Here is a 57,671-nt window from a genome sequence, read left to right on the forward strand (position 1 = left end):
GGAGGATTTATATCTAACCCTAATGAAGAAAAGCTATTAAATAGTTCACAATATCAAGACAAAATAGCACAAGGTATAGCTGATAGTATTAACAATTCTACTAATAATAAAATTGTGTCTATAAAAGATATTAATGCTAATGTAAATCAAGGAGAGTCATATACTTTGCCAACAAAAGTTATGGCTATAGATGAAAAAAGTAATTCAGTCCAAGCTGATATTGTATGGGAAGTAAGTAGTATAGACACAAATAATGCAGGAACTTATGTTATTAAAGGAAGAGTAAATAATTATTCTAAATTAGTTACATTAACTATAGTCGTATCTCCTAAGAAAGTAGCTAAATACAAAATATGTATAGATTCTGGACATGGTGGTTATGATTCAGGAACTATTGGATACAGTGGAACAAAAGAAAAAGATATAGCATTACAAGTTTCCTTAAAAGTAGGACAACTTTTACAGAAGAATGGAATAGATGTTGTTTATACAAGAACTAGCGACAATGTTCCATGGCCTCCAATTAAGGGTAAGGAACTTGAGATGAGATGTGATATATCAAATAAAGCTAAGGTGAATTATTTTGTATCAATTCATCTAAATAGTGTAGATGGAAGTCCATCAACATCAGGCATTGAAACTCTTTATGGTAGTAATAGGACAGATGGAATACCTTTAGCTAAAAATATACAAAAGGAAATGGTTGCTGCAACAGGCGGAAGAGATAGAGGAATAAAGAAGAGAAATGATGTTTATGTAGTTAAATGGCCAGATGCACCTCCTGTTTTAGTTGAGTTGGAATTTATCAGTAATCCACAAAAAGAAAAGTTACTAAAAACTTCTGAATATCAACAAAAATGTGCAGAAGCTATAGTAAGGGGTATTATGAAAACACTTAAATAATTTAGTATCTAGAGTATAGGATTAAAATAATAGGAAGAGGAATAAGAATTACAAAAGTCATATTGTAATTTTTATATCTCTTCCTTTAATATATGCAGTTATTATTGTTTGTAAATATATACAGTTAAGTAATTTATAATGAACCCGAATTAATTAATAAGGTTAAGTTAAATCATAATTTATTTTAGTTAAGGGCTATTAAAAAATTCAATATATGCAATTAAATTGAAACAAAAAACTAATTAAGAAGATTATTTTATATAATTTAATAAAATGTTCCTAATTAAATTGAATTATTTTCATAAATGAAATAAAATTAACTTAAATAAAATATTATGTGGAGGGGATATATTGAGAACGTGGAGAAAATTTCTAGCATATACTATAATTTTTATACTCTTTATAGGAGTAGACATACCTCCAAATGTTTTTGCAGCTACAAGTTTAAACATTACAGATAAAGTAAATGTGGATGTGAATAAGATTTGGACTGTTAAATTTAATAATGAATTGGACAAGTCAACAATAGATGGAAGCGATAATATATTGATTCTAGATGATAAAGGCTCTAAAGTAAATATAAAGATTGAGTATCAGGATAACAAGACCTTATTGATTTCCCCTGTAAATAATTATGAGTATGGAAAAATTTATACATTAGTAGTAAAAGATACGGTAAAATCTAAAAGTGGTAAAGGCATGAAAGAAACTATACAGATGAAGTTTACAACTAAGACTAGTAATGCTACTATTAAAACCATTGAAGATATTACTCAAATTTTATATAAGAGTGAAAAATATTCATTGCCATCAGTTGTCAAAGCTATTATGAATGACAATACTGAACAAAATGTTAGTGTTAAATGGGATAATACATATATAGATACATCAAAACCAGGAACATATTATTATAAAGGTACAGTATCAGGGTATGATAAACTAGTTAATTTAAAGATAGTAGTGAGCACATCTTCTGGCGTAGATTTATCAAGAATTACTAAGGTTTGCATAGATGCTGCTAGTGCGTCTAACCTTCAAGTTTTAACAGGACCTACTGGAGTTAAAGATAAAGATGTTAATTTGGGTATAGCATCAAAACTTGGAAAATTATTAGAAAATAAAGGAATAAAAGTTACATATACAAGACAAAGTGATTCTGTTCCTTGGAGTCAAAGTGAAGATGTATTAAATAGAGATAAGATAGCGAATGATTCACAATCGGAAGTTCTTGTAAGTATAAGATCTAATTATTACTCATCTCTAACAGCAGAGGGAATGGAAACATATTATTTAGGAACTGATAGTAAAGGGAGTACCTTAGCACAACAGGTTCAAAAAAATATCATTTCTAAAACAAATGCAAAGGATAGGGGTGCAAAAGAAGTAGGAGAAAGTCATATTAAGTTTTTGCAGGAATTTAATGGCGTTGGTATTTTAGTATATGGAGGATTTATATCTAATACTAATGAAGAAAAGCTATTAAATGATTCGCTATATCAAGATAAAATAGCACAAGGTATAGCAGACAGCATAAATGCTTCTAGTGGTAATACAATTACGTCTGTAAAAGATATTAGTGCTAATGTGATTGAAGGAAATTCATATAGTTTACCAACAAAAGTTACAGCAATAGATGACAAAAATAATTCACTTCAGGCTGATGTTATATGGGAAGTAAATAGTGTAGATACAAGCAAAGTAGGAACTTATGTTATTAAAGGAAGAGTTAATGGGTATTCTAAATTAATTACATTGACTCTAACTGTATCTCCTAAACCTACAGCTAAGTATAAAATATGTATAGATCCTGGGCATGGTGGATATGATTCAGGGGCTATAGGTCCGGGGGGAACTAAAGAAAAAGATGTAGTATTGCAAGTATCATTAAAGCTAGGACAAATCTTGGTGAATAATGGAATAGATGTTGTTTATACACGAACTAGTGATAATGTTCCATGGCCAGCAAATAAGAGTGAAGAACTTAAGATGCGATGTGATATATCAGATAAAGCTAAGGCAAATTACTTTGTATCAGTTCATGCAAATAGTGTAGATGGAAGCCCATCAACCTCAGGAATTGAAACTCTTTATGGTGATAACAGAACAGATGGAATCCCTCTGGCTACTAATATACAAAACGAAATGGTTGCTACAATGGGAGGAAAAGATAGAGGGCTTAAAGAAAGAGCAGTTTATGTTGTAAAATGGACAGATGCTCCTTCTGCTTTGGTCGAATTAGAATTTTTAAGTAATCCAGATAAGGAAAAATTATTAAAGACTCCGGAATATCAACAAAAATGTGCAGAAGCTATAGCAAGAGGAATTATGAAAACACTTAAATAATAGATTATTTTTTATAGGGGTGTTGTTTTTATACTCTTTAAAAATATAGCTAAATAATAAATAAGATACTAAGCGTAAGTAGAGGTTTTATATTTATTTTGCTATGAATTAAGAGAAAATTTAAAAATAAAAAGGAAGAGGTATTATAATTGCAAAATAATATTGTAATATTATGCCTCTTCCTTTATTATGTTAATATTAGTATATATTTTAAAAATTTAATTAACAATAAATAAGGAAGGGAGAAATTTGGTGAATAAAAACAAGACATTTTATGCAAATTTATTTGCTATGATATTATTAATTTTATATTCATTTGGAGGAGATATATTAGTCCCTATATTTGGGAAAATGAGTTTATCGCTTCCTATGTATCTTGTACTTCCTCAAATACTTTTATTAGTAGTACCTACAATAGTATATTTTATTATAACAAAAGAACCAGTAAAAGATACTCTTAGACTAAATAAAATAGGGCTTAGGACGATATTTATAGTAATCGGAATAGGTTTTTTATCTATGCCTATAGCGAGCTTTTTATCCCTAATATCTCAATTTGTTTTTCCAAATAGAATAGGTCAAGTAGTAAATAGGTTAGATAATATACCTTTTATTATAAGATTAGGTGTTGTAGCTCTAACACCTGCTATTTGTGAAGAGATAACTATGAGAGGAGTTACTTTATCAGGATACAATGATTTAAGTATTAAAAAATCAGCTATAATGACAGGTCTATTTTTTGGAATGATTCATATGGATGGTAATCAATTTTTATATGCCTTTGCACTGGGAGTAATATTTGCTTATTTAGTGAGAATTACAAATTCTATATTTTCATCTATGATATGTCATTTTATTATAAATGGTACACAAGTATTTTTGTTAGAAGTAAGTAAATATCTTTCAAAGCTTTCTAATCAAGATGTTAAAGCCGTACAAGGGGCAGGGCTATCAAGTTTTACAATGTCTCAAAAAATAAATGCTGTTCTATTTTATTTAGTATTAGCAGTAATTTGTTTAGGTGTTATAGTAATTTTAATACAAAAATTGATTAAAATTCATGGAAAAATAGGAATACAATCAAATAATGTTTATGAAAATGATATAAAATATATAAATTGGCCAGTATATGTATCAGTTATATTATACATTTTTATAATAGTAAATCAATTAATTAAAATATACAAATGACAAGGTTAAATTATGGGAGGAACTAGGAATGTCTAAGGCAGCTGAATTTTTTAAACAGGGTTATAATTGTGCAGAATCTATAATAAAAGCGGTAAATGAGGAAAAAGGACTTAATATACCAATATCTGTAGCTTCGGCATTTGGAGGAGGTATGGCAGTAGGAAGTACCTGCGGTGCAATAACAGGGGCCATGATAGCATTAGGAGCTATTAAGGGAAGGGAATCATCAGAAGAGGTAAATGAATCTAGAGAAGTTGCTAGGAAAATAATGAATAAGATAAATGAGGACTATGGAACAACTAACTGTAAAGAACTTAAGAAGAAGGGGATATCTTGTATTGAAATTATAGATTATTCATATGAAGTTATAAAAGAATATATTTAAATATAGTTAATGACTAACAGGGTATTCTGAATTTGAAAAAAATGGTGAATAATTAAATAAATTTAAAGGGAAATAAGATGAGGATTAAGAATTAGTGTAGGGGTATAAGTTATATAGGTATATGAAAATGCGTTAATGTATAGGGGGGGATTATATGAAAAACGACATAAATCGTATGAATAATGTAGAATTACAGTCGTTTATTAAGAAGCGAGTAAAAGATATTGAAATTATGGTAGATGAGTATGCGAGCACTATAGATAATAAGGTACAAGAAGGGGATTCTTTAAAGGATATGAAGAAAAGAGCCTACCATATTAGACGTATATATAATTATGCTTTATGGGTAAATGAGCAGATAAAAATAAATGATAATCCCCAAAAAAGTTCTAGAATAGTTCCTAGAAGAGGGGAAATCTGGACTTGTGAGTTAGGGCAAAATGTTGGTTCAGAAGAGAATAAGGTAAGACCTGTTATAATAATTCAAAATAATACAGGTAATAAAAAAGCACCCACTACAATAGTTGCTCCAATATCTAATAGGCCAAAAAAGATAGCAGTACATATAGAACTCAGAGAAGATGACTATAAGCTAGAGAATGGAGAAAAGAATCATGTAACTGGTACTATACTCGCAGAACAGATAAAAGTAGTTTCTAAAGCTAGGTTAGGGAGACATATTGCAACTGTCAATAAAGAATTCATGAAAATTTTGGATTCAAAGCTTAAAATTTCATTAGAATTGTAATTTAGTAATATTATTTGAATATAATATTACTAAGAATATAAAAAACGTGTAAAAATATATTGATTAAATGACATATTAATGTTAAAATTTAATCATTGAGACAGTTACATACCTAATGTAGGTTAGGAGACTATATCACATATTTATTTGCGATTGTATACCATACCTAGTTTAAGCTAGGAGATTATATAACATACTATATAAGCAAGAAAGATTGGCATATAAACCAGTCTTTTTTGCTGTATGTTTATTAAAAATCTAGATTTAATTATAAATTCATAAACATAAATTGACAATAAAATTATGTTATAATATAATAATTAAAAAGTTAATTATTGTTCTATTATGTCAATTACTAAAAAGCAACGAACAGGAGAAGTAATTTAGCTGTATGCTTAAAGAGAGTGGGGATGGTGAGAGCCCATAGCTAAGGTTTTATGAAAATCACCTGGGAGCTGAAGACTGAAAGGTGTTTACTAAGTAAGTCTATCCGTTATTTCGCGTTAAGAAATAGAGTATGTTGGTACTTGAAGCTTATCATAGGTGGTTTATGCAGCTGCGTCCTTATGGGCGTAGCTTTTTTTATATAAATAACAAATGTTATTTAAAGTAAATATTAAATACAATAAATGATAAAAGATAAGAATTTATGTCAATAATAAAAAAATAAAGGATGAGAATCAGTTAAGGGTGTTAGATTGCAGTAAAATATTTTGGTAATAATTAATATTTAATATGTTAACTTTGGAAATAGTAAAAATGAAAAACTGTAAAATATAGCCTAGGAACTGAAAAATAGTCTACTGAAAGGGGATAACAATAATGTATAAAAAGGTAGAAGCTTCTACAAATTTTGTAGAAATGGAAAAAAATATTGCTGGCCTTTGGAATGAAAAAAATGTTATTGAAAAGAGCTTTAATTTAAATGAAGATGGAGAATATTTCACTTTCTATGATGGACCTCCGACAGCTAATGGTAAACCACATGTAGGTCATGTGCTTACTAGAGTTATGAAGGATTTAATTCCAAGATACAAAGTTATGAAAGGATATAAGGTTTTAAGAAAAGCTGGTTGGGATACACATGGACTTCCAGTAGAGCTTGAAATAGAAAAAAAGCTTGGAATTTCAGGTAAGCCACAAATAGAAGAATATGGAGTAGAAAAATTTGTTAAGGAATGTAAAGAAAGTGTATTTAAATATACAAGTCTTTGGAAAAAAATGTCGGAACAATTAGGCTTCTGGGTTGATATGGATGATCCGTATATAACTTATGACAATAACTATATTGAATCTGTATGGTGGGCATTAAAACAAATGTGGACTAAAGAACTTTTATATAAAGGACATAGAGTAACACCATATTGCCCAAGATGTGGAACAGCTTTATCTTCTCATGAAGTTGCTCAAGGATACAAAGATGTAAAAGAAGCTACAGCTTTTGTTAAGTTTAAAATAAAAGGTGAAGAAAATAAATATATACTTGCTTGGACAACAACTCCATGGACTCTTCCAAGTAACGTAGCTCTTGCTGTAAATGAAAATTACGATTATGTAGAGATAATAAATAATGAAGAACACTTAATTCTTGCCAAAGAACTTGTTCAAAAAGTAATAAGTGGAGAATATGAAGTAGTAAAAGAATTTAAAGGAAAAGAATTAGTAGGAACAAAATATGAGCAATTAATGCCATTCTATACTCCAGAAGGAAAAGCTTTTGAAGTGATACATGGTGATTTTGTAACCCTTACAGATGGTACGGGAATTGTACATATGGCACCAGCCTATGGAGAAGACGATAGTCTTGTATGTAAGAAAAATGGTATGGCGTTTATCAATCTTGTTGATACAGAAGGTAAATTTGTAGATGAAGTTGAGCCATGGAAGGGCATGTTTGTTAAAAAAGCAGATCCTAAAATACTTGATTATATGCAAGAAAAAGGAATTCTTTACAAATCAGAAAAATTTACTCACTCATATCCACATTGTTGGAGATGTAGTACACCACTTCTTTATTATCCAAAAGATAGTTGGTTTGTAAGAATGACATCTCTTAGAGATAAACTTGTAGAGAACAACAATAAGATAAATTGGTATCCTGATAACATAAGAACCGGTAGATTTGGTAAATTTGTAGAGAATGTTATTGATTGGGGTATTTCAAGAGATAGATACTGGGGAACTCCACTTCCAATTTGGGAATGTGACTGTGGTCATAGAGAATGTATAGGAAGTATTGAAGAACTTAAACAAAAAGGAATAAACGTTCCAGAAAATATAGAACTTCATAAACCATATATAGATGCAGTTAAATTAAATTGTCCACACTGTGGAAAAGAAATGACTAGAACTAATGAAGTTATAGATTGTTGGTTTGATTCAGGTTCAATGCCTTTTGCACAACATCATTATCCGTTTGAAAATAAAGAAGTATTTGAAAAGACATTCCCAGCACAATTTATATCAGAAGCAGTAGACCAAACTAGAGGATGGTTCTATACATTACTTGCAATATCAACTGCTTTATTTGATACAAATTCTTATGAAAACTGTATAGTTTTAGGTCACGTTCTTGATAAAAAAGGACTTAAAATGTCTAAATCAAAGGGAAATGTAGTAGATCCATTTGATGTACTTGAAAATGAGGGGGCTGATGCTACTAGATGGCATTTTTACACTGCTAGTGCACCATGGCTTCCAACAAGATTCTCTGAAGATGATGTAAAAGAAACTCAGAGAAAGTTCTTAAGCACACTATGGAATGTTTACTCATTCTATGTTTTATATGCTGAATTAGATCAATTTAATCCTTTTGAACATAAAGATTTTGTATCAGACAATGTTATGGATAAGTGGATAATGTCAAAACTTAATACATTAATTAAAGATGTTGAAGAGTATTTAGATAAATACATGATTACTCAAGCAGCGCTTGAATTACAAGATTTTGTTGATGAGCTTTCAAATTGGTATGTAAGACGTAATAGATCAAGATTCTGGACTACAGAACTTACAGAAGATAAGATAGGGGCTTATACAACCCTTTATAATGTTCTTGCAACAGTTGCTAAAGTTGCTGCACCATTTGTTCCATTTATGGCAGAAGAAATATATCAAAACTTAGTTGTGGGATTAGATAAAGAGGCTAAAGAAAGTATACATTTATGTGAGTGGCCAAAATATAATACTAATGCTATAGATTCTGAACTTGAAGAAAAAATGGACTTAGCATATAAAATAGTTAAGCTTGGACGTAGTGCTAGAAATGCTTCAAATATAAAGAACAGACAGCCACTTGCAGAAATGCTTATTAGCACAAAATCTCTTCCAGAGTACTATGGAGATATTATAAAGGAAGAACTTAATATAAAAACGGTAGATTTTGGTGCGGATCTTTCAAAATATGTTGATTTCGAGATAAAACCTAATTTGCCTGTACTTGGAAGAGCTTACGGAAGATTTATACCAGGAATAAGAAAAGCCATAGGTGAATTAAATCAAATGGAATTAGCTCAAACAATAAGTAATGGTAAGTCTGTATTTATAAATGTAGAAGGTTGTGAAGATCAAATAGAACTTACTTCAGAGAACTTACTCGTAACAATGCAGGGACTTGAAGGATTTGCATTTGCAGGAGAAGGAGAAGTTGGAGTAGTTTTAGATACGAATATAACAGAAGAACTTAAAGAAGAAGGATATGTTCGTGAAATATTAAGTAAAGTTCAAAACTTAAGAAAAGAAAGTGGTTTTGAAGTTGCAGATAAAATAAAACTTTATGTTGCTGGAAATGAGGTTTTAGAAGAAGTTATAAGAAAATTTGAAAGTCACATAATGAATGAAACATTATCTGTTGAAGTAGCTTACGATTTAGAAAAAGATTATAATGATTACAAAATAAATGGAGAACAGTTACAAATAGCTGTTGAAAAACAAAACTAGAAATATATAATAATATGCTCTTTTAGGATATGATTTTCCTAGAAGAGCTTTTTCTATGTTTATAAAAGATATTAGGTTGTTTTATAATTAATTTTAGCAATATAAGTTGTTACGAAAATCAAGGCTGTAATGAATAAATGAAAATTATGTTATTCATTTATAATATTATAAAATATACTTTAAAAATCGTTGAAAACGTATAACATATATAAGAAATAGTGCTATGGAAAATATTATAAATAATAAAAATCATATAAAGATAATGTAAAATGAATAAATTGATAATATTTTATTCAAAAAAGATTGAAAAGGGTTCAAAAATATAGTAAAATAATATAGATTTAAATACTATATTAAATGTGCAAACATACAAGCGAAAAGCATTAATAATATGGCATATTACATATATGGTAACTTTTATAATAGTTATATATAACCATTAATTTGTTAAAACTTATAAAGGTGGGAGTAGTTATGCACGCAGAGATTAAATTTCTTATGGATCTTGCAATAATTTTATTAAGTACTAAAGTATTTGGAACAATATCTAAAAAATTTGGTATGCCAGAGGTTGTAGGTGCATTAATTGCTGGTATAGTAATAGGGCCAGCTGTACTTGGAATTGAACACGAAACGGAATTTATAACTGAGATAGCTAAATTAGGTGTAATTGTTCTTATGTTCATGGCTGGAACAGAAACAGATTTAAAAGAACTTAAGAAATGTGGAAAGGCGTCTTTTATTATAGCTGTATTAGGAGTATTAATACCACTAATAGGAGGCTTTGTTGTAGCTGGAGTTTTTGATGGAGAAAATATCTTTCATATAGAGAAAATACAATTGCTTCAAGATATTTTTGTAGGTGTAATATTGACAGCTACTTCTGTAAGCATTACAGTTCAGACACTTCAAGAAATGGGAAAGTTCAGGACAGCATCAGGGACAGCCATACTAGGTGCAGCTATAATAGATGATATATTAGGAATTATAATTTTAGCTATTATAACAGGTATATCTAATCCTTCCGTAAAAATAGGAATAGTTATTTTAAAGATATTAGGTTTCTTTATAACTGCGTTAATTTTAGGATATATTACGCATAAAATTTTAATGTTTTTAATAAATAAGTATAGCGTAAATAGTGCTACAGGAATTATATGTTTTTCATTTTGCCTAATAATGGCCTATATATCTGAAAATTATTTTGGAGTAGCAGATATAACTGGTGCATATTTTGCTGGAATAGTAGTGGGATGTACTCCAGCTTTAAAATATGTTGAACAAAAAATGCAACCTTTATCTATTATGTTATTGTCACCAGTATTTTTCGCAAGCATTGGTATAAAAACAACAATTAGTGCAATTAATAGTAGTCTTATGATTTTCACAATATTATTATTAATTGTAGCTGTACTCACAAAATTTGTAGGTTGTGGCTTAGGAGCTAGAATGTGTGGTTATTCAAGAGAGGAGTCGTTACAAATTGGTACAGGAATGATTTCTAGGGGGGAAGTAGCACTTATAGTTGCAAATGTAGGAGTACCTTTAGGACTTATGCCAAGTAAATTATTTACACCGATTATAATTGTTGTTATAGTTACAACTATATTAACACCTATATTATTAAAACTTGTGTATGCTAATATTAATAATGAAGCGGATTTAGAAATACTATAAATTGTATTAGAAACTATATAATATATAAATTAAATATAAATACTATGAATTGAAGATGACATAGTGAGTAGGTCATTTTCGTTCATAGTATTTATAAGTTTTATACATAATAATATCTATTATATTGCAATTAAATGATTTTATAGATATAATAAGTAAAAGAAAAATTAACGGGAGTTGATAGATATGGCAGCATCAATAAAAGATGTGGCTAGAGAAGCGAGTGTGTCTATTGCTACAGTATCTAGAGTTTTGAATAATGTAGATGTTGTAAATGAAGATACAAAGAAAAGAGTATTGGAAGCGATTAAAAAGTTAGATTATAGACCTAATATAGTAGCAAGAAGCTTAAAAACACAAAAAACAAAGACAATAGGTATAATAATACCAGATATTTCAAACCAAATTTATCCTGAGATAGTTAGAGGGGCTGAGGATGTAGCGAATATCTATGATTATAATATAATCCTTTGTAATACAGATTTAGACCCAGAAAAGGAAATGGAATACTTGAGAGTTCTTAGTGAAAAAATGGTAGATGGAGCAATTTACATAAGTAATTCACTAGAAGATAATATAGTTAAAACTATTAAGACAACTAACATGCCAATAGTTTTAATTGAAACTCATGGAAGAGAAAGTGAATTTCCAAGTGTAATTATAGATAATGAAAAAGCAGCAGAAGATGCTGTTAATTACTTAATTAAAAAAGGAAATAGAAGAATAGCATATATAGGAGCTGACAAAGACGCTGTAAATGCTAGTGCTATTAGATATAAAGGATATGTAGATTCTATTAATAAAAATGGTTTGAATTATGATGAGAATTTAGTATATTTCTGTAAATACTCTCTTAAGGCAGATGATGGATATGATGCAATGAAAGCAATCCTTCAAAAAACACAAGACATAGATGCTGTTTTTTGTGTTAGTGATGATATAGCTATAGGTGCAACAAATGCTTTAAGAGAAAGTGGAATTAACGTTCCTAAAGATGTAGATATGATGGGATTTAATGATACTTATTTAGCTTCTGCTTTTTATCCTAAATTGACTACTATTGCGCAACCTTTATATGATATGGGGTCTGTAGCCACAAGAATGCTTATAAAGAAAATAAATAAAGAACCTCTTGATAAAGAGCTATTTATTCTCCCATATGAACTGGTAGAGAGAGATTCATGTAAGTAGATGAAAAATACATGTCGAAAAGACATGTATTTTTTTTATATAAATACATGGAATAATATGGTATAATCTATAACAAACAAGGTAAAAAATGTAAATTAATATCATTAATTAAATTATCTCCAGGTTAGAAGCGGTAGGAGGTGCTGTTGTGGATTATAAAGAAAAATTTAAGAATGTAGTCTATTACTTGCTAAATGTAAGAAAAATGAAATTTGGAAAAAATAATAAAAGTACAGGAAGAGAAAATGAGGAGATTCAGTGTAAGAAGTGGGAGCAAGAGCTAAATAATATTATTAATGAAGTAGATGAGAATGGAGTTATACCTAATTCTATTAGAGCTTTAGTTGAAGATAATACGGATTATGAAAATAAGGATTTTAATGAGTGGCAAGAAAGTATTGAGGAAATATTATTCCCTCTTCCTTATAGTCAAGCCCAAAAAGAAGTAGTTAAAAAAATAGGAAAAAGTTTTGGAGTTGTAATAGAGGGGGGGCCGGGTACAGGTAAAAGTCAAACAATAGTTAATTTAATTTGTCATTTCTTAGCTCATAATAAAAGAGTTTTAGTTACTAGCCAAAGTGATAAGTCGCTGAAGATGTTATTTAAAAAGATTCCTGAAGATATAAAACCATTATGTATGAGTATAATTGACAATAATTCAGAAGAGATGAAAGAAGTAGAATATTCTATAAGAAAAATAACTGAAAATATATCTTTAGATGGTAATAAGCTGTACAAGGAAACTAAATATTTACAGAATGAACTAAATAAATGTAGTGATAGGCAGAAGCAGTTGTATGATAACTTACAAAGGGCCGAAAAGATAGAAAATGGAACTGTAAAGTATGGTGGCAAGTATTATAAGCTATTAAATATAGCTAAGTGGCTTAAGGAAAATGAAAAACAATATTCTTGGATTGAAGATGAAATAAAGCCTAGACAAAAATGTCCTATGACAGATGCTAAATTTTCAAAGCTAGTATACTTACTTAGCAATTCACAAAAAGAAGAAATAATTCAGTTTTCAAGAATGGAGAGCTTTTTATATAATATACCATCAACTTTAGAAGTTGTTTCTAATATGGAGAAATTTATATATTTAAAATCTAATTACAATAAGTATATAACTATATTAAAAGATTGGTGCGTATCATATAATGTGGATTATAATTATGGTAGAGTAATACATATTTTAGAAAGTACAGAAAAATTTTTGAATGATATTGAGGGGACTTGGTTAGAGAATATCCTTCAATCTTCTCATCAAAGTGAGACTGTAAGAGTAGTTTTAGATCATATGATTTTAAGGTGTAATTTTTATATTAAAAAAATTTGCAGCATTATAAAAGAAATTAATTGCCACTATGTAGAAATACCAAACGCCATAGATGTTATGTATTTATCACAAAAATTACAAGTTATATGTAAACAATATGAGCAAAAAGGTAAAGTAAATAGATTATTTAGGGTATTACATCCTGAATGTGAAGATATTCTTCAAAAATGCAAAGTTGATGGAAAGTTGATTCAAAGTAAAGAACAAGCTCAAATAGCAATAAAATATGTTGAACAAAAATATGTTGAGGAATGTTTAAAGAAGCTCTGGAATAGCTCTGTAAATGTTTATAAAGGAGAAGAAATAGATGAGATTGATTTGACTGTGCTATCTCAATTAGAAGATACAATAAATAAATTAGATACATTAATTAATTGGGATAATATAGTTAAAAACAAAGTTGCTATTGCTATGAGAAATATTGCTTTTTTAAATGATATGGATTGGTATAAGAAAGAAACATATATACATTTAAAACAAGGTATGCTAAGTATTAAGTGTCTTAATGAATATGAAAACATAAAAACATATCTTATAAATTTAAAATCAACTATATCCCAAATAGGTGGGTTTAAAGAAATCGTACAAGCTATAGATAGTTGTGATGTTAAACTTTTAAAAAGTGCTTATGAAAAGTTAGATAGATTAAAAGAAAAAGCACCTAAGCTTAAAGAGATAAACATTTTAATTGAACAAATAGGAGAATGTCCTAAACTTATAGATAAGATGCTAAGAGATGAAGATAAATTAAATATGTTAGTAAAATATAAGAATTTCAGTATAGCTTGGAAATGGAAGCAGTTTGATTATATGTTAGATAAGGCACATCAATTTGAAATTAATGATATAGAAGATAAGATAGAGGTTGAGAAAAATAATGAAAGTAAACTTATAGAAGAAATAGTAGTTAAAAAAGCTTGGAATAACGAATTACATAATATAGGTGAAATGGAAAAGAGGAGCTTATATGCTTGCTTAGATGCCTTTAAGAAAGTAGGAAAAGGAAAAGGAATTCATTCTGATATGTACAAAAAATTAGCATCTAGGGAATTAGAAGTTTGTAAAAGTGTAATTCCTGTATGGATAATGCCTTTAGAAAATGTTATAGAAAATTTACCTGTTTATGGAAATGAATTTGACGTGGTAATAATCGATGAAGGGAGTCAATGTGATATTTTCGCTATTTCAGCATTATTTAGGGCTAAAAAAGCTATTATTATAGGGGACGATAATCAAATAACTCCTGAGGCTATAGGAACTAATACTTGTAAAACGCAAACACTTATAGATAAATATTTAAAGGATATCCCTCATTCTGAATGGTTTGACATGAAGACAAGTTTATATAGCACTGCACTTAGAATATTCCCAGATAGAATTATGTTAAAAGAACATTTTAGATGTGTACCAGAAGTAATAGGATTTAGCAATGAGCTTTGCTATTCAAATGAAATAATTCCTTTAAGACAATCTAATAGTGTTGAAAGACTTGGTTTACCGGTAAAGGCTATAAGAGTACATGGAGAAAGAGATGTAACAAAGCCCATTAATTATAACGAAGCTGAAGCAATAGTAAGCAAGATATCAGAGTATTGTAGAAATCCAAAGTATAAAGGTATGACTATGGGAGTTATTTCTCTTTTAGGGGATGCACAATCAGAATTAATAGAAAGTATTTTAAAAAATAAAATAGGGAATAAGGAAATTAGTGAAAGAAAAATTATTTGTGGTAATGCTTATTCTTTTCAAGGGGATGAGAGAGATATAATATTCTTATCTATGGTGGTTTCAAACAATGTTAAATTTAGCACTTTGACCAAAGAGTCTGATATAAGAAGATTTAATGTAGCAGCAAGTAGAGCAAAAAATAAGATGCTTTTATTTCACTCTGTAGATTTAAAAGATCTAAATCCAGAATGTGTTCGTTCAAAGCTTTTGAGCTATTGTATAAATATAAATAATAATAAACACATGGATTTAAAAAATATATTAGAATCTCAATTTCAAAAGGATGTTTATAGAATGATTAAAGAAAATGGTTATGAAGTAAAGCCACAAGTTATAGTTGGAGAATATAAAATAGATTTTGTAATAGAAGGGGTTAATCATAAAATAGCCATTGATTGTAATGGAGATAAGGAGTCAAAGATAGAAAATTGGGAAGAAGAATATAATAAACAAGTATGTCTTCAAAGAATGGGATGGAGATTTTTAAAGATAAATGGAAGTGAGTTTTATAGAAATCCAGAGGAAACTATGGATAAGTTGTGTAGAAAAATAAGAAATATTGATGTTGATTCGGGAATAGCATAAATAGAATTCTGTGGAATTGTAGTGTTGGTTAAGCCTATACTAGAGATAGTGATTTTAGAAAAATAGCTTTAAAGATGGGGGAATTATTATGATATGTTATACTATTGGACATTCAACTAGAAATTTAAATGAATTTATTACTATTCTTGAAGAATATAGAATTGATTATCTTATAGACATAAGGAGTAAGGCTATTACATCTAATAAATATACTGAAAAATTTAATAGGAGGGATTTAGAAAATAAGTTAAAAGACAATAAAATAAAATACTTTTATTTTGGCGAAGAACTAGGTGAGATAAGGAAGGATGGGAGAGTATTAGATGAAGAGGTCAATGTGGATTTTCATAAAGTTATTGAATGTAATTTATTCAAAAAAGGAATCCATCAGATAATTCAAATGCTAAGAGAAAAACGAAGAGTAGTTCTTATGTGTTCAGAGAGAAATCCGTTAAATTGCCATAGAAGTATTTTAGTGGGGTATACATTATCTAGAAAGGGCATTTATATGGAGCATATAATCGATGAGAGCGCTAGTAAAAGCCAATCTAGAATAGAAGAAGAAATATTTTTAACTTATGAACCAATACTAAAAGGAGAACTAGTTAAAGTAAGTATGCAAGATGTCTTGAATTCTACAGAATATGATGATATATCTCCTAAGGATAGCAAAAGAAAGATAATTGAATATGGTTATAATATGAAATGGAAAGAAATAATTTCAAGAAATCGCCTGAAGGTATAAAAAATATGCTTTCAGGCATATTTTTTTATATTGATGCTACTTATGAAATACTGAAAAATATAGAATAATTTATTACAAAGCTCACAGTAATGTATACATTTAATGGATAATATTTTTAATTGACATATAAATAAGTATATAATAAAATCTTAATATACCCCCTAGGGGTACATTAAGATAAACGGAGGTACTTTAATGAAAAATACACTAAAGAATTGGAAAAAATATGGATATGTGGTATTGATGATATTTATTGTGTTAGGTTTGTTTAATAGAAAAATAGCATTAGTAGCTGTTATATGTATGCTAGGCCCTCTAATGTTGGCATTATTTAATAGAGGTAGATTTTGGTGTGGTAATATATGTCCTAGGGGTATATTCTATGATAATATAATTGTTAAGTATAGTCCTAAAAAGCCTGTGCCTAGATTCTTTAAATCAAAAATATTTAGAGGAGTATTTATAATTTTTATGTTTTATATGTTTGGATCAGGTATTTATAAAAATTGGGGAGATAGTAATGGAATAGGTATGGTGTTTTACAGAATGATAGTTGTTACTACAATTGTGGGAATAGGATTAGGGCTAGTATTTAACCATAGAACATGGTGTAATTTTTGCCCTATGGGAAGTATAGCAGCGATTATATCTTATTTTAAAAAGAATAGAAAGTCATTGATTGTAAAAGAATCTTGTGTTTCCTGTAAGTTATGTGAGAAAAAATGTCCTATGGGTATAGTCCCATATGATTATAAAGGAGATATAATAGATCATCCGGATTGTATTCAATGTGGACAATGTATAAATGTATGCCCTAAGAAATGTATTATAGAATAATGGTGTAATATAATCAATAATGGCAGAGAAAGAGTTTTTACTAAATGTATGTAATTATTTATTAAATCTTAGGTATGAAAAGTTTAATTAGATAATTAATTACATGTATAAGAAAATTGAATTTCTCTGCCTTAGTTTTTATAATTAAGTTAAATTATTTATCATAAAAATAAGATATAGCGGCCATAACTACTATCATAAGTCCACCAATTAAACTCAAAAAATCTGGAACTTCATTCCATATAAAAAGTCCTATAATTGCTGAAAAGATGATATTTGTATAATTATATATAGCCACCTCTGATGCAGGAGCATATCTATAAGAATGTGTTAAAGCAAATTGAGCTATAGCTGCAAAAACACCAGTTAAAATTAAATATACAAATTGCATTTTTGTTGGCATTGTGAATTTTAACATCATCAATGGAAAAGTTCCTATAACTGAAATAAATGAAAAGTAAAAGACTATAGTTGAAGGATCTTCCCTATCTTTTAAAAATCTAACTAAAGTATAGGCTCCACCAGCAAAAGCAGCTGATAAAAATCCAGCAACAGCAGGAGCTATACTTAAATTCCATTGAGGTTTTATAACTAAAAGTGCTCCTATAAATACAACTACCATAGATATAATTTTTACTGGATTTAGTTTTTCTTTAAGAAAAATAGCTGCAAAAAAAGTTATAAAAAACGGAGATAACTTATTAAGCATTGATGAATCTGCTAAGTATAAGTTATTTATAGAATAAAAATATAAGAAAACTCCCATTAATCCTAGCAAAGCTCTTGCCATTAAATATTTTTGATTTTCTTTTTTACCAAACATACTGCTATTGTTTTGTTTTAAAATTGCAAATGCAAGAAAAAGACTTATAAAATTTCTAAAAAACACTTTTTCAAATAATGGTATATCGCCTGCCAACTTAACCATAGCTGCCATAAAAGCAAAACATAAAGCTGATAAAAGCATAAGCGATACCGCTTTTAATTTATTATCCATTTTATCCTCCTGATTTTAAAACTGTTTTATTTCTTAATAAAATATAGAAATTTATAATATTAATCGATGTTTTTATCATTACATTAATCAAGATATACGAGTTATAAAACATATAATATAATAATAACTTTAAATTCTTTCTTTATATTTTCCCTCATAAAAAGTACATACTTTTTATATTCTAACACAATACTAATAGATACACTATGAATAATGATGGTTTTATATAAAGTTATATTTAAAAAGTTATGTTTTGAAAATTATAGAAATTAGTGATTTCTTAAAATATAGCTATATATACTCAAATCTAGGATTAATAAGTAAACGTGTTTTTACACTTGAAACTATTTAAAGAATATAAAAATTTTTCAGAAATGGGGAATAACATTGAGAAGGATAAATAAAAACAAAATACAACTCTATGGATTTAATAATTTAACTAAATCCTTAAGTTTTAATATATATGATATATGCTATACTAAAACTGAAGAAGACCGTGAGAAATACATTCAATATATAGACGAACAATATAACTCTGAAAGATTAACCAAAATTCTAACAGAGGTAACTCAAATAATTGGTGCAAGCATACTTAATATAGCTAAACAGGACTATGATCCTCAAGGGGCAAGTGTAACACTATTAATTTCGGAGGAAGAAGTGCCTATATATGTACTAGATCCATCTTGCAATAGAGGTATTATAACTCCAAGTAGAGAAAATATAGTGGGTCACTTAGATAAAAGCCATGTTACAGTACATACTTATCCAGAAAGTCATCCTCAAAACAATATCTCTACATTTAGAGTAGATATAGATGTATCTACTTGTGGTACTATTTCACCTTTAAATGCACTAAATCATTTAATAGATAGTTTTGATTCAGATATTATAACTATAGACTATAGAGTTAGAGGGTTTACAAGAGATGTAAATGGAAAAAAATATTTTATAGATCATAAAATCAATTCTATCCAAAACTTTATTTCAAAGAAAACTTTAGATAGATATAACTTAATAGATATGAATATATATCAATCAAATATATTTCATACCAAGATGATGTTAGAAGATTTTCGTCTTAGTAATTATCTATTTGAGATAACAGAGGAAAATCTATCTGAAGATGAAAAAAATAAAATTATAAAAGCACTAAAGAAAGAGATGACAGAAATTTTTTATGGTAAAAACGTATAAGAATAGCATCATGACTTAATGAATAATGGCAGAGAAATAAGGTTCTCTAAAATATATCTTAAGATAATTACTAATTTCATTTAGCTATCACTCTAAGAGCTTATCGGGTCTTTTGTTTAGAACAAGAACAAGGAGTATAATGAAAAATTAAATTTTCATTATACTCCTATTCTGGTTACCGGTCACTTGCAACTGCTTACTAAACAATGCTTCGTTACAATATTATCCTATTATGTATATTGAAATATATTTTAGTATATTATTAGATTTAAAAGTTAAATTTCTATTAATGGATTAAAAGTGAATAAAAAGCAATTAATTGTTCAATAATAATTGATGTGAGTTTTTATTTAATGTAGGAGGTATTATATGAAAGTAGGGGTACCAAAAGGGCTTTTATATTATAAGTATTATCCATTTATAGAGACATTTTTAAAAGAAATAGGAGCAGAAGTTATTGTTTCTGATAATACCAATAAGAACATACTAAATGAAGGTGTTAAGTGTTGTGTTGATGAAGCATGTTTACCAATGAAAGTATTTCATGGACATGTAGCTAGTATAAAGGACAAATGCGATATTATAATTGTTCCAAGAATTATGAGAGTAAGAGATAATGAATTTATTTGCCCCAAATTTTGCGGACTTCCTGAAATGATAAAGTATAGTATAGATAATATGCCTTTAATTACGGAACTGCCATTATATATGAATGATGAAAAAGCTTTATATGAATGGGTAAAAAAGTTAGGATTTATGATAACTAAAAATTTATATTCTATAAAAATGGCTTATTTAAAAGCATATGAGAAACAAAGATCATTTAAGGTTGGGATAAATGATGATAAGTGGGATACAAAAATCGCTTTATTGGGTCATCCATACAATGTTTATGATGATTATATTAATATGAATATAGTTCAAAAGCTTCATAAGTTTGAAGTAGGGGTTATAACTGAAGAATTTGTTAAAGAAGAGTATATAGATGAAGAAATAAACAAGTTGTTTAAAAGACCGTTTTGGAGTTTTGCAAGAAATTCCTATGGAGCTGCTTCTTATTTAGTTTCACAAAATAAAATTGATGGGATTATTTATATGTCATCTTTTGCATGTGGAATAGATTCTGTAGTTATAGAATTAATAAAAGATAGAATAAAAGATTTTCCGTTACTTGTAATAAAAATGGATGAGCAAACAGGTCAAGCAGGATTTAATACTAGGATAGAAGCATTTATTGATATGTTAGAGAGGAGGAAAAAAATTGAAAATAACTTTTCCGCACATGGGTAATGTATATATAGCTGCTAAAATATTTTTTGACGATATAGGAGTAGAATATGTTGTTCCGCCAATAAATAATAAAACTGCTCTTGAAATTGGGACAGCTTGTTCTCCAGAAGAAATGTGTTTGCCATTTAAAATAATGATGGGAAATTATTTACAGAGCATAGATAATGGAGCTGATACTATTTTGATAGTAGGTAGTTGTGGCCCGTGTAGATTTGGAGAATACTGCGAGCTTCAAATGAATACTTTAAAAAAAATGGGTCATGATTTGCAGTTTATAGTGTTAGACTATCCTAAAGCTATTGGCAAAGAAGAGTTTATGCGTAGAGTAAACCTGTTGTTATCTGAAAGTAAGAAGAGCAATAGGGACAAAATAAAGGCGGGTTTAAAAGGACTTAGAGCCATAAATTTAATAGATAAAATCGAAGAAAGAGCTCATTACTTAGCAGGGTATGAGGTAAACAAAGGTGAATGCAAAAAAATACTTAACAATTGTAAAAAAGAAGTATTTCAGACAAGTGATTCTACAAAAGCGTTAGAAATTTTAGAACAATATAGTAGGAAGATCAATAAAGTAAAGATAGATAGGAACAAAAATCCTATTAAAGTATCTATAATAGGTGAAATTTATACAGTAATAGATGAGTTCCCAAATCTAAATATTGAAGAAAAGCTTATGGACTATGGTGTATGTAGTAAAAGAAAATTAACACCTAGTTGGTGGCTGAAAGATGCACTAATGAAAACGATAAAAGCTAACTCTATAGATTTAAGATTAGCTTCTAGGGAGTACTTGCCTTACTATGTAGGTGGGCATGCTAGAGAATGTATAGGGGAAGCTGTAATGGCGTATAAAGATAATTGTGATGGTGCTATTCAAATATTTCCTATGGGTTGTATGCCAGAGATTATAACAAAAGCAATACTTCCAACTATATCTAAAGATAAAGATTTTCCAATAATGAGTTTAGTAGTAGATGAAATGACAGGGGAAGGTGGATATGTAACAAGAATAGAAGCTTTCCTAGATCTATTAGAAAGGAGAAGAAAAAAAGATGTATCATATGGGTGTTGATGTAGGATCAGTAAGCACAGATATAGTACTTACTGATAGTGCTATGAATGTAGTTGAAAGAATATATTTAAGAACTAAAGGAAAGCCTATAAATGCTGTTCAAGAAGGATTTAAAATGTTGAAAGGTAAGTATGATGATAAGCAAATTCAAAGCGTAGGTACTACAGGAAGTGGTAGGCATATTGCAGCAGCTTTAATCGGTGCAGATGCTATAAAGAATGAGATTACAGCTCATGCCTATGCATCACTATTTATAGATAAGAATGTTAGAACTATAATAGAAATAGGTGGTCAAGATTCTAAGATAATAACCTTAAAAGACGGGGTTGTAACAGATTTTGCTATGAACACAGTTTGTGCTGCTGGTACTGGATCTTTTTTAGATAGGCAAGCTGAGAGATTAGAAATACCAATTGAAAACTTTGGAGATTATGCGTTAAAGTCACAAGTTCCAGTGAGAATTGCTGGGAGATGCGCAGTTTTTGCTGAATCAGATATGATACATAAGCAGCAGTTAGGATATAATCAATCCGATATAATTATGGGGCTATGTGAGGCGCTTGTGAGAAATTATTTAAACAATGTAGCGAAGGGAAAAGATATAGAGCAAAAAGTATTTTTCCAAGGGGGAGTAGCAGCTAATAATGGGATAAAAAAAGCTTTTGAAAATGCTTTAGGATTTGAAGTATATGTACCCAAAAATTATGATGTAATGGGTTCTATAGGGGCAGCTATGCTAGGAGCTGAGGCAGTAAAAAAAGTTGGGAAAACTAAATTTAAAGGATTTGATATAGCAGATAGAAAATTTGTCTCTTCAAGTTTTGAATGTAATGGATGTCCTAATAGATGTGAAGTAGTTAATATAAAAGATGGATCATCTGTGGTTGGATGCTTTGGAGATAGATGTGGTAAATGGAGTGAAAGACAAGTAGTTTAAATAAATTTCCATTCAAAACAACTTTATGTTATAATCTTAGTTGCCTAGTTGGCAATTGTATCATAACAAATGTTGGAGGTTTTAGCATGAGTGAGCGTCTTGAAATGCCCCGTTATGTAAAAATAGCAGTAGATGTTGCCATGAGAATATATAAGGGTTATATACAAGAGGGAGAAAAACTAAGAGGAAGATCTTTACTAGCGGGAGAGTATAATGTTTCCCCAGAAACTATTAGAAAGTCAATGAAGCTACTTGAAGACAAAGGTGTAGTTGAAGTGAACAAGGGTAGTGGAATTATTGTAAAATCTATTGATAAGGCTTATGGGTTTATTGAGAGTTTTAAAGAAAAAGAGAGCATAGGATCATTAAGAACTAATATGAAGAAACTACTTCAAGATAAGAATGATATAGAAAGAAAAATTCAGGACATAAATGAAAAAATTATAGATTATTCATATAGATTTGGAAATATAGATATGATAAAAACTATAGAAGTAGAAATAACAGATTCAGCATCTATTATAGGTAAAACTATAGGAGATAGTGAATTTTGGCAAAATACTGGAGGAACTATAATAGGAGTAAAAAGAAACGATGATATTTTAATATCACCTGGACCTTATCTGGAGTTTAAAGTTGGGGATAAAATTTTAGCAGTTGGCGATGAGGATGTAGTAGACAGAATAAAGAAATTTTTAGGTGTTGATGAAATTAGATAATAAGTAAGATAGAAATAACTAAAGCTATAAACTTTTGTTGTTTCTGAAACATGGATGATTACTTTGATTATTGAACAAAGCAATCATCCATGTTTTTTTATAATTTGACGACAAACAACCTTTATGATAAAATAAAGTTGTTGCTAGATACAACTTAACAAAAAATTAGGGTTGTTTGTTTGGATAATTAATGAATATAGTTGGAATATTGTATCGAATATGAAGTGAATAAGTTTAACTTTGTATTAAAAGGGGGAAAGTTATGATAGAACTAATAGATATAAAAAAATCTTTTAAAAATAGTCATGTATTAAAAGGTATTAATTTAAACATAAATAAAGGCGAGTTAGTTGTATTTATAGGACCTAGTGGTTGCGGGAAAACTACAACATTAAAAATGCTAAACAAATTAATAAAACCAACATCAGGACAAATACTGATAAATGGAGAAGATATAAGTAAAAAAGATACAATTGATCTTAGAAGAAACATGGGATATGTTATCCAACAAACAGGGTTATTTCCTCACATGACAGTAGGTGATAACATAGGTTTAGTTCCTTATCTTAAAAATTGGGATGACGAGGAAATAAGAAAAAAAACTTGTGAATTATTAGAAATGGTTGGAATGGAGCCAGATAAATATATCGATAGGTATCCAAATGAGTTAAGTGGTGGACAACAACAAAGAATAGGAGTGGCAAGAGCTTTTGCAACAAATCCTGAGATCATCCTAATGGATGAGCCTTTCAGTGCCCTTGATCCAATAACAAGGAATTCCCTTCAAGATGAATTATTCAATCTTCAGCAAAAACTAAAAAAAACAATTGTTTTTGTTACCCATGATATGGATGAAGCTTTAAAATTAGGAGATAGAATATGTATTATGAAAGACGGAGTTGTTCTTCAATATGATACTCCGGAAGAAATTTTAAAAAATCCTACTCATGGTTTTGTAGAAGAATTTATAGGTAAAAATAGAATATGGAATCAACCGGAATTTATTAAAGCTGAAGATATAGTTATTGAAAACCCAGTAAAAGCACTAGAAAATAGAACTGTTCTTCAAGCTACTGAAATTATGAATGAAAGACATGTAGATAGTATTATAGTAGTTGATAGTGAAAATAAATTAAAAGGGATTGCAACATTAAAAGACGTAAGAAGAAATATAGATAGAAAGCTAACTTTATATGATGTTATGGAGAAGAATGTTGTTGCTGTTACAAAAGGAGATTCTATTGTTGATGTATTAAAAGTTATGAATGAAAAAAATGTAGGATATATTCCTGTAGTAGATGATAATAACAAATTAATAGGGCTTATTACTAGAAGTAGTCTTATCAATGTGTTAAGTGGACAATTTTTAGACGAAGAGGGGGTAGGCCTATAATGAAAGGTTTTTTTACGTATTTTGGAGATAAAAGTAATCAGATATTTCAGTTGTTTGCGCAACATTTAGGACTTACTGTTGCAGCTGTTGCTGTTGCTATAATAATAGGAGTGCCTCTTGGCATATTAATAGCTAGAAAGAAAAAATTAGCTGGATTTGTAATAGGAGTTACCAATGTAATACAAGCAGTTCCAAGTCTTGCACTCTTAGGATTTTTAATTCCGCTTTTAGGTATTGGAAGTACGCCCGCTATAATCATGGTATTTTTATATTCTTTACTTCCTATAGTAAAAAATACTTATATAGGACTTAAAAATATAAATCCAGATGTAATAGAGGCCGCAAAAGGTATAGGACTTACAGGTGGACAAACTCTTAAGATGGTTCAGTTACCTTTAGCTCTTCCGGTAATTATGGCAGGTATAAGAATAGCAGCTGTTACAGCGGTAGGACTTATGACAATAGCAGCATTTATAGGTGCTGGTGGTCTTGGATATTTAGTATTTACAGGTGTTCAGAGAGTAGATAATTATATGATTTTATCTGGAGCTATTCCTGCGTGTATATTAGCCCTTTTCATGGATTTTGTAATTGGAAAGATAGAAGATGGGGTTGTTCCAGAGGGTATAAAAGTTAATTCAAAAAGTGAGAAGCCGAAAAAAAGAAAGAGTAGAAATAGAAAAGACGAAAGAAGAAAGAAGGCTACAGCTATAGCTGTTTTAGTTTCTATAGTAGTTATTTTAACAGGTGTATGGGGATATAAAGCTATTGGTAAAAAAAATACTATAGTAATAGGATCTAAAAACTATACTGAACAGTTAATTTTAGGTAATATGTTTGCTTCACTTGTAGAAAATAATACAAATATAAAGGTCGAGAGAAGAATGAATTTAGGGGGATCAAGTGTTATTTGGGAGGCTATGAAGAGTGGAGATGTAGATGTATATGTAGAGTATATAGGAACAGGCCTTGTAAGCATAATGCAGAGGGAAGTTATTTCTGATTCAGATAAAGCTTATAATGTGGTTAAAAAGTATTTCCATGAAGAATATGGTGTTGAATGGTTAAAACCTCTTGGATTTAATAATACTTATGTTATGGCTGTTAGAGAAGATACAGCTAAAAAATATAACCTTAAAACGGTATCTGATCTTGCCAGAGTAAGTGACCAACTTGTCCTTGGTTGTACTATGGAATTTTCTGATAGAGAAGATGGATATGTAGGAATGAAAAAGTTATATAATACCAACTTCAAAAGTGTAAAACCCGTTGATGGAGGAATAAGATATACGGCAATACAAAATAAAGAGTCAGATGTTACGGATGCTTTTATGACAGATGGGTTATTAAAAGCATTTAAGCTGAAAACATTAGAGGATGACAAACATTTATTTCCTCCATATCATGCAGTTCCTGTTATTAAAGAAGAGGTTTTAGAAAAATATCCTGAACTAAAAGAAGTTTTAAATAAATTATCTGGTCAGATTAATAATGAGATTATGAGAGAATTGAATTATAAAGTTGATAAATTAGGAGGAGATCCAAGAGAAGTTGCAGATGAGTTCTTAAAGGAAAAAGGATTGTTAAAGTAAAAAGGAGTGTTAAAGTAAAAAGGAGTGTTAAAGTAAAAAATAATTAAATAAGAATTATAATTTTTATTATAGTAGATTTGACAATTAAAAATAAAACCTTAAATAGAGTAAAAGCACAGGAGTAGTGGGCATTCCTGTGCTTTTTTAATACCACAATCTTTTATATTAACAGCAGAACCAATCAAAGAATGATCCGCAAGAATTGCATGGATTATTACATCCACAATCACAGCAACAACAGTCACAATTCTTATGATGTTTGTGATGCTTATGATGTTTTTCACAACAACAAGTTTTACAACAACAGCAATTAGTAGGTTGACAGCAGTTATTAGAACAACAACAGCTAGTAGGTCTACAACAATTATTAGAACAACAAGAATTTACAAATCCATTACAACAGGAATTACCACAGCCACGATTACGATTACCACCGCAACCACATTTAGCTAGGATTAATAAAAGTATCAATAAGCCACTTCCCATAGAGAAATCACCTCCCTATATTAGAATGATGTAGCTTGTCTTATATCAAAGTACAGACAAAGGGGAGTTACTATAGTATATTAATTGTTGGTCAAAAATGTTAATAAAAATATAAATATAATTAATAAAAAGATTGACATAGCTGATAAAAATGATATAATGAAAAACAATATAAATTAATTTAGAATTTTAAGTATATTTTTAAAATAAAAATATTTTGGAGGAAGTTTAAATGAACAATCTTATTAGAAAGGGAATGGCAGTAAAATTTGATATATACTTTAGCTTGGGCTTTTATTTTAGCGCTAGCTATTTGCCATACAAAAAAATAAAAATTCCGATTTCTAATGAGTACTATAGGGTTAATTAACACAAAAATGATTATAAAAAACTTTTTAATATATTTAATATTGTAAAGTATGATTATAATAAAAACTCACTCGTTAGTGGGTTTTATTTTTTTAAACTTTTTTAAAAATGAAGGGGGCAATTATTATGATAATTGTAATGAAACCAAATGTATCAAAAGAAAAAATTCAAGATTTGAAAACAAAGCTAAATGGAAGAGGAATTGTTGTAAATTTATGGGAAGGAGAAAAATATTCTGTCCTTGGATTATTAGGAGACACAAGTTCAATCAATCCAAGTCAAATTCAAGCAGATGAATGCGTTGATAAAGTATTACATGTACAGGAACCTTATAAAAAGGCCAATAGGCTTTTTCATCCAGAAGATACTATAATAAAAGTTGGAAATGAGGAAATAGGAAGCTCAAAAATAGCTGTAATGGCAGGCCCATGTTCAGTAGAAAGTGAAGAACAATTAATAGGAATTGCAGAGAGAATTAAGAAGTCAGGGGCAGGCTTTTTAAGAGGTGGGGCATTTAAACCAAGAACATCTCCATATAGCTTTCAAGGTATGAAGGAAGAAGGGCTAAATATATTAAAAAAGGCTAGAGAAATAACAGGACTTCCTATAGTTACTGAAATTATGTCTACAAAACTGGTTGAAAAATTTGTTGAAGATGTTGATATAATTCAAGTAGGGGCAAGAAATATGCAAAACTTCGATTTATTAAAAGAGTTAGGTAGAACTAAAAAAACTATATTATTAAAAAGAGGGTTATCTGCTACTATTGAAGAATTTTTAATGTCTGCTGAATACATAATGGCAGGAGGAAATGATAATGTTATTCTTTGTGAGAGAGGTATAAGAACTTTTGAAACATACACAAGGAACACCTTAGATTTAAGTGCTGTACCAGTAATAAAAAAACTAAGTCATTTACCAATAATTATAGATCCTAGTCATGCTGGAGGAATGTGGTGGCTTGTAGAACCTTTAGCTAAAGCTGCAGTAGCTGTAGGAGCAGATGGGCTTATGATAGAAGTTCACAATGATCCTGTAAATGCTAAAAGTGATGGGGCACAATCATTAAAACCAGAAAAATTTGACTCATTAATGAAATCATTAAGACAAGTTGCAAAAGCTGTGGATAAAGAGATTTGATGAGGTGATATGTGTGGATAAGATAGACTTTAATATAAGTATTGTTGGCATAGGATTAATAGGGGGATCCTATGCCATGTCCCTAAAAGAGTTAAGCTTAGGAAAAATCTATGGGATAGATATAGATGAAAAAGCTTTAGAAGATGCAGAAACAATGGGTATTATAGATAAGGGATATGTATCACCAGAGATTCCATTAAAAGATTCAGACTTAGTTATAATATGTTTGTATCCTAAATCAGTAAAAAAATTTGTTATGGATAATATAGATAATTTTAAAACAGGAGCAATTATTACAGATGTTACAGGAGTAAAAACCAAAATTTTGGATGAAATTAATTATGGTTTAAGAGAGGATTTAGATTTTATATTTGGACATCCTATGGCAGGAAGAGAAGAAAAAGGTTTGAAATTTTCTTCAAAGGAAGTGTTTAAAGGAGCTAACTATATAATAACTCCTACAAATAGAAATAAATGTGAAAATATAAAATTGATTGAAGATATTATTAAAAAGATAGGATTTAAAAATATAATGACAGTTACTCCAGAGGAGCATGACAAAATTATAAGTTTTACAAGCCAATTACCTCATGTAATAGCTGTATCTTTAGTAAATAGCAATAATTTGGACTTTGATATAGGATTATTTACAGGAGATAGTTATAGGGAACTTACGAGGATTGCCCAAATAAATTCTGAATTATGGACAGAACTTTTTATAGAAAATAAAATTAATTTAATTAAAGATATAGAGATTTTTGAAGAGAACATAAAAAAATTTAAAGAAGCTATAATAAAGGAAGACAGGGAAATGCTCATAAAAAGTATGGATAATGCTAGAAAAAGACGAAAGGAGATGTCTTAATTTGAAAGCACTCAATATTAATCTTACACATAAGACATACCCAATTTATATTGAAAAAGGATTGATGAACTCTATAGGAGAAGAAATTAAAAAAATATATGCTAGAAAAAATATAGTTATTGTATCAGATAAAAATGTATGGAGATTCTATGGAGATAAATTAGTTGAAAATTTAAATAAGAGTGGTTTTAAAGTCAATAAAATTGTTGTGGAACCTGGTGAAAAAAGCAAATCTTTTGATGTACTTTTAAATATATATAACAAACTTTTAGATTTCGGAGTTACAAGAGGGGATCTAATAATAGCTTTAGGTGGAGGGGTTATAGGAGATCTAACGGGTTTTGCAGCAGCTACATTTCTTAGAGGAATACCTTTTGTACAAATTCCAACATCTCTTTTAGCTCAAATAGATAGCAGTATAGGAGGAAAGGTTGCAGTAGATTTAAATAGGGGTAAAAATCTTGTGGGAAATTTCTATCATCCAGAAGCAGTTTTTATAGATTCGGATGTTTTAAGTACATTGGATGATAGGTATTTATATGATGGTATGGCAGAAGTCATAAAATATGCTTGTATAAGGGATGAAAAACTATTTTACAGATTATTAAGTTACAATAGCAAAGAAGAGCTCATTCAAAATATGGATTATATAATTGAAACCTGTTGCAATGTAAAAAAAGAGATAGTTGAGAGAGATGAAAAAGATACAGGGGATAGGATGATTTTGAATTTTGGACACACTATAGGTCATGCTATTGAAAAATATTTTAATTTTGAAAAATATACTCACGGAGAAGCAGTAGCACTAGGCATGTATAGTATAACTAAAAAAAGTGAAGAACTAGGATTAACAGAAAAAGGTGTTAGTGAAAATATAGCTAAAATGCTAAAAAAATATAATCTTCAATATGAGATAGATATAGAAAATAAAGATACAATATTAGAAGCTATAGGAGTAGATAAAAAAAATAGTGGTAAATTTATAAATATAATAATCTTAAAAAAAATTGGAGAAGGGTTTATTCATAAGATAGAGAGAGAAGAAATTAATAAGTTTATATAAAGTATATTAATTGTTTATAATTTATTTTTATTATGAATGAAATAGATGTTAATAGAAGGGGCGAATAAAGTGGAAAATGTTATAATTTATCCAAAAACTTTAACAGGAAATATAAAAGTTCCACCTTCAAAGAGTTTAGCACATAGGTCAGTTATTTGTGCAGGACTTGCAAAAGGACAAAGTATTATAGAAAATATAGTTATTTCACAGGATATCAAAGCAACTTCAAAGGCTATGGAAAATTTAGGGGTTCAAATATCAAAACAAAAACAAATGGAAGACTGTAAAGAAATAAGCTTTGATATAAAAGGAGAAGATAAATTAACTCTGGTAAACAATACTATAGATTGTAATGAATCTGGCTCAACTTTAAGATTTTTAATACCAATAGCTTTACTGACAGGTGAAGAGGTTAATTTTACAGGAAGTGGGAAGCTGACTTCTAGGCCTTTAAATGTATATTATGATATTTTTAAAGAACAAGGTATAGTATATGAAAATAATAATGGAGAACTTCCACTAAAGGTAAAAGGTAGGTTGAAACCAGGAAACTTTAGGGTTCATGGTAATGTTAGTTCCCAATTTATAAGTGGTCTTATGTTTGCATTACCTCTTTTAAAAGAGGATTCAAAGATACAAATTATATCTAATTTAGAGTCTAAAGGATATGTAGATTTAACAATAGATATGTTAAGTAAATTTGAGATAAATATAGAAAATAATAACTATAAAGAATTTTACATAAAGGGAAATCAAAGATATGTCAGCAAAAATTATAGAGTAGAGGGAGACTTTTCACAAGCTGCTTTTTGGCTTGTTGCAGGTAGTATAGGAGAAAAAATTAAATGTGAAGATTTAAACTGTGCCTCACTACAGGGAGATAGGGTTATTGTTGATATACTAAATAAAATGAAAGCAAATATATGTGTAGATAAGGAATATGTAGAATGTAAAAGTTCTATAACAGAAGGTATAGTTATTGATGCATCAGAATGTCCAGATTTGGTTCCAGTACTTACTGTGTTAGCAGCTTTGAGTAAAGGAACTACTAAAATAATAAATGCTAAAAGGCTTAGAATAAAAGAATGTGATAGATTAATGGCGATAGCATCTGAACTTAACAAAATAGGTGCAGAAGTTATTGAATTAGAAGATGGACTTATAATAAATGGAAAAGAGAGTTTGAATGGGGGAAAAGTTGATAGTTGGAATGATCATAGAATAGCTATGGCTATGGCAATAGCTTCAATAAGGTGTAAAGAACCATTGATAATTACTAATAGTCGAGCTGTAAATAAGTCTTATCCTCAATTTTGGGAGGATTTTAAAAGTTTAGGAGGAGAAATAGATGAGTGGAGTTTGGGGGAATAAAATTAAGTTCTCTATTTTTGGAGAGTCTCATGGATTTGCTATAGGTATAACCATTGATGGATTAAAGCCAGGAGTAAAATTAGATTTAGAAGATATAAATAGGGAAATGAAAAGACGTGCTCCCGGACAAAATAAGATATCTACAGCTAGAAATGAAAAAGATGAATTTGAAATTTTAAGTGGATATTTCAATGAAAGAACCACAGGAACTCCTCTTTGCGCAATCATAAGGAATAGTGATAAACGATCAAAAGATTATGAAAAAATGAAGAATATTATGAGACCTTCTCATGCTGACTATACAGGACATATTAAATATAGTGGATTCAATGATTACAGAGGGGGAGGACATTTCTCGGGAAGAATTACTGCACCTATAGTTTTTGCAGGGGCAGTAGCAAAACAAATTCTTAAAAGTGAAGGTATTGTCATAGGAAGTCATATAAAAAGTATACATTATATAGAGGAAGATAATTTTGATTATATAAATGTTAAAGAAGAATTATTAAATAAACTTTCACATAAAGTCTTTCCTAGTATAGATGATGATATAGGAATAAAAATGCAGAAGGAAATATTGAAAGCGAAGGAAGAAAAAGATTCATTAGGCGGAGTTGTAGAATGTGCAGTTTTAAATCTTCCAACAGGGATAGGTTCTCCATTTTTTAATTCTGTAGAAAGTGTTTTATCACATCTAATATTTTCTATTCCTGCAGTTAAGGGAGTTGAATTTGGAGCAGGTTTTCAAATCTCGAAAATGAAAGGTTCACAAGCTAATGATGAATTATATATAGAATCGGAATCAGGAGGTATTAAAACGTATTCTAATAATAATGGTGGGATATTAGGAGGAATTACTAATTCCATGCCTTTAATCTTTAGAGTAGCTTTTAAACCTACACCTTCTATATCTAAAGTACAGAGGACAATAAATATAGAGAAAAAAGAAAATACCACAATTGAGATAGAAGGAAGACATGATCCTTGCATAGTGCAAAGAGCCGTTCCAGTAGTAGAAGCAGTTACAGCTATGGGTATATTAGATTTAATTTCAATATAAGTAAGGAGGCTATAATGTGCAGGAATTGGAAGAATTAAGAAAAGAAATAGACAATATAGATAAAGAATTAACAGAGCTTTTTGAAAGAAGGATGGAGATTGCATTAAAAGTAGCAAAGTATAAAAGAGAGAAAGATATACCTATTTTAAATGAAAATAGGGAAAAAGAAGTTATAAAGAAAAACTTAAATTATTTGAAGAATCAAAAATTTAAGGAAGGTTTAGAAAAATTCTTCAAGGATACTATGGATATAAGTAGAAAAATTCAACGTGAAGAGATTTTTAATCAGAAAAATAATTGTAAAGAAGAATATAAAAAAGAAATAGATTTATCTATAGAAGTTGTTAAAACAACAGATTCGGACAATATAAAAGTTGGATTTCAAGGGGTTAAAGGATCTTTTAGTGAGGAAGCACTTTTAGAGTATTTTGGTAGTGATAAAGATACATATAATGTAGAAAGCTTTGAGGCTGTATTTGAAGCAATAAATAATGATGAGATAAACTATGGTGTACTACCTATAGAGAATTCATCAACGGGAGGAATATCTGATGTATATGATCTTTTGCGAAAGTATGGATTTTTTATAGTAGGGGAGAAAATAATTAAAGTTAATCATAATTTACTAGGAATACCGGGAAGTAAATTGGAGAATATAAAAGAGGTTTATTCACATATTCAAGCTTTTTGTCAAAGTGATGAATTCCTAAAAAAACATGATGATTGGAAGTGCATACCATATAGAAACACAGCTATTAGTGCAAAGTATATAAAACAAGATAATTGCAAGTATAAAGCTGCCATAGGAAGTAAAAGGTGCGCAGAAGTTTATGGATTAGATATTATAGAAAAGAATATAAATTATAATAAAAATAATTATACAAGGTTTATAGTTGTAGGAAAAGAGTTAGAGTGTGACTATGATTATAATAAAGTAAGCATAATACTTGCACTTCCTCATAAATCAGGAGTTTTATATAATGTTTTAAGCATTTTTGCAGAAAATAATTTAAATATGTTAAAAATAGAATCGAGGCCTATTATAGGTAAACCATGGGAATATTATTTTTATATAGATTTTGAAGGAAATATAACTATGGAAAATGTAAAAAAGGCTTTAAAATGCATCAAAGTTAATAGTTCTTACTTTAAGATCCTTGGAAATTACAAACTTCATAAAATGGACTAGTTATTTAGCAGTTTCTATATTTATTTTTGACTATAGATTATGAAGTTAATAGGATAATAGAATTGTGCAAAATATATTAGGAGAGTGAAATGGTTGAAAAATTTATATGGGCTTTTAGGAGAAAAACTATCTCATAGCTTTTCTCCTGAAATACATTCTGAAATATTTAAAGAAATAGGAGTCGATGGTTACTATCATCTTTTTAATGTAGGAAATAATAATTTAGAAAATGCAGTGTTTGGGGCTAAGGCACTAAAAATAAGTGGATTAAATGTAACAATACCTTACAAAGTTGAAATTATGAAGAATTTAGATACTATTTCAAGGGAAGCAGAAAAGATAGGAGCAGTAAACACAATATGTTTTGATGGTGAAAAAGTAGAGGGATATAATACGGACTATTATGGGTTTGGTATGATGCTAGACAAATTTCATATAAATTTAAAGAACAAGAGAGCATTTATTTTAGGAACAGGTGGAGCTGCAAGGGCAGTTATTCAGTATTTAATAGATAACGAAATTCAGGAAATTAATGTTGTAAGTAGAAATAAAGAAAATTCAAAACAAAAATTCAAAGAAATTAAGATTATAGACTATAAAGAGTTAGAAAATATAGATAGAGGAGAGATAATAATTAACTCTACTCCTTGTGGTATGTATCCTAATGTGAATATCTCTCCAATAAGCAGAAGTACTATTTCAAAATTTAAGGTAGCAGTAGATTTAATTTATAATCCTAAAGAAACTTTATTTTTAAAATATGCAAAGGAAGAGGGAGTAAAGGATGTAAATGGATTGTATATGCTTATTGGGCAAGCAGTAAAATCAGAGGAATTGTGGAATAATATAAAAATAGATAATAGAATTGTGGATAAAATATACGAGAAAATAAATTCAAAAATTAATTAAAACGAGGTTATTGTATCTTATGAATTTGAGTAAAAATATTGTGTTAATAGGTATGCCAGGGTGCGGTAAGAGTACAATAGGGAAAGAATTAGCAAAAGAGTTAAAAATAAAATTTTGTGATATAGATGAATATATTGTTAAAGTCACAGGATTAAGTATAGAACAGATTTTTAGAGGAGGTGAAGATACTTTTAGATTAATTGAGAAACGATGCGTAAAAGAAATATCTAAAATGAGTCCTCAAGTTATAGCTACTGGAGGGGGAGTGATTAAAGATTCTGAAAATATAAAAGAGCTTAAAGGTAATGGAATTATATTTTTTATCAACAGATCAATTGAAAAGATATCCACAGATGTGGATATCTTAAGCAGACCATTGTTGAAAAGTGGAAAAGAAAAGTTGTATGATTTATATGAGGAAAGGTATTTTTTATATAAAAGATACTGTGATTATGAAATAATAAACGATAGTTGTATAAATGAGGTCAAGGATAAAATTATAACACAATTAAGACGAATTTAAAATATAAAGTATAAAAGTGAGGGGTTGAAAAATTGAAGATATTAGTAGTAAATGGACCTAATATAAATATGTTAGGAATTAGAGAAAAACATATTTATGGAAGTAGAACTTATGAGGAGATGTGCAAATTTATAAAAGAAAAAGGAAAAGAATTAAATCAAGAAATAGAAATTGTACAGAGCAATATAGAAGGTGAGATAATAAATTATATTCAAAATGCCTATAATAAATATGATGGAATTATAATAAATCCGGGAGCGTATACTCATTACAGTATAGCTATATATGATGCTTTAAAGGCTGTAAAGATGCCTATAATAGAAGTGCATATAAGCAATATTCATGCAAGAGAAGAATTTAGAAGAAAATCTATAACAGCTTCTGCATGTATAGGACAAATTTGTGGATTCGGAAGTTATGGATATATAATGGCAATACAAGGATTAATGAATATGAAGAAGGAAAATAAAATTTAAAAAGGTGAAGGACTTTTATAAGTTTAAAAGCTATGTTTTAAATTGTTATATTGATTATAATAAAAATTATTTTAGAAATTATAAGAATTAACAATTTTTTAGAACATAGCTTTATTTGATTGTAATTGGATACTCTTTTAAGTTTGATATTATGTTTTTTCTATAGAATTCGATGTTTTTTGTAAGTTTAAAGTTAGTGGATTGTAATTCTTTTAGATAATTCATGATTATTTTGCTTAAATTGCTTTCATTATTATGAAAAGAATTGTTCTCATAACTTTTTTTTACTACTGATTTAAGGTGGTTAGTTTTATAATCAAAAGCAGGTGTGTTGTCTTGACCATATAAGTAACAAGTTACATAAAAAACATATTGATTTTTTATATCATCAAGTTTATTTGAATAACTATATTTTTTTAAAAAATTCTCACATTGTATAGCTCTATTAAAAATTTCATCCCAGCTTATAATTAAGGAAGAATCTGTTACAGAAGGTGAGGTAGATTCTATTGATTTTAGGCTTATATACTCTTTTATATCTTCTGTTATATAAGAATTATATTTTTTTATCCATTCATAATTTTGAATAGGGAAGTATTGTCCTTCAGAAGATACAATTTTATATCCCATTTCTGTAAGCATAGATAAATACCTTTTAAGTTGTGGGTCTTTAATATTTTTTATATCATAGTTATCTATAGATTTTTTATTTTTAAACTCCTTAATAAATTTATTTTGAATATTACCTTTAAAGCAATTTTCTAGAACTTTATTATAATTTTTATTTTGAATATCTTCTATTCCAATGACTAATTTAGATGCATTAACTTTAGAAACTTTTTTTATATTTACATCTACAAAATTTATAACTTCTTTTTCAGAGGAACTTTTATTATTAAGAAGTAAATTGAAATCATTCATTATATTTTTCTCATATTGTATGGAATTTGATGAATTTTTAACAGTGTTAATTATGTTTTTACTTGTATCTGAAGATTTTGCTTTATGGAGTAAAGTAATTTTACTAAAGGATAGTATTAATAATCCAATACATACTCCTAAAGGAATGAGTTTGTATTTCATGTGAATACCTCCATATTAATTAGATGTTATTTATATATTATATATACAAATAAAGAGATAAAGTTTACAGAAGTATTACACATAAAAAACCAGCTTATCAACATTAGAGAAGCTGGTTTTAGGTATATATTTAATTATTTAGTCATTAGATGATAAACAGGATTCTTGGTTTTAGATGGAGTTTTTACTCCATCTGAAAATTGTTAACAGAATTTTTAGGAGTTTTACTTCTTAGAAATTGTTATCCTTTAGGGAAAAACGTTATCTAGGATCGTGCCATTCTTTACTCCAACTCTAAAGAAGATAGGATTATTAGAATGATTAGACATCGGATAAGATCTTTATCATGTTTTCTAATACCTCTATTCTAGCTGTAACTTCAGGATAATCCATGTAATTGTCACCATATTGATATTTCATACTTTCTTTAAATTCATTTAATTCTTCTTTAATTAAAGCAATTTTCACTTCATTATTACTCATTCCAGCTCTCCTCTATTCTATAAGAAATTTTTATTATTTTTAATATACACATTTAAAGATAAATTATCCACAATTGTTCTTAGTGAAAATTATAAATTTAATAGGGAATAGTCTAATTATACATTAAAAATCTAAATTTATTATAATAATCTAAAGTATTATCTGGGGGAACATAAAAACTCAAGCCAATATTAAATTTGACTTGAGTTTAGAAATTCATTTCAAAAATATAATTAAGAATTTTTATTTAAAGGGATACTGTTCTAAAGTTTTAAAAGTATACCCTTGAGATTTAAAATATTGAATAACTTGAGGTAATGCATCTGCGGTAGTTTGTTTTGTAGAAATATCATGCATTAGTACTACTATATTATTTTTCTTACTTTTAGGACACCTGTCCATTTCTAATTTTAAGTTAGATATAAGTTTATCTACAGGAACATTATTAGTCCTTGCATCTCCTGTTTCAACAGTCCAATCAATAGCCTTAAATCCTTTATTTTTTGCTAATGTTCTATAAGGAGCACGTTTCTTATAAAATCCTCCACCAGGAAATCTAATTATTTTATTAGTTTCTTGACCTAGTACAGATTTTAGAGCATCATCACACTTTTGCACATCTTTTATAAATGTATTTGGGTTTGAATATAAGTATCCATAATTATGAGAATAGGTATGGTTACATACTGCATGACCTTTAGATTTTTCTTCTTTAACTAAATTAGGATATATATTAACACTTTTACCTACTAAGAAAAACGAAGCTTTTACATTAAATTCATCTAAGATTTTAAGTATCTGAGGAGTAACTTTAGTGCTTGGACCATCATCGAAAGTTAAATAAACTGATTTATCTCCTGTTGGTTTAGGAGTTTGATTATTTGGCCCATCGGTGTTTCCTTTTTTTGTACTTAACACCTGATTAGAATTTTTATCGTTTTTTACTTCTTTATTATCTTTAGCATTTTCTTGATTTACAGACTTAGAATTTTCAGATGTTATGTTGTTTTTAGAAGCTTGTACAGTAGCTTCCTTATTATGACTATTTACAAAGAAAAATCCTAATCCAAAGAGTAAAAGAGCCAAAATTGAAACAGCTAGTGCTGTTTTTTTTCGTGGTTTTTTATTATGATTACTCAAAAATATCCCAGCTTTCTATAATTATTTATAATAAATGTATTAAATCCACAGATATGTTTATAATATATATCTATAGAATACAATTAATCCTTTAGATACTAACTATGATGAATGTTTAATATAATATATAACAATAGTATAGCTATTGTTACATATATGTTGGTAACAAAAGGGTAAAAATTCGAAACTTTTCGATATGAAAATATAAAAAAATGTGGACAAGCCATGTAAAAAATTGTTAATTTAAACATAAAAATAACACAATATATTTATTAATTTTTACATTAGTAAATATATTGTGTACAAATTTTGTTTTAAGGTAGTTATTAGTCTTTAAACTTAATATATTTTATTTTGAAAATTTTATTTATCCTAAACTATGTAATACTATGTAATTTTTCATTAACTTCTTCTGGTGTTAAATTATAGGCATTTATTATTGGTATAGATGTGCTTAGAGTTATAGCGTTTTCATTTAAAATACCTGTATTAATAGGAGAGACTGTAGAAAGCCCATATTGAATTCCAATTAAATTTGAGTTTATTCCTGAAGCACCAGTAATTTCATCGTGTATTTCCAATATGTTTCTATTAATTTCATTTGTTACGATGGCATCATATTTTCTAAAGTACTCTAAATTGTTTTTTTCATTTTCATAAAATGAGTCAACTTTAAACCCTTTTTCTTTTAAATAATTTGCTAAATGCTCTAATCCTTTTTCAACAGCAATATAGTACATTTTTATCACCTCTAACTTTATTATTTGTATAAAAGAGGAGTATATTACATAAATCTAAAAAAAAATTATTTCAATGAATTATAAATGAAAATATGGTAAAAATAAGATTGAAAAGATAGAATGTAATGAAAGGTTATTTATTAAAAGAATAAACGAAATACAACGCTTTTGAAGTCTTTAAAATGGATGTATTCGTTGACAAAAATTGAGGTATATGGTAACATTATTTCATTACATTTAATAATAGTTATTAGGAGGATTTTTTTAATGAAAGTTGGAACAGTAAAATGGTTTAATGCTGAAAAGGGATTTGGATTTATATCTGTAGAAGGAGAAGATGATGTATTCGTACATTACTCAGCTATCCAAACAGAAGGATTCAAGACTTTAGAAGAAGGTCAAAAAGTTGAATTCGAAATAACTGAAGGTGCTAGAGGACCTCAAGCTGCTAACGTAGTTAGAGCATAATTGACTTTCAAATGGTATTTGTAATGCAAATAGTTTTTATTATATAGTCATATTAATTATTACATATATAATAAAGGGTTATTTAATCATAAATAGTATTTGTACTACAGATAGTTTTAAAAGTGATATTCATGTGAATATCACTTTTGTTGTATTCAAAGAGAAATCCCTATACTATTATTTTTATATTGTATTATCAATTTATTATTTGGGGTGAGGTTTATGAAAAAAGAGTTTTATATTAGGAATAGAAAAAAAATAATGGATAAAATTGAAGATAACTCAATGGTAGTTTTATTTGGAGGTAGAGCACCTTATAAATCTGCGGATGAGACATACCCTTTTACACCAAATAGAAATTTTTATTATTTAACAGGGATAGACAGAGAAAATATAATTTTATTAATGACAAAAAGAAATAATAAAATAGAAGAAGTTTTATTTATAGAAGAATCTGATCCGGTTATGGCAAGATGGGTTGGAGAAAGAATGAATGCTGAAGAAGCAGAAGAATGTTCAGGGATAAAGAATATAGATTATATTAAAAACTTCAATGAGGGTTTTGCTTCATTTATTTCAAGGTTCAATTATGACAAATTGTATTTAGATCTTGAAAGACAAGAATGGGGTATTCAATTTACAGAAGCACAAAATTTTGCATCAGAAACAAGGCTTAAATACCCACACATAGTAATAAAAAATATTTATAGTGATATATGTGATCTTAGAACTATAAAGAGTAAAGAAGAAGTAGATGAGATAAGAAAAGCAATTAGCATTACAAAAATGGGTATAGAAGAAATGATGAAAAATGCAGAGCCTAAAATGATGGAGTATGAAATAGAAGCTTATTTTGATCATGTACTTACATCAAAAGGGGTTAAAGATAAAGCGTTCAAGACTATAGCAGCTGCTGGCAAAAATGGTACTATACTTCACTATTCTGATAATAATGGTAAGTGCATGGAGAATGATTTAATTTTATTTGATTTAGGAGCTCAATGGAATTACTATAATGGGGATATTAGTAGAACTTTTCCCGTATCTGGTAAATTTACAGAAAGACAAAAACAGGTTTACAATGTAGTTTTGAAGGCCAATGAAGAAATTATAAAAGCCGTTAAGCCAGGTATGCCTTTTTCGGAACTTAATGAAATAGCAAAAAAAGTTTTAGCAGAAGGATGCAAGGAATTAGGATTAATAAAAGAAGATAGTGAACTTTCAAAGTACTATTTTCATGGAGTAAGTCATTACTTAGGACTTGATACTCATGATGTAGGGGATAGGGAGGCTATGCTTGAGGCAGGAATGGTATTTACTAATGAACCAGGCTTGTATATTCCAGAAGAAGGTATAGGAATAAGGATAGAGGATGATATTTTGGTTACTGAATGTGGATGCGAAAATCTTTCAAAAGATATAATTAAAACAGTTGAGGAAATTGAAGAGTTTATGAAAAAAGCTTAAATCTTAATGATTTGAGCTTTTTTATTTGTGTTTAAAAGGTATATTTTATAGACTGTTAAATGACAGTATTTAGCCTTTAAATAAGTTCTAAATTATATAAATAATCCATTACATGTATAAAAATGAATAATTACAATAAAAAAAATACAAAAATATCATAAGTATTCAATAAATAGGTGAATATATTGACAAAAATGAAAGATTGGATTATAATAATTGCATAATTTACTATGATAAAGTATCGAAATATAAATTATGTTATAGTAGTTATTTATTTGGTATTTAAAATTTGAAGATGGAGGAAAGGCATAATTGATTAAAATTAATTTTATAATTGTAATAATGTTTTTTATTTATTTACTGGCTATGATGGGAATAGGACTTATATTCTATTTTAAAACTAAGGATTTATCTGACTATGTTTTGGGAGGAAGGCAGTTGGGGGGATGGGTAACTTCTTTGAGTGCCCAAGCTTCGGATATGAGTGGATGGCTTCTTATGGGGTTACCAGGAGCAGCTTATTTAATGGGAATGGGTTCAATATGGATTGCTATAGGACTTGCTATAGGTACATATTTAAATTGGAGAATTATAGCTAAGAGATTAAGAATATATACTCAAGTTTCTGGAGACTCACTCACATTACCAGACTACTTTGAAAATAGATTTAGAGATAGTTCAAAAATATTAAGAATAGTTTCAGCCATTTTTACTTTAGTTTTTTTCTTAGTTTATACTTCATCTGGGTTTGTAGCTGGAGGAAAGTTATTTAGTACAGTTTTTGGGATATCGTATATAAAGGCTTTAACAATAGGGGCAATAGTTATTGTTGTATACACATTTCTTGGCGGTTTTATGGCCGTGTGTTGGACTGATTTTTTCCAAGGAATGATGATGTTTGGAGCTGTTATAGTAGTTCCTATTATAGCAGTAAAAAGTTTAGGTGGAATTAGCGAAAGTGTTAATATTATTAAAGGCATAAATTCAAATCTATTAAGTCCGTTTATGGATTTGAAAGGGTATAGTATACCTTTAATATCAATTATATCTTCTCTAGCATGGGGAGTTGGATATTTTGGACAACCACATATATTAGTTCGTTTTATGGCTATAAAATCAGCTAAAGAAATAAGGAAAGCTAGGATAATTGCTATAATATGGGTTATTTTTTCATTATCTGCTGCAATGATAATTGGAATGTTAGGATTAGCATACCTTGATACGCCTTTAGTGGGTAATGATAGTGAGAAGGTATTCCTAGTAATGGTTAGTAAGATATTTAATCCTGTATTAGGTGGTTTTTTAATGGCTGCTGTTTTAGCAGCAATAATGAGTACAGCGGATTCACAACTTCTTGTTACAGCATCTTCTATAACAGAAGATTTTTATAAGGTTTTATTTAGAAAAAATGCTAGTGAAAAAGAATTAGTTTTTGTAAGTAGATTAGCAGTCATTATTGTAGCTGTTATAGCATATTGTTTGGCTTTAGATGAAAGTAGTTCAATATTGAATATAGTTGCCTATGCATGGGCCGGTTTTGGAGCTACCTTTGGGCCTACTATTATTCTATCTTTATTTTGGAAGAGGATGACAAGAAATGGGGCTTTAATAGGAATGATAGCTGGAGGAATAACGGTTATATTATGGAAGTCATTATCAGGAGGGATCTTTGAACTATATGAGATAGTTCCTGGATTTATAATTTCAATAATTACTATAATTATTGTTAGTCTATTAGATAAAGAACCTGATGATGAAATAAAAAGAGAATTCGATATGGTAAAATCAAAAAGTAAGGAATAAAAAGAAAAAGTCTGGATAAAGTAGTTTATCCAGACTTTTTTTATTTTTATTATAATAAAAAGTAGTTAATATATGTTCTATAAATAAGCATAGTACTCTTTAGGTCTATTGCTATGAATAATTTATAATAATACAATCTATATTATAGGGGGGAATTATAATGATTAAAGATACGTTTACTTTTAAGAGAACAGAAAACATAGAATCTTTTGTTTATAAATGGAAGCCAGAAGAAAATATAAAAATTAAAGCTGTACTTCAAATAGCACATGGTATGGCAGAAACTGCATCAAGATATGAGAGAGTTGCTGAGAGATTAACAAAAGAAGGATATATCATATATGCTAATGATCATAGAGGACATGGAAAAACTGCAAAAGAAATAGAAAAATTAGGGGATTTAGGTGAAGATGGATTTAATGCTATGGTAGAGGACATGCATGAACTTAATAAAATTATAAAAAAAGAAAATCCTAATATTCCTATATTTTTATTAGGGCATAGCATGGGATCTTTTTTAACTCAAAGATATATATGTCTTTATGGGAAAGAATTAGAGGGAGCAATATTATCAGGATCTAGTGGAAGTAAAGGAATGCTAACTGATATTGGAAGGTTTTTAGCTAAAAGAGAAATTAGAAAGATAGGAAGAAGCGGAAAAAGTAAAAAATTAGATAAGCTATCTTTTGGGGGATATAATAAAGCATTTATTCCAAATAAGACGAATTTTGATTGGTTGAGTAGAGATGAAAAAGAAGTAAAGAAATATATAGATGATCCATTCTGTGGAACAATATTTACAGCAGGATTTTTTTATGATCTACTAGGAGGGCTAAAATTAATAGCAAATATAAACGAAGTAAGTAAAGTTCCAAAAAATTTGCCTATTTATATTTTTTCAGGAGATAAGGACCCTGTGGGGCAAAATGGCAAAGGAGTATTGAAGCTTGTTAGAGCATATAAGAATCAAGGGATTAAAGATTTAACTTATAAGCTATATAGAGATGGAAGACATGAGATGCTAAATGAATTAAATAAAGATGAAGTTATAGAGGATTTATTAACATGGCTTAAATCTCATTGATTATTAATAATGGTTTCTAATCTTAATATAAAAAACTAGATACGGTGGATTAAGGTTAGAAGCCTGTTTATTAGAGAAAGGCGGTATAATGATGAAATTAGATAGAGAGTTTTACGCTAAAGATGCAACTATATTAGCCAAAGATTTATTGGGAAAGATATTGGTACATGAAATAGATGGATTTAAGATTTCAGGTAAGATAGTAGAGACTGAAGCATATATGGGAGCAATAGATAAAGGGGCTCATACATATAATTGGAAGAGAACTCCAAGGGTTGAAGCGATGTACGGAAAGCCAGGAATTTCATATGTGTATTTTATTTATGGTATGTATTATTGCTTTAATGTTGTTGCAAAGGAAAAAGAAATCCCGCAAGCAGTTCTTATTAGAGCACTGGAGCCTTTGGAAGGTAGGGAGGAGATGAGTAAAAATAGATTCAAAAAACCTTTTAATAATCTTACTAAAAGAGAAGTAATCAATTTAACAAATGGACCATCTAAGCTATGTAATGCCCTAAAAATAGATAAAACTAATAATGGAGAGGACTTATGCGAGAATAAGTTGTATATATTAGAAGGTGAAAATGAGAAATTTGATGTTGAGGCCTCAAAGCGTATAGGAATAGATTATGCCGAGGAAGCGAAGGATTATCCTTGGAGATTTTATGTTAAGGGTAATCCCTATGTTTCTAAATTTAGGAAAAATAAATGAGGAGAATTTGTTTTTTTACAAGTGTTTAGGTGAAAATCATTAAAAATGTGTGTGAAGATGTGGACGAATGTGGTTAAATGCAATTTTATGTGATAATTTTCTCGGAGATGTTGAATAAAGTTGTCAAATGTGATAAAATGTTGTTAATAGATAAAGTAAAGAATGGTAAGGTGATAAAAATTAATGTTAGCAGTTGATAGATTAAAAAAAATAGAAGAATTATTAATTGAAAATGGTAGTGTAATGATTAATAATTTAAGCGAGTTGTTAGATGTTTCTGAAGAAACCATTCGAAGAGATTTAGAGAAACTTGAAAAAGAAAATAAATTAAAGCGTGTTAGAGGTGGAGCTTATTTACCTGAAACATCAGATAATGAAGTTCCAATTAGAATAAGAGAAAATATATTTTTAGAAGAAAAACAATTAATTGGACAAAAATGTGTTGAATTGATTGAAGAAGGCGATTGTATAATGCTTGATAGTAGTACAACTGCTTTATATATCGCTAAAAATTTAAATAAAAGTAATAAAAAGGCAACAGTTATTACAAACTCGGTAAAAATTGTATGTGAGTTTGAAAATAGTAAAAATATTAAAGTAATCTCTTTAGGGGGAACATTTAGAAAGTCTACCAGTTCTTTTATTGGATATATAGCAACTGATAGTTTGCAGAAATTGTTTGCTGATAAATCTTTTGTGAGTTGTTCTTCTATAAGTGTAGATTTTGGAGCAACAGATAACAATGAATCAGAAGCAATGGTGAGAAACATTATGTTAAAGAATTCAGTGAAAAAATTCTTAGTTGTAGATCATACAAAATTTGACTCACCTTCAGTTAATCAAATTTGTAAATTAAATGATTTAGATATGATTATAACAGATAAAACAATACCTAAAAAATATAAAGAAGTCCTAGTAAGACATGAAGTTGAGATAGTTTATTGTAAGTAATTAAATTAAGAAGATTGTTAAGATCTAGTTATGCAATAAAAATATAGACCGTTTAGCATTAAGCTATACGAGATATGGGGGAAAGGTGGTAATTAGTAATGGAAGATTTTAAATTTAAAAGTGCTACCAAAATTATTTTTGGAAAAGGTGCTGAAGATACTGTAGGTGAACATGTAGCAAAACATAGTCGCAAGGTATTAATTCACTATGGTGGAGAATATCTAAAAGAGTTTGGTATTCTTGATAGAGTTATTCAGTCACTTGAAAAAAGCGGTGTGGAATATGTTGTTTTAGACGGTGTTGTTCCGAATCCGAGATTATCATTAGTTTATAAAGGTATTAAGATTTGTAAGGAAGAAAACATTGATTTTGTACTAGCTATTGGAGGAGGCAGTTCTATTGATTCTTCTAAAGCTATTGCTTTAGGAACAAAGTATGATGGGGACGTCTGGGACTTTTATTGTGGTAAAGCAAGCCCTAAGTCAGCTCTAAAGGTTGGTACAATTCTCACAATTCCAGGCTCAGGTTCAGAAATGTCAGAGAGTAGTATCATTACTAATGAAAAAGGAAATTTAAAATTTGGTATAGATTGTGAATTGATAGTTCCTGAATTTTCTATTTTAAATCCTGAAATGTGTTATACAATACCACCCTACCTCATGTCTTGTGGAATAGCTGATATTTTATCTCATTTATTTGAAAGGTATTTTACTACTACAAAAAGTTCAATTCTTAGTGATCATTTGTTAGAGGGTGCAATGAAAGCACTTTTAGAAGTTGCACCTAATATAAAGAAAGAACCTAAAAATTATGATTATTGTTCAGAAATTATGTGGTTAGCAACAGTATCTCATAATGGTATGTTGGATGCTGGAAGAACTTCAGACTGGGGTTCTCATAGAATAGAACATGAAATAAGTGCCCTTTACGATATAACTCATGGTGCAGGGATGGCTATAGTTTTCCCAGCATGGATGAAATATGTTAAGAATGAAAATATAGATAGATTTGTACAGTTAGCTACAAGAGTCTTTGGAGTTAAATGTGAAAACGATAAACAATTAGTAGCTAATAAAGGAATAGCTTGTTTAGAAGATTTTTTCAAGTCATTAGGATTAAATACTACTTTAACTGAAGCTGGGGTTCCTGTGGATAAATTTGAAGAAATGGCACAAAAAGCTGTAGGTGATTCAGAATATGTAGGTAGATTTAAAAGAATAGGAAAAAATGATATAGTTGAGATTTTAAAATTATCAGTTTAGAAGATAAAAATAAGTAAGATTTATTATATAACTAATTGGACACTAAAAGTGCACGTAATGAAAGGAGGTGGACTTTAGTGAGAGTTTTGTAATAGATACAAAATCTCACTAGAGACAATATATGAATTCAAAAGAATTAAAAGAAGCATTATTAGAAACGGCAAAAGAAAGTTATAAATTAGGACTTGTAGCTGGGACAAGTGGAAATGTAAGTGTTTATGATGATGAGAGGGACGCTATGATTATAACTCCATCAAGCATACCTTATGAAACAATGACTTTAGAAGATTTAGTTGTATTAAAACTTGATGGAACAATTGTTGAAGGGCACAATCAACCTTCTTCGGAGTGGAGGATGCATGCACAGATTTTTAAAGAAAGACAAGATATTAAGTGTGTTTTGCATACACATTCTCCATATGCAACAGGTTTTGCTGTATGTAGAGAATCTATACCAGTAATTCTAATTGAGATGGTACCATTTATTGGAGGAGATGTTCCCGTTGCAAAATTTGGAATGCCAGGAACAGATAGTGTCGGAATTGAAGCATTAAAAGTTTTAAAAGATAGAAAGGCATGTTTATTGAGCAATCATGGAACTTTAGCAATTGGAGAAACTATTGATAAAGCTTTTATATCATCAATTTATCTTGAAGATGCTGCAAAAATATATCACATTGCTAAAAATGCTGGAGATGTAAAAGTTCTTTCTGAAAAAGAAATAGATGCTATGAGAAATTCTTAATATAATTATACGAAACTTTATAAAATAACAAGGGTTGAGTTGCAGTAATATTAAAAAAAGAGGTGTAGTAAATGTTTAGAGCTGATAAAGGATTAGCATTTATATTACAATATGAAAATGTAGCATGGTATGAAAATGGAAAAGTTCGTATTTTGGATAGGAGGATATATCCTTTAGAAACAAAATTTGTAGAGTGTCAAACTCATGTTGAAGTTTCTAAGGCTTTAGCTGATATGGTAACTCAAAGTGGAGGACCTTATATTGCAGTAAATATGGGAATGGTTTTAGCTGTTCATGAGGCAAAGGATTTACCAAATGATCAGTATATAGATTTTATTAACAAAGCCGCGCATACACTATGTCATTCTAGACCAACTACAGTTGCAAATATGATAAAAGCTGTAGAAAGGTGTTATAAGACCGCTCTTGAGGTTGTTGATAATCGCAAAAATGCGGTTCAAACTGTATTTGAAGTTGCAATTGATGAGGCCAATAAAAAATATCAAAGATATGAGAAGGTAGCTAAATATTTATATGAAAAAGTACCTAAAGATGGAACAATCATGACACAATGTTTTGGGGAAACAGTTATTGGTATGTTAATGAGACTTTGCAAGGAAAATAATAATAATATCAAAGTCATTTGTGCAGAGACTAGACCATATTTTCAAGGGGCTCGTTTAACAGCTAGTGTAGTAAGAGATATGGGGATTGATGTTACTGTAATAACTGATAATATGCCAGGTTATGTAATGAAGTTAAAGAATGTGGATTTGTTTACTTCGGCAGCAGATGCTATAACAATGGATGGGCATGTTGTGAATAAAATAGGTACATTCCAAATGGCTTTAGCAGCTCATTATTGGGGAATACCTTATTTTACTACAGGTATACCTAACAAAGAACATGAAGACATTGATTCTGTTAAGATCGAGGAAAGAGATGGAGATTTTGTAACACAAGCTATGGGAGTGAAAACTACTATGGAGGGAGTTAAAGGATTCTATCCTTCATTTGATATAACTCCACCTAAATTAATTTCAGGAATTGTTACAGATAAAGGAATTTATTCTCCATATAATTTAAAGAAGTATTATGAATAAACAGGGTTCTTAGATTCAGAGAGAATTTTTCATCTGAAGATTTAGAATCGTTATCCAGTGACGTAGCCGCTCTTTACTCCCACTTTTAAGAAGATAGGAGTATTAGAGTAGGTAGTCATCGGATGAATGTAAGAAGGAGTAGCTAAGGTTGCTAATTCAAGGGTGAGCTGTATTCATGAAAAGATATTAGTAGGGGATGTAAAAGGGTTTAAATAACTAATAATTTTCAAATGGAGGGAAAAATTATGAATGAGGAAAAAAGTTATAAAAAGAATACTTTAGATTCTAAGGAAGGATCAAGTCGTTTTGATGAGTACTTTTTAATGGAAGAGAAAGATGTGCTTGAATATGTAAAAGAAAAGCTAGATTTCTTTGACGATACAACAAGCTTAAAGTGCAAAGAAATAGGTGATGGAAATTTAAATTACGTATTTAAAATTGTTGACACAAAATCTAGTAAGTCATTAATTTTAAAACATTCTTCTGAAGATACTAGAGCAAAATCAGGAAGAAAGTTAAATATTGATAGAAACATTCTTGAATGCAAGATATTGCAACTTTACAATAAATATTGTCCTGGATTTGCCCCAAAAATATATATGTATGATGAAATTATGAATTGTTATGCTATGGAAGACCTTTCTCAATATACAATTATGCGTACCGCTTTGTTAGAAAATAAAACGTTTTCTCATTTTGCAGATAATATAACAACATTTATGGTAAATACGTTATTGCCAACAACTGATGTTATTTTAAATCATAAGGAGAAAAAGAAATTGGTAAAAAGACATATAAATCCAGATTTATGTGATATAAGTGAGCAACTAGTTTTTACAGATCCATTTGGCAATTTTTCAGGAGAAAATGTTGTTCTTAATTCAATGGAGGACTTTGTACAAAAGAATCTTTATGATGATAAGAAGTTAAGACTTGAAGTTGGAAAGTTAAAATTTAATTTTATGAACAATGCACAAGCACTATTGCACGGAGACCTTCATACTGGTTCTATATTCATTAATGAAAGCGATATAAAAGTTATTGACCCGGAATTCGCATTTTATGGACCTATAGGATATGATGTTGGAAATGTAATAGCTAATCTATTTTTGGCATGGGGACATGGATATGCTACTATTCAAAACGAAGATGAAAGAGCAAGTTATTTGTCAAGTATAGAGCAAAGCATTATTGACATTGTAGATATGTTCAAAGATAAATTTATTAAAAAGTTTAGAAAAGAAGTTACGGATTTGTTAGCTAAAAGTGAAGGATTTGACAGCTGGTACCTTAGAGGTGTGCTAGAAGATACCGCTGGAAGTGTAGGATTAGAGATGATAAGGCGTATTGTTGGAGATGCTAAAGTTCAAGATATCACTAGTATTGAGGATGAAGAAAAAAGAGTTGAAATAGAAAAAATATTAATTTTATCAGGTAAAGAATTTATTTTAAATAGGAATAAATATATATCAGGAAAAGATTTTATAGAAACACTACAAAAGTATAGTAAATGTAACTAATAACAAGAATTAATTGGATGACTAAAAACAAAAAATTATAAGTTGTTATAAATATGTGGAGATTATTATTCATAAAAGTATAGGGTATTTCAAATAGTACTGTAAACGTAAACAGATTCAATGATTAAACAAGTATTGCTTTTAGTAGGGTAATAAATTTCTATCAAAATATTTTTAATTAATAAAAATAATTTTAACTTTAGGAGGAATTGTTTATGAAAAAACAACACAAAGATGAAGAGTACAAGAGTTTTTTAGGGCTAACTCCATTGATTGTATTTTTAGTTATATTTATGTCAACAGGTGCAATTACTAAAAGTTTTACTAATATGCCTATACTTGTTGGATTTATGTTTGTACTAGCATATTCTTTATGTCTCAATAGAAAAGGAGAAAAACTATCTTTAGATGAAAAAATAGAAATTTTCTCTCGTGGTGGAGGGGAATCTACTATTATACTCATGGTAGTAATATTTATATTGGCTGGTGCATTCTATTCTGTAGCAAACGCAATGGGTTCGGTTGAATCCACTGTAAATTTAGGTTTAAGTATTTTGCCAACTAAGGCAATTTTACCTGGAGTATTTATTATTGGTTGTATAATTTCTTTTGCTATGGGAACTTCAATGGGAACGATTACAGCTCTTACACCAATAGCAGTTGGAATGTCTCAACAAACAGGTATTGCATTACCATTGATCGTTGGAACAGTAGTAGGTGGTGCAATGTTTGGAGATAATCTTTCATTTGTATCTGATACTACAATAGCAGCTACAAGAACTCAAGGAGTAGAACTTAAAGATAAGTTTAAAATGAATGGTTTAATTGTTTTACCAGCGGTTATTGTTACTTTAATAATATTGGCTTGTATTCCAATAGGTAATGCTAGTATTAAAGTTGGAGCATATTCTTTATTAAAAGTATTACCATATGTATCAATAATTATATGTGCTTTAATTGGATTTAATGTAATGGTAGTATTAGCAGTAGGTATTTTGACTGGTTCAGTTTTAGGATTAGCACTTGGTTCATTTAATGTTGTACAATTATTTGGTTTTATTCAACGTGGTTTTGGATGGATGCAAGATTTAAGTTTAATAGCTATTGTTATTGGCGGTATAATAGAATTAATGAAATATTATGGTGGAATAGGATTCTTACTTGATAAAGTAACTTCTAGAGTTAAAAGTAAAAAAGGTGCGGAAGCAGGAATTGCAGCACTTGCTAGTTTGATAGATTTAGCAACAGCAAACAACACTATTTCAATAGTAACTGCTGGTCCTTTAGCTAAGGACATATCAGAGGAGTATGATATTGACCCAAGGAGAACGGCAAGTATACTTGATATATTCTCATCTGCATTTCAAGGTTTAGTTCCTTACGGGGGACAACTACTTGTTGCAGCCGGGTTAGCTAAAATATCTCCAGTTCAATTGATGCCTTATAGTATATATTCTATTTTGATGATTGTATTTGGAGCATTATCAATAATTCTTGGAATACCAAGGTTTAAAAGACAATCTAATTAGATAGTATAAAAACCAGCAAAGACATTGCTGGTTTTTTGTTATGATTTATTTTCATTTTTAATTGTTCCATCTTCACTAAATAATTCACGAAGATGACCTTTAGTACCAAAAAAGAAGAATGAGTAAGTTAATAGCATATTTATCAAAGCAATTTCAGGATATATATATAGATATTAAAAATCCAACTATTGAAAATTAAATAAAATACTATTCACCTATGAAACACGCTGTACATAATATAGAGTATAAACAATTAAGATGGAGTGTATCTGGGTGATATATGCACTAATATTAGCCGGTGGAAAAGGGACAAGATTATTCCCTTTATCGCGTGATAAAAATCCAAAGCAGTTTCTAAAGGTTATAAATGATAAGAGCTTTTTAAGAAATACTGTAGATAGAATAATGCCTTTAGTTAATAAAGAAAATATATGTGTAGTTACAAATAGAGATTATATAGATAAAATTTCAGAGGAGTTGCCAGAAATAAGCAGAGATAATATATTTATGGAACCTGCCAATAAAGAGACCCCGTTGTAGACGATATAGGTTTTTTGTAATAAAGTAGAGAGAGTTTATTGTTAAGATTTTTGTACAAAAATTATCCCATGTATTTGACAAAGTAACAATTTATATGATAAATTAAGGTTGTTATTAGATACAACTTTATTGAATTATTAAGGTTGTTGGAACGGCTCTTAATTTTAAGTGCTAAGGAAGAAAATGCAGTTTGTGGAGGTAAGTATGGCAGAAATAGAAATAAATAATTTGTATAAAATTTTTGGACGAAATCCAAAAAAAATTATTCCCATTTTGGAAAAAGGAATGACTAAAGATGAAATATACAAAAAAACAGGTAACTCTGTGGGAGTCAACAATGTTAGTTTTAAAGTAAATGAGGGAGAATTTTTTGTAGTTATGGGTTTGTCCGGAAGTGGAAAATCCACATTAATAAGGTGTTTAAACAGGCTTATTAATCCCACTAGTGGAGAAATATTAATTGATGGAGAAGATATATTAAAGAGTGATGAACAAAAGCTTCGTGAAATCAGACGAAAAAAAATAGCTATGGTATTTCAAAATTTTGCATTGTTTCCCCATAGAACTATTTGCAGCAATGTAGAGTATGGATTAGAAATTCAGGGAATAGACAGTAAGGTAAGAAAGGAGAAAGCATATAAAGCTTTAGAATTAGTAGGACTTAAAGGATATGAGGAAAGCATGCCTAGTGAATTAAGTGGAGGAATGAAACAAAGGGTTGGACTAGCTAGGGCATTAGCTACAGATCCTGAAGTATTACTGATGGATGAAGCTTTTAGTGCATTAGATCCTTTAATTCGTAAAGAGATGCAAGAAGAAATGCTTCAACTTCAATCAAAAATGAGAAAAACAATTATATTTATAACTCACGATTTAGATGAAGCTTTAAGACTTGGAGATAGAATAGCAATAATGAAAGATGGAGTAGTAGAACAGATAGGAACTCCTGAGGACATATTAACTAATCCATCTGGTGAATACGTAAGAAAATTTGTACAAGATGTAGATAGAACAAAGGTTATTACAGCATCAACTATTATGGAAAATGCAAAAGCTATAATTCTTGAGAAAGATGGACCTAAAACAGCTGTAAGATTAATGAAAGAAGAAGGAATTTCTAGTATTTATGTAACAGATAAGGATAGAAAATTAAAAGGAATTATAACAATTGATGATGCAATAAAACTTTCTAAAAAAGATGTTAGAAATATAAATGATATTATTATAAAAGAAGTTCCTAATACATCAGAGGATGTACCGATTGGAGAATTATTATCCATAGCTGTGGATACAAAATATCCAATTGTAGTTACAGATAAAGAAAATACAATTCTTGGCATTATAAAGAGATCTACAATAATTGCTGGGATTGCTGGATAGGAGGATGAGTATGACTACACTACATATAGGACCCTATATTGAATTTATAATCGATTGGCTAAAAGATAATATTTCTCCTTTCTTTGATTTTATAAAGTTAATTAATAAAACTCTTATAAACGGCTTAGAAACAGGACTTTTAGCGGTACCCAGCATAGTGATAATAATAGCATTTGCTTTAATTGCGCTTAAACTTGCTGGTAAGAAAACGGCTATTTTTACTCTAATAGGATTATTATTTATTGATTCTATGGAATTATGGCCTCAAACTATGAAGACATTATCACTTATTTTAATTTCTGCACTTATTTCTTTAATTATAGGAATACCACTTGGAATTTGGGCAGCTAGAAGTGATAAAGTTAATAAGATTTTAAGACCAATACTTGATTTTATGCAAACAATGCCAGCCTTTGTATATTTAATTCCTGCTGTATTGTTTTTTGGAATGGGTAAAGTTCCTGGAGCTATAGCTACAGTAATTTTCTCAATGCCACCGGCAGTTAGACTTACTAACTTAGGTATTAGACAAGTTCCAGAAGATGTTATAGAAGCTGCCAAATCATTTGGTTCTACAAAGAATCAAATGTTATATAAGGTACAGCTACCAATTGCGTTACCAACTATATTAGCAGGAGTTAACCAAACTATAATGCTTTCACTTTCAATGGTTGTTATCTCAGCTATGATAGGTGCAGGTGGTTTAGGTAGAGAAGTATACAATGGAATAACACAAATGCAGGTAGGTTCAGGATTTGAAAGTGGACTTGCTGTTGTAATATTGGCAATGGTTTTAGACCGAATTACACAACAATTAGGTAAGGCTAAGTATTAATAAGGAGGGAAAATAATGAATAAAAAGTTAAGGCAAGTTATGTCACTAGTATTTGCTGGTGTGTTGGCAGTAGGAATATTAGCTGGATGTGGAAATAAAGCAGCGCAGACGAATTCAGATAAAAAGGAAAGCAAAGGGAAAGTAAATTTAGGGTATGTTAACTGGGCAGAAGGAATAGCCATGACTAACTTAGTGGAAGCAGTATTAGAAGAAAAAATGGGATATGATGTTGAAAAGAAACAAGGAGAAGCTGGAATGGTATTTACTTCACTAGCTAATGGTGATATGGATGTATTCCTAGATGGATGGCTTCCTGTAACGCATAAAGACTATATGGAAAAATATAAAGATAAACTAGAGAATTTAGGACCAAATTTTGAAAATGCAAAAATAGGATTAGTAGTTCCTAAATATATGAATATAAAGAGTATAGAGGATTTAAATGGAATTAAAGATGAGTTATCTGGAAAGATAATAGGAATAGATCCAGGTGCTGGAATAATGAAGGCCGCAAATAAGGCTGTAAAAGAGTATGGATTAAAATTAGAAATTCTTGAGGGTAGTGGAGCTACAATGACTACAATGCTTAAGAAAGCAGAGGATGCTAAAAAACCTATTGTTGTAACAGGATGGAAACCACATTGGAAATTTGCTCGTTGGGATCTTAAGTTTTTAGAAGATCCGAAAGGTGTTTTTGGAGAAGCTGAACATATTGATACAATTGCTAGAAAAGGTTTTGAAAAAGAAATGCCTGAAGTTGCTCAGTTTTTAAAGAACTTTAAAATGGATGATAAGCAATTAGGAAGTCTTATGGGAGATATAAAAGATAACAGCGATAAAGACGCTTTAGATGTTGCAAAAGAGTGGATGAAAAAGAATGAGAAACTAGTAAATAGTTGGATTCCTAAAAAATAATATATACTGTAATACTACATTATAATTAAGCCTCCAGCATATTAATATTGTATAACAATATTCTGGAGGCTTTTTTGTGTCTAAAGAAAATATTAAAGTGAAATTTTATTATGGAGATGAATCCTTTGATAAACTTATAAAGAAAATTATTTTAAAAAAGCTTTCTGCCTATTTTTTTGAAGAAAATATGAATAAAATCTGTTACGGAAAAGATAATTCTACAACGATCATTTACCAAGAAAAAAATAAGAGGTGAATGGTTTGAGAGAAATATGGAATGTAGCTATATATGCTAGAGTTTCTACAGATAAAAAAGATCAGCAAGAATCAATCCCTGTTCAGGTACAAAGTTTGAAAAAATGGATATTGGAAAAGAGTAAAAATGATAAAGGTTCGATTTATAATCTTATTGAAATTTATAAAGATCAAGGATTTTCAGGTTCAAATTTTCAAAGAGATAGTTTTATAAGAATGAAAGAGGATATTGAAAAAGGTAAAATCAATATGATTTTAACTAGAGATTTATCTAGATTTGCAAGAAATTATGTGGTTGCAGGATATTATATTGAAGACTATTTTAAAGTTAATAATGTAAGATTTATATCTGTACTGGATAATGTAGATACTCTAGAAGAAGTAAATGATATTGTACCTTTTAAAAATATTCTAAACGAAATGTATATAAAAGATTGTTCAAGAAGAACAAGAGATGGGCTTAAGCAGAGAATGATAAGAGGTTCAAGTATTGCAAGTAAGCCACCTTATGGTTATAAAATTGTAGATGATTTTGAAGGAAATATTAAAACTAAAAAATTAGTTCCTTCTAATGATGAAACAACAGAAGTTGTAAAACTAATATATGATTTGTATCTACAAGGCTGGGGGTTTGGGAGGATTGCAACATATCTTAATAAGAAAAACATACTCCCACCATCAGCAAAATTAAATAATTTTCCTAAAGCTAAGTTTGGAAGATGGACTAATAATACTATTCAATCCATACTTATGAATCCTAAATATGGGGGAATAATGGTTCAGGGGCAATATAAGAGAGTAAGTTATAAATTAAAAAAAATAGTTAAAGTATCTAAAGAAGAATGGATATATGGTGGAGAATTTAAAGGAATAATAAGTAAAGATAAGTTTTATGAAGTACAGAAAGAAATAAAAAGACGTTCTAAGGGATATAGATACAAGGGAAATGCAAAACATATATTTTCCACTGTTCTTAAATGTAATGAATGTGATGGTTCTATGTCCTACAATAAAAGATATAAGGGATATAAATGTAGTAATAGTCAGAGGGGAGGGGGAAGGTGTACTTCTCATTCAATTAAAGAAGACTATCTTAAAGAAATACTTATTGAAGATTTAAAAAAAATTGTTCAGCATGAAGTAAATAAAGATGAATTATATGAAGAGGCAAAAAACATAGTATCTAAAAAGAATAATTGTAAAAAGGAATTTAAGCAAATTGAGACAGAACTTAGAAAACTAGATATTCAATTTGAAAATATATATGCAGATAGAGTAAATGGAGTTATTAATGATAGAAACTTTGAAAATATAACGAAAAGAATTCAGCGAAAACAGAATTCGCTTCTAAGACGTAAAGAAGAATTATTAAAACTAGAACAAAGACAGGATAATAAGGA

Annotated in this window: 51 protein-coding genes (2 of these 51 cut by a window edge); 45 read left to right on the plus strand and 6 right to left on the minus strand. The window is 29.1% G+C overall.

The window, feature by feature from the left end:
- From OW729_RS11420 to OW729_RS11470, 11 genes are all read left to right on the plus strand, one after another.
- Positions 1-903, plus strand: the 3' portion of a protein-coding gene (locus tag OW729_RS11420) for an N-acetylmuramoyl-L-alanine amidase (RefSeq protein WP_268061638.1). 1,092 nt of this gene lie to the left of the window's left edge; the window shows 903 of its 1,995 coding nt (coding positions 1,093-1,995); its start codon lies off the left edge, out of view; its stop codon occupies positions 901-903.
- A gap of 351 nt (positions 904-1,254) precedes the next feature.
- Positions 1,255-3,246, plus strand: a complete 1,992-nt coding sequence (locus OW729_RS11425; RefSeq protein ID WP_268061639.1) for an N-acetylmuramoyl-L-alanine amidase — start codon at positions 1,255-1,257, stop codon at positions 3,244-3,246.
- 252 nt (positions 3,247-3,498) lie between these two features.
- Positions 3,499-4,437, plus strand: a complete 939-nt coding sequence (locus tag OW729_RS11430) for a CPBP family intramembrane glutamic endopeptidase (protein WP_268061640.1) — start codon at positions 3,499-3,501, stop codon at positions 4,435-4,437.
- Positions 4,438-4,465: 28 nt separating this feature from the next.
- On the plus strand, positions 4,466-4,822 hold the full coding sequence (locus tag OW729_RS11435; protein WP_268061641.1) for a C-GCAxxG-C-C family (seleno)protein: 357 nt from the start codon (positions 4,466-4,468) through the stop codon (positions 4,820-4,822).
- Positions 4,823-4,976: 154 nt separating this feature from the next.
- Positions 4,977-5,570, plus strand: coding sequence for a type II toxin-antitoxin system PemK/MazF family toxin (locus OW729_RS11440; RefSeq protein ID WP_268061642.1), 594 nt, complete (start codon positions 4,977-4,979; stop codon positions 5,568-5,570).
- Positions 5,571-6,392: 822 nt separating this feature from the next.
- Positions 6,393-9,509: an isoleucine--tRNA ligase gene (ileS, locus tag OW729_RS11445; RefSeq protein WP_268061643.1), complete on the plus strand. Its 3,117-nt coding sequence runs from the start codon at positions 6,393-6,395 to the stop codon at positions 9,507-9,509.
- 474 nt (positions 9,510-9,983) lie between these two features.
- The gene (locus OW729_RS11450; RefSeq protein WP_268061644.1) at positions 9,984-11,186 is read left to right on the plus strand and encodes a cation:proton antiporter; all 1,203 of its coding nucleotides are present in this window, start codon (positions 9,984-9,986) and stop codon (positions 11,184-11,186) included.
- Positions 11,187-11,372: 186 nt separating this feature from the next.
- A complete protein-coding gene (locus OW729_RS11455) occupies positions 11,373-12,377 on the plus strand; it encodes a LacI family DNA-binding transcriptional regulator (protein WP_268061645.1) in 1,005 nt (334 codons plus the stop codon).
- 148 nt (positions 12,378-12,525) lie between these two features.
- Entirely contained in the window at positions 12,526-16,026 is a 3,501-nt protein-coding gene (locus OW729_RS11460) for an AAA domain-containing protein (protein WP_268061646.1), read from the plus strand.
- A gap of 88 nt (positions 16,027-16,114) precedes the next feature.
- Positions 16,115-16,771, plus strand: a complete 657-nt coding sequence (locus OW729_RS11465; RefSeq protein ID WP_268061647.1) for a DUF488 domain-containing protein — start codon at positions 16,115-16,117, stop codon at positions 16,769-16,771.
- A 195-nt stretch (positions 16,772-16,966) separates the two neighbouring features.
- A complete protein-coding gene (locus OW729_RS11470; protein ID WP_268061648.1) occupies positions 16,967-17,608 on the plus strand; it encodes a 4Fe-4S binding protein in 642 nt (213 codons plus the stop codon).
- Positions 17,609-17,762: 154 nt separating this feature from the next.
- On the opposite strand, the gene OW729_RS11475 is transcribed toward OW729_RS11470, so the two are convergent.
- Entirely contained in the window at positions 17,763-18,605 is an 843-nt protein-coding gene (locus tag OW729_RS11475) for a DMT family transporter (RefSeq protein WP_268061649.1), read from the minus strand.
- Positions 18,606-18,992: 387 nt separating this feature from the next.
- Here OW729_RS11475 and speD point away from each other — a divergent pair, with 387 nt between their 5' ends.
- The 7 genes from speD (at position 18,993) to OW729_RS11510 (ending at position 26,805) form a co-directional block, all read left to right on the plus strand.
- Positions 18,993-19,802 carry an adenosylmethionine decarboxylase gene (speD, locus tag OW729_RS11480; protein ID WP_268061650.1) on the plus strand — a complete coding sequence of 270 codons (810 nt, stop codon included), beginning with the start codon at positions 18,993-18,995 and terminating at the stop codon, positions 19,800-19,802.
- Between the two features lie 369 nt (positions 19,803-20,171).
- Positions 20,172-21,092: an acyl-CoA dehydratase activase-related protein gene (locus OW729_RS11485; protein WP_268061651.1), complete on the plus strand. Its 921-nt coding sequence runs from the start codon at positions 20,172-20,174 to the stop codon at positions 21,090-21,092.
- Complete coding sequence (locus OW729_RS11490; protein WP_268061652.1) at positions 21,064-22,164, plus strand: acyl-CoA dehydratase activase-related protein; 1,101 nt, start codon at positions 21,064-21,066, stop codon at positions 22,162-22,164. Before OW729_RS11485 ends, OW729_RS11490 begins: the two co-directional genes overlap by 29 nt.
- Positions 22,145-23,101, plus strand: a complete 957-nt coding sequence (locus OW729_RS11495; RefSeq protein WP_268061653.1) for an acyl-CoA dehydratase activase — start codon at positions 22,145-22,147, stop codon at positions 23,099-23,101. Before OW729_RS11490 ends, OW729_RS11495 begins: the two co-directional genes overlap by 20 nt.
- 86 nt (positions 23,102-23,187) lie before the next feature.
- Positions 23,188-23,820: a TrkA C-terminal domain-containing protein gene (locus tag OW729_RS11500; RefSeq protein ID WP_268061654.1), complete on the plus strand. Its 633-nt coding sequence runs from the start codon at positions 23,188-23,190 to the stop codon at positions 23,818-23,820.
- Between the two features lie 262 nt (positions 23,821-24,082).
- Positions 24,083-25,213 (plus strand): betaine/proline/choline family ABC transporter ATP-binding protein, encoded by a 1,131-nt coding sequence (locus OW729_RS11505; protein WP_268061655.1) that lies wholly within the window; start codon positions 24,083-24,085, stop codon positions 25,211-25,213.
- A complete protein-coding gene (locus OW729_RS11510) occupies positions 25,213-26,805 on the plus strand; it encodes an ABC transporter permease/substrate-binding protein (RefSeq protein WP_268061656.1) in 1,593 nt (530 codons plus the stop codon). The genes OW729_RS11505 and OW729_RS11510 overlap by 1 nt, the downstream gene beginning before the upstream one ends.
- 165 nt (positions 26,806-26,970) lie before the next feature.
- Here the strand turns inward: OW729_RS11510 and OW729_RS11515 are convergent, their stop codons facing one another.
- Complete coding sequence (locus tag OW729_RS11515) at positions 26,971-27,291, minus strand: hypothetical protein (protein ID WP_268061657.1); 321 nt, start codon at positions 27,289-27,291, stop codon at positions 26,971-26,973.
- A gap of 232 nt (positions 27,292-27,523) precedes the next feature.
- Here OW729_RS11515 and OW729_RS11520 point away from each other — a divergent pair, with 232 nt between their 5' ends.
- From OW729_RS11520 to aroQ, 10 genes are all read left to right on the plus strand, one after another.
- Positions 27,524-27,661, plus strand: a complete 138-nt coding sequence (locus tag OW729_RS11520) for a hypothetical protein (protein ID WP_268061658.1) — start codon at positions 27,524-27,526, stop codon at positions 27,659-27,661.
- Positions 27,662-27,786: 125 nt separating this feature from the next.
- Complete coding sequence (aroF, locus tag OW729_RS11525; protein WP_268061659.1) at positions 27,787-28,800, plus strand: 3-deoxy-7-phosphoheptulonate synthase; 1,014 nt, start codon at positions 27,787-27,789, stop codon at positions 28,798-28,800.
- A gap of 13 nt (positions 28,801-28,813) precedes the next feature.
- Positions 28,814-29,665, plus strand: a complete 852-nt coding sequence (locus tag OW729_RS11530; RefSeq protein ID WP_268061660.1) for a prephenate dehydrogenase — start codon at positions 28,814-28,816, stop codon at positions 29,663-29,665.
- A gap of 1 nt (position 29,666) precedes the next feature.
- Positions 29,667-30,728 carry a 3-dehydroquinate synthase gene (gene aroB, locus OW729_RS11535; protein WP_268061661.1) on the plus strand — a complete coding sequence of 354 codons (1,062 nt, stop codon included), beginning with the start codon at positions 29,667-29,669 and terminating at the stop codon, positions 30,726-30,728.
- A 69-nt stretch (positions 30,729-30,797) separates the two neighbouring features.
- A complete protein-coding gene (gene aroA / locus OW729_RS11540) occupies positions 30,798-32,099 on the plus strand; it encodes a 3-phosphoshikimate 1-carboxyvinyltransferase (protein ID WP_268061662.1) in 1,302 nt (433 codons plus the stop codon).
- Positions 32,077-33,159: a chorismate synthase gene (aroC, locus tag OW729_RS11545; RefSeq protein WP_268061663.1), complete on the plus strand. Its 1,083-nt coding sequence runs from the start codon at positions 32,077-32,079 to the stop codon at positions 33,157-33,159. The genes aroA and aroC overlap by 23 nt, the downstream gene beginning before the upstream one ends.
- 16 nt (positions 33,160-33,175) lie before the next feature.
- On the plus strand, positions 33,176-34,348 hold the full coding sequence (locus OW729_RS11550) for a chorismate mutase (RefSeq protein ID WP_268061664.1): 1,173 nt from the start codon (positions 33,176-33,178) through the stop codon (positions 34,346-34,348).
- 93 nt (positions 34,349-34,441) lie between these two features.
- Complete coding sequence (gene aroE, locus OW729_RS11555; protein WP_268061665.1) at positions 34,442-35,257, plus strand: shikimate dehydrogenase; 816 nt, start codon at positions 34,442-34,444, stop codon at positions 35,255-35,257.
- A gap of 19 nt (positions 35,258-35,276) precedes the next feature.
- Entirely contained in the window at positions 35,277-35,780 is a 504-nt protein-coding gene (locus OW729_RS11560) for a shikimate kinase (RefSeq protein ID WP_268061666.1), read from the plus strand.
- Between the two features lie 32 nt (positions 35,781-35,812).
- Positions 35,813-36,256, plus strand: coding sequence for a type II 3-dehydroquinate dehydratase (aroQ, locus tag OW729_RS11565; protein WP_268061667.1), 444 nt, complete (start codon positions 35,813-35,815; stop codon positions 36,254-36,256).
- Between the two features lie 111 nt (positions 36,257-36,367).
- Here aroQ and OW729_RS11570 read toward each other — a convergent pair whose 3' ends face one another.
- The 4 genes from OW729_RS11570 to OW729_RS11585 form a co-directional block, all read right to left on the minus strand.
- Positions 36,368-37,339 (minus strand): hypothetical protein, encoded by a 972-nt coding sequence (locus tag OW729_RS11570; RefSeq protein ID WP_268061668.1) that lies wholly within the window; start codon positions 37,337-37,339, stop codon positions 36,368-36,370.
- A gap of 321 nt (positions 37,340-37,660) precedes the next feature.
- Positions 37,661-37,822 (minus strand): hypothetical protein, encoded by a 162-nt coding sequence (locus OW729_RS11575; RefSeq protein WP_268061669.1) that lies wholly within the window; start codon positions 37,820-37,822, stop codon positions 37,661-37,663.
- Between the two features lie 243 nt (positions 37,823-38,065).
- Positions 38,066-38,962 (minus strand): polysaccharide deacetylase family protein, encoded by an 897-nt coding sequence (locus tag OW729_RS11580; RefSeq protein ID WP_268061670.1) that lies wholly within the window; start codon positions 38,960-38,962, stop codon positions 38,066-38,068.
- A gap of 377 nt (positions 38,963-39,339) precedes the next feature.
- Positions 39,340-39,702 (minus strand): YkuS family protein, encoded by a 363-nt coding sequence (locus OW729_RS11585; RefSeq protein ID WP_268061671.1) that lies wholly within the window; start codon positions 39,700-39,702, stop codon positions 39,340-39,342.
- Between the two features lie 267 nt (positions 39,703-39,969).
- On the opposite strand from OW729_RS11585, the gene OW729_RS11590 reads away from it, so the two are divergent.
- The 17 genes from OW729_RS11590 to OW729_RS11670 all read left to right on the plus strand — a co-directional run.
- A complete protein-coding gene (locus tag OW729_RS11590) occupies positions 39,970-40,170 on the plus strand; it encodes a cold-shock protein (RefSeq protein WP_268061672.1) in 201 nt (66 codons plus the stop codon).
- A 222-nt stretch (positions 40,171-40,392) separates the two neighbouring features.
- On the plus strand, positions 40,393-41,637 hold the full coding sequence (locus OW729_RS11595) for an aminopeptidase P family protein (protein ID WP_268061673.1): 1,245 nt from the start codon (positions 40,393-40,395) through the stop codon (positions 41,635-41,637).
- A 342-nt stretch (positions 41,638-41,979) separates the two neighbouring features.
- On the plus strand, positions 41,980-43,440 hold the full coding sequence (putP, locus tag OW729_RS11600; protein WP_326498376.1) for a sodium/proline symporter PutP: 1,461 nt from the start codon (positions 41,980-41,982) through the stop codon (positions 43,438-43,440).
- Positions 43,441-43,600: 160 nt separating this feature from the next.
- Positions 43,601-44,524: an alpha/beta hydrolase gene (locus OW729_RS11605; protein WP_268061674.1), complete on the plus strand. Its 924-nt coding sequence runs from the start codon at positions 43,601-43,603 to the stop codon at positions 44,522-44,524.
- A gap of 91 nt (positions 44,525-44,615) precedes the next feature.
- Entirely contained in the window at positions 44,616-45,236 is a 621-nt protein-coding gene (locus OW729_RS11610; RefSeq protein ID WP_268061675.1) for a DNA-3-methyladenine glycosylase, read from the plus strand.
- 183 nt (positions 45,237-45,419) lie between these two features.
- Positions 45,420-46,187, plus strand: coding sequence for a DeoR/GlpR family DNA-binding transcription regulator (locus OW729_RS11615; RefSeq protein ID WP_268061676.1), 768 nt, complete (start codon positions 45,420-45,422; stop codon positions 46,185-46,187).
- 98 nt (positions 46,188-46,285) lie between these two features.
- A complete protein-coding gene (locus tag OW729_RS11620) occupies positions 46,286-47,449 on the plus strand; it encodes an iron-containing alcohol dehydrogenase (RefSeq protein ID WP_268061677.1) in 1,164 nt (387 codons plus the stop codon).
- A 121-nt stretch (positions 47,450-47,570) separates the two neighbouring features.
- Positions 47,571-48,194 carry a class II aldolase/adducin family protein gene (locus tag OW729_RS11625; protein WP_268061678.1) on the plus strand — a complete coding sequence of 208 codons (624 nt, stop codon included), beginning with the start codon at positions 47,571-47,573 and terminating at the stop codon, positions 48,192-48,194.
- A 71-nt stretch (positions 48,195-48,265) separates the two neighbouring features.
- Positions 48,266-49,297 carry an S-methyl-5-thioribose-1-phosphate isomerase gene (locus OW729_RS11630; RefSeq protein ID WP_268061679.1) on the plus strand — a complete coding sequence of 344 codons (1,032 nt, stop codon included), beginning with the start codon at positions 48,266-48,268 and terminating at the stop codon, positions 49,295-49,297.
- A gap of 245 nt (positions 49,298-49,542) precedes the next feature.
- Entirely contained in the window at positions 49,543-50,817 is a 1,275-nt protein-coding gene (gene mtnK, locus OW729_RS11635) for an S-methyl-5-thioribose kinase (RefSeq protein ID WP_268061680.1), read from the plus strand.
- A 215-nt stretch (positions 50,818-51,032) separates the two neighbouring features.
- Positions 51,033-52,346, plus strand: coding sequence for a Na+/H+ antiporter NhaC family protein (locus OW729_RS11640; RefSeq protein ID WP_268061681.1), 1,314 nt, complete (start codon positions 51,033-51,035; stop codon positions 52,344-52,346).
- A gap of 273 nt (positions 52,347-52,619) precedes the next feature.
- Positions 52,620-52,886 (plus strand): sugar phosphate nucleotidyltransferase, encoded by a 267-nt coding sequence (locus tag OW729_RS11645; RefSeq protein ID WP_268061682.1) that lies wholly within the window; start codon positions 52,620-52,622, stop codon positions 52,884-52,886.
- A 204-nt stretch (positions 52,887-53,090) separates the two neighbouring features.
- Positions 53,091-54,266, plus strand: a complete 1,176-nt coding sequence (locus OW729_RS11650; protein ID WP_268061683.1) for a quaternary amine ABC transporter ATP-binding protein — start codon at positions 53,091-53,093, stop codon at positions 54,264-54,266.
- Between the two features lie 10 nt (positions 54,267-54,276).
- Complete coding sequence (locus tag OW729_RS11655; RefSeq protein ID WP_268061684.1) at positions 54,277-55,101, plus strand: ABC transporter permease; 825 nt, start codon at positions 54,277-54,279, stop codon at positions 55,099-55,101.
- A gap of 15 nt (positions 55,102-55,116) precedes the next feature.
- Positions 55,117-56,016 carry a glycine betaine ABC transporter substrate-binding protein gene (locus OW729_RS11660; RefSeq protein WP_268061685.1) on the plus strand — a complete coding sequence of 300 codons (900 nt, stop codon included), beginning with the start codon at positions 55,117-55,119 and terminating at the stop codon, positions 56,014-56,016.
- A gap of 76 nt (positions 56,017-56,092) precedes the next feature.
- Positions 56,093-56,272, plus strand: coding sequence for a hypothetical protein (locus OW729_RS11665; protein ID WP_268061686.1), 180 nt, complete (start codon positions 56,093-56,095; stop codon positions 56,270-56,272).
- Positions 56,269-57,671 carry the 5' portion of a recombinase family protein gene (locus OW729_RS11670; protein WP_326498374.1) on the plus strand. The gene runs 160 nt beyond the window's last position, so the window shows 1,403 of its 1,563 coding nt (coding positions 1-1,403); the start codon lies at positions 56,269-56,271; its stop codon lies off the right edge, out of view. Before OW729_RS11665 ends, OW729_RS11670 begins: the two co-directional genes overlap by 4 nt.

Source organism: Clostridium brassicae (genome assembly GCF_026738875.1).
Classification (GTDB): Bacteria; Bacillota; Clostridia; order Clostridiales; family Clostridiaceae; genus Clostridium_H; species Clostridium_H brassicae.

What these genes read in the sequence shown, in the direction of transcription:
- OW729_RS11590 (WP_268061672.1), top strand. Translation starts at nt 39,970, where the DNA reads ATGAAAGTTGGAACAGTAAAATGGTTTAATGCTGAAAAGGGATTTGGA.
- OW729_RS11510 (WP_268061656.1), top strand. Translation starts at nt 25,213, where the DNA reads ATGAAAGGTTTTTTTACGTATTTTGGAGATAAAAGTAATCAGATATTT.
- OW729_RS11575 (WP_268061669.1), bottom strand. Translation starts at nt 37,822, where the DNA reads ATGAGTAATAATGAAGTGAAAATTGCTTTAATTAAAGAAGAATTAAAT.
- ileS (WP_268061643.1), top strand. Translation starts at nt 6,393, where the DNA reads ATGTATAAAAAGGTAGAAGCTTCTACAAATTTTGTAGAAATGGAAAAA.
- OW729_RS11465 (WP_268061647.1), top strand. Translation starts at nt 16,115, where the DNA reads ATGATATGTTATACTATTGGACATTCAACTAGAAATTTAAATGAATTT.
- OW729_RS11505 (WP_268061655.1), top strand. Translation starts at nt 24,083, where the DNA reads ATGATAGAACTAATAGATATAAAAAAATCTTTTAAAAATAGTCATGTA.
- OW729_RS11520 (WP_268061658.1), top strand. Translation starts at nt 27,524, where the DNA reads ATGAACAATCTTATTAGAAAGGGAATGGCAGTAAAATTTGATATATAC.
- OW729_RS11560 (WP_268061666.1), top strand. Translation starts at nt 35,277, where the DNA reads ATGAATTTGAGTAAAAATATTGTGTTAATAGGTATGCCAGGGTGCGGT.
- OW729_RS11475 (WP_268061649.1), bottom strand. Translation starts at nt 18,605, where the DNA reads ATGGATAATAAATTAAAAGCGGTATCGCTTATGCTTTTATCAGCTTTA.
- OW729_RS11585 (WP_268061671.1), bottom strand. Translation starts at nt 39,702, where the DNA reads ATGTACTATATTGCTGTTGAAAAAGGATTAGAGCATTTAGCAAATTAT.
- OW729_RS11625 (WP_268061678.1), top strand. Translation starts at nt 47,571, where the DNA reads ATGAATTCAAAAGAATTAAAAGAAGCATTATTAGAAACGGCAAAAGAA.
- OW729_RS11570 (WP_268061668.1), bottom strand. Translation starts at nt 37,339, where the DNA reads ATGAAATACAAACTCATTCCTTTAGGAGTATGTATTGGATTATTAATA.
- OW729_RS11470 (WP_268061648.1), top strand. Translation starts at nt 16,967, where the DNA reads ATGAAAAATACACTAAAGAATTGGAAAAAATATGGATATGTGGTATTG.
- OW729_RS11435 (WP_268061641.1), top strand. Translation starts at nt 4,466, where the DNA reads ATGTCTAAGGCAGCTGAATTTTTTAAACAGGGTTATAATTGTGCAGAA.
- OW729_RS11595 (WP_268061673.1), top strand. Translation starts at nt 40,393, where the DNA reads ATGAAAAAAGAGTTTTATATTAGGAATAGAAAAAAAATAATGGATAAA.
- aroF (WP_268061659.1), top strand. Translation starts at nt 27,787, where the DNA reads ATGATAATTGTAATGAAACCAAATGTATCAAAAGAAAAAATTCAAGAT.
- putP (WP_326498376.1), top strand. Translation starts at nt 41,980, where the DNA reads ATGTTTTTTATTTATTTACTGGCTATGATGGGAATAGGACTTATATTC.
- OW729_RS11630 (WP_268061679.1), top strand. Translation starts at nt 48,266, where the DNA reads ATGTTTAGAGCTGATAAAGGATTAGCATTTATATTACAATATGAAAAT.
- OW729_RS11660 (WP_268061685.1), top strand. Translation starts at nt 55,117, where the DNA reads ATGAATAAAAAGTTAAGGCAAGTTATGTCACTAGTATTTGCTGGTGTG.
- mtnK (WP_268061680.1), top strand. Translation starts at nt 49,543, where the DNA reads ATGAATGAGGAAAAAAGTTATAAAAAGAATACTTTAGATTCTAAGGAA.
- OW729_RS11500 (WP_268061654.1), top strand. Translation starts at nt 23,188, where the DNA reads ATGAGTGAGCGTCTTGAAATGCCCCGTTATGTAAAAATAGCAGTAGAT.
- OW729_RS11515 (WP_268061657.1), bottom strand. Translation starts at nt 27,291, where the DNA reads ATGGGAAGTGGCTTATTGATACTTTTATTAATCCTAGCTAAATGTGGT.
- OW729_RS11495 (WP_268061653.1), top strand. Translation starts at nt 22,145, where the DNA reads ATGTATCATATGGGTGTTGATGTAGGATCAGTAAGCACAGATATAGTA.
- OW729_RS11450 (WP_268061644.1), top strand. Translation starts at nt 9,984, where the DNA reads ATGCACGCAGAGATTAAATTTCTTATGGATCTTGCAATAATTTTATTA.
- OW729_RS11485 (WP_268061651.1), top strand. Translation starts at nt 20,172, where the DNA reads ATGAAAGTAGGGGTACCAAAAGGGCTTTTATATTATAAGTATTATCCA.
- aroC (WP_268061663.1), top strand. Translation starts at nt 32,077, where the DNA reads ATGAGTGGAGTTTGGGGGAATAAAATTAAGTTCTCTATTTTTGGAGAG.
- OW729_RS11640 (WP_268061681.1), top strand. Translation starts at nt 51,033, where the DNA reads ATGAAAAAACAACACAAAGATGAAGAGTACAAGAGTTTTTTAGGGCTA.
- OW729_RS11620 (WP_268061677.1), top strand. Translation starts at nt 46,286, where the DNA reads ATGGAAGATTTTAAATTTAAAAGTGCTACCAAAATTATTTTTGGAAAA.
- OW729_RS11655 (WP_268061684.1), top strand. Translation starts at nt 54,277, where the DNA reads ATGACTACACTACATATAGGACCCTATATTGAATTTATAATCGATTGG.
- OW729_RS11455 (WP_268061645.1), top strand. Translation starts at nt 11,373, where the DNA reads ATGGCAGCATCAATAAAAGATGTGGCTAGAGAAGCGAGTGTGTCTATT.
- OW729_RS11440 (WP_268061642.1), top strand. Translation starts at nt 4,977, where the DNA reads ATGAAAAACGACATAAATCGTATGAATAATGTAGAATTACAGTCGTTT.
- OW729_RS11605 (WP_268061674.1), top strand. Translation starts at nt 43,601, where the DNA reads ATGATTAAAGATACGTTTACTTTTAAGAGAACAGAAAACATAGAATCT.
- OW729_RS11610 (WP_268061675.1), top strand. Translation starts at nt 44,616, where the DNA reads ATGAAATTAGATAGAGAGTTTTACGCTAAAGATGCAACTATATTAGCC.
- OW729_RS11650 (WP_268061683.1), top strand. Translation starts at nt 53,091, where the DNA reads ATGGCAGAAATAGAAATAAATAATTTGTATAAAATTTTTGGACGAAAT.
- OW729_RS11615 (WP_268061676.1), top strand. Translation starts at nt 45,420, where the DNA reads ATGTTAGCAGTTGATAGATTAAAAAAAATAGAAGAATTATTAATTGAA.